The following is a 57,671-nucleotide window of genomic DNA, read 5'->3' on the forward strand; positions in this document are numbered from 1 at the left end:
TTCCCGGCACTTCAGCATCCTTTAGTCAGTTAAACTTTTTAATTCAGCGGTGATTTTTCACCCCCGAATCAGGCTAATAGCTGGCATATGAATAATTAACGCATGTCGTCGACCTCCGGGGTTTTTGCACTACTGCCAGTCGACGACAATAATTTAACTCTTAAATCATACTTCTATAAGAACTTTTCTTTTCCTCCTTTTTCCAGTCCCATAATCTCTCTGGAAGTATAATTCACGGATCTCATTTCATAAAAAATTATCGAATCTTCGTTTTTATCCAGGGCTTTTGCACAATTTTCAACTCTTGATAGTACGGTAATTTTAACGAAAGAAAAAGGCCTTCGCGCAAAAATCTTGAAATGAATAACAGGCAAAACCTAAGTGCAGCGTTCGGTTTGAAATGGCCTGCTGAGACCATGATGGTGATTATATTAAATTTCGCTGTAATTTTTTTGAAGTAAAACGCAGGTTTGAGAATGTCAAAAAGGCAGAAAAAATCAAAAAGATGAAAAGGAGGAGCTATATTATGTCCAGTCCATTCAATTCAGGCAGAACCAAAAGGAAAAATGATATTGGCAGATCTTTTTTAATTCTGGGGTTTTTGATTCTGGCAGCCGCCCTTTTATTCAACCCTTCCCTGCCGCAGACAGCGCCGACAGCGGAGGCGGCCGAGCAGGAGTTGACCATAGCCTTCGGCGTCGATCCCGACACGCTCGATCCCGCCGAAGCTGTTACCTCTCCCGCCAATATGGTCAGCCTGCATGTGCAGGAAGCTCTTTTCGAGCGGACTCCGGAGGGTGAGATCGAACCGCTTCTGGCCAGAGATTATCAGGTGCTGGAAGAAGGGCAGGAATACGAGATAACGCTCAGGGAGGGCATCGAATTTCACGACGGCACCTATTTCGATGCCGGGGCCGTCAAATACAACCTGGAGAGAATTATCGAGGAAGAGGGACCAAATGCTTTTTTGATCGACAGGCTCGATGAAATAGAGATAATGGATGATTATCGCCTAAGACTCCGCACCGAAGAGCCTTTCGCCCCCTTAATAACCAATCTGGCCAATCAGGCCATAGCCATGAACAGCCCCGCGGCCCTGGAGGAATACGGCGAAGACATCAGCTCGAACCCTGTCGGAACCGGACCCTTTGTCTTCTCCGAATGGTCGCCGGGAGAGGAAATCATTCTGGAGAGAAATGAAAATTATCGGGGTGAGATTCCCGAGCTGGAAAGGCTGAATTTCGAAATCGTGCCCGAGGATTCAGCCCGCGTCATCATGGTGGAGACAGGCGAAGCCGATGCCATCATGGGTGTGCCACCCCAGGACAGGGACAGGCTGGTCGAGCTGGAGAAAGTAGAAGTTGTGGAAATTCCCAGCATGCGCACCATGTTCACAGGATTTAACACCCAGCGCGAGCCCTTCGATGATCCTCAGGTCCGCCGGGCTTTAAATTACGCAGTCGACAGCGAAGCGATAGTAAGTCAGCTTTTGAACGGAGTAGGGATTCCCTCTCAGGCTCCTATCGCTACTTCGGTCTTCGGCCATTCCGAGGAGGATATTTACAGTCATGACCCTGATCGGGCCGAGGAGATGCTGGCCGAAGTCGGCTACGAGGATGGATTTTCTGCCAATCTCTATCATCCCGTCGGCCGCTATATGGAGGATGAGATCATAGCTCAGGCGATCCAGAGCCAGCTGGCCGAAATAGGTGTGGAAGTGGAATTGATCACCATGGAATGGACCACCCTGCTGGAGACGATATCCCAACCACCCAAAGAGGCCGAACACGACATGTATCTGCTGGGCTTTTCTTCCGGCACCGGCGATGCTGATTACAGCCTCTATTCACTTTTTCATTCCTCCCAGTGGCCGCCAGCGGGCAACGCCTTCTCCTATTATGAGAACGAAGAGCTGGATGAACTGCTGGAAAAAGCCCGTCTGGTCTCGGATCCGGCAGAGCGGGAGAATGTTTACGCCGATGCCAACCAGCTCATCTGGCAGGAAGCTCCCTGGATATTTCTGCACAGCGAGGTACAGCTCAACGCCGCCCGCGAAAACGTCGAGGGCCTGATCCATTATCCCGAAGAATATATCTCGGCCCGCGATGCGCGCATCGTCGAATAAAAAACGTCGAAAAAACAATGAAAGCAGGTCGATGGAAGAAGCTCACATAAAAATCTCAGCTCCACTTATCCAGAGCCGAACCTATCCTGTCCATGGCCATCTGCAGCCGGTCAAAGTCGGTGGTCAGGGCGATTCTGATAAAACCTCTGCCGGCCCGCCCGAAATCATCGCCGGGGGTGACTGCAACTCCGGCCTCTTCCAGCAGATAATCGCTGACCTGCTGCGAGTCCAGTTCGGTATCGGTTATCCGGGGAAAGACGTAAAGAGCCCCACCCGGGGGAATGAATTCCAGCAGGTCGATCCGGTTTAAAGCCTCGACCACCAGCTGGCGGCGCCGGTTTATCTCCTCGATCATATCACCGATGAGCTCTTCATCGTTTTTACGGTAGGCCCGCAAAGCCCCGATCTGAGCAAAGGAGGTGGCACAGATTGAGATGTTCTGTGGCACCTTGATCAGCGAGCTTATGATCTGCGGAGGACCGGCGATAAAACCAACTCGCCAGCCCGTCATGGCATAGCTTTTGGAGGTGCTGTTGACGGTCAGAGTTCTCTCCTGCATGCCCGGCAGACTGGCTATGCTGTGGTGCTCTGTTCGGCCGAAGAGTATCTTTTCATAACATTCATCGGCCAGCACATAGATATCCTGGCGCCGGGCGAATTCCGCTATCCGCTCGAGATTCTCCCGGCTCAATGCAGTGCCGGTCGGATTATGAGGCGAATTGAGCACCAGCATTTTAGTATTCTCACCGCTGCGACGCTCCAGCTCCTCTACCTCCAGACTGAAGCCGCTCTCATATTTTAGCGGCACCGGCACCGGATGGGCCTCCGCCAGCCGGGCCTGTTTGCGATAGGCCGGATAGGCCGGGGTGGGGATCAATATTTCATCGCCCGGATCGAGCAGCCCGAAGATAGCCGTGGCCAGGGCCATGCTGGCTCCTCCGGTGATTATAATCCCTTCATAGCTGAGGTCTATCCCGTTCTCTTTTTTCAGTTTATCGGCCACAGCCTGCCGCAGCTCATCGATGCCGAAATTGGAGGTATAATGCACAAAACCCCTATCAAGAGCTGTCGAGGCCGCCTCTTTTATAGCTTCGGGGGTATCAAAATCGGGCCGGCCGATCTCCAGGTGCACGATATCGCGCCCCCCGGCTTCCAGTTCTTTGGCCTTTTCGAACACCTCTCTGATCCCCGCCAGAGGAATCTGGCTCAATCTTTCGCTTTCCCGCATATAATCACTCCTGACAGATAGATATTTTTACGAGATAAAAACTGCGAGCACATTTCAAAAAAATGCTGTGTTCTGTCTTTATGGATAATAGCCGAAGATCTCAGGTACCCACATCGATATCGCCGGCACATAGGTCACCAAAAGCAGCACTCCGATCAAAAGCATAAGAAAGGGTAAGATGGCGATGCTCAATCTTTTTACATCCACCCCGCTAATCTTGCTGCCCACAAAAAGACAGATACCTATGGGCGGAGTCGAGAGCGCTATGGTCAGATTGAGCACCATCACAAATCCGAAGTGGAGCGGATGGATACCGTACTGCTGAGCCAGAGGGGACAAAATGGGAGCCAGGATAATGATCGCCGCCCCCGCCTCCATGAACATACCGATAAAGAGCAGAAATAGGTTTATCAGCAGCAAAAACAGCAGGGTGTTATCGGTGAAAGCCTGAATGCTGCCGGCTACCGTCACACCTACCTGTTCCATGGATATTATCCAGGCCACAGTATTGGCAAAGCCGATGATCAGCAGTATCACGCCGCTCAAAAGCCCGGAGGATAGAAAAACCCCGGGAAGATCGGCCAGCTCAAGCTCTCGATATATAAAGAGTGTGACTATCAACGCGTAGAGCACAGCCACCGAAGCAGCTTCGGTGGGGGTGAATATCCCGCCGACTATGCCGCCCACTATAATAACCGGGGCCAGAAGGGGGATCAGCACATCTTTAAATTTTCGCAGAAAAACCTTCAGCTCAAAATCAATCTCCAGGCGGGGATAATTCCTCCTGCGGGCATAGAGATAGGTCACTATCATCAGCCCGACTCCCAGCAGTATGCCCGGCACCATGCCCGCCAGAAAAAGGGCGCCGATGCTGGTACCGGTGCTGACCCCATAGAGAACCATGAGAATGCTGGGCGGAATTATCGGGCCCGCGGAGGAGGAGGCCACCGTGATGGCGGCGCTGAAATCGCTGTCATAGCCCTCTTTTTCCATCGCCGGGATCAGGACCGAACCTATTGCCGAGGTATCGGCCACCGCCGCTCCCGATATGCCGGCAAAAAGCATACTGACCAGGATATTGGTCTGGGCCAGCCCCCCTGATATTCGGCCCACAGCGTACTGGGCAAAATCGACCAATCTTTCAGTTATACCGCCGGTGTTCATAATATTGCCAGCCAGAACGAAAAAGGGAACCGCCAGCAGGGTGAAAGAATCGAGCCCGGAATAGATCCTCTGAGCCCACTGCAGCAGCTGATATTCCTGACTGACAGCCACAAAGACCGAGGAAAGACCCAGCGCAAAGGCTATCGGCAGACCTATCAGCATGGTCAATAAAAAAAGCAGTATCGCCATTACAGCCATGGACTTATCACTCCCCCGATCATCCTGTTTCACCGGCAGAGCCCTGCTCTGTTCTGCCGCCGCTGTCTAAAAGATTTAAAAACTCGGCCAGAAGCAGTTTGATGGTCTGCAGCATCATAAAAGCTCCGCCCAGCGGCAGGGCCAGAGTCGGCCAGAACATCGATATTCTGAGCGCCGGTGAGCTTTGAAAGGAAATGCTGGCAGCCAGATCATAACCGTAATAAACCATTAGAGACAGCATGAAGAGCAGAATAATATATATGACGATATTGAATATAGATGTCAGGACTTCATTGTCGATAAACTTTTTCTTGAAAAACTCTATTTTTATATGTTCTCCCAGTGAAAAACCGTAGGCTGAAGCCAGCATAACCAGCCAGATCAATAAAAATCTCGCCACCTCTTCCGACCAGGGCAGCGAGGAAAAAAGCACATATCTGAAAAAGACCTGCATCAGCATCACGACCAAAAGAGCAGTTAATATTAATATGATAGCTCCTTTGAGCAGCAAATTTAAACCATCAATAAATGCGGAATATACCTCAAATATTGATTGGAGCACTCTTTTCTTCCCCCAGTTTCTGCCTGCTATTTGTGTGTGATCATCTTTTTTCGAGGCGGAAAACCGGCTGCGGGTCATAAGCCCGCAGCTCAGCTTTCTTCTCCCCTGCTTTTCTAAATCTGTTCTTCAGCTTCTTCGACAGCTTCCATGAGCTCTTCGACCAGCTCTTCTCCTATCTCATCTTCGATGAAATCTATTACCGACTGCTGGGTGACTTCCTGGAATTCGTCCAGAACTTCAGGCGAGGGTTCGACCACCTGCATGCCCTCTTCTTTAAGCTCTTCTACTCCTCTTTCTATCTGCACCCGGCTGTAACCTGTATGAACTTTCTCCCAGATCTGAGCTGCTTCTCTGACCACCTGCTGATCCTGCTCGCTCAAGTTATTATAGATATCCTCGCTGATAAAAAGTCCCAGAAAGTTATAAACGTGTTCGCTCAGCACCAGATGATCCTGGACTTCGTAAAATCCCATATTTTTAATCAGGGTTATCGGTGTTTCCTGTCCGTCGACTATGCCCTGCTCCAGACCGGTATAGAGCTCGCCAAAGGCCATGGGGGTGGGATCAGCGCCCAGCGCTTCGACCATATTCATATGGGCCTGATTTTCCATCGTTCTGATGGTAAGCCCTTCCATATCGGCCGGTTTTTCGATAGCTCTCACATCGTTGGTGAAATGTCTGAAGCCGTGATCTGCCCAGGCCAGGGGGATGATGCCGGTCTCCTCTCTCATCATCTCGTTTATGGTATCGCCGAAGGAGCCGCTCATGACCTCCCAGGCCACCGGCGCCGATTCGAAGAGATAGGGTATATCGAGAACCAGAATTTCCTCAAAAAATCCCGGCAGTGGACCGGTCGTCAGGGTACCCATCTCGATGGTGCCCAGCATCATACCCTCATATGTTTCGCGCTCGTCGGCCAGTTCAGCCGCGTGATAGGTCTCGACTTCAACCCGTCCGTCGGTGCCCGATTCCACGATCTGCTTGAAGGTATCGTTGGCTATATAGGTTCTATCCTCTTCATCGGCCGGTCCGGCATTCGATATTCTCAGGGTAACCTCGGCCCCGAGTACAGACGTTGTGGCAAAGGTCATAATCAGCAGACTGACAGCCATGATCAGAGCTATATTTCTGGTTTTTGTCACTTTTTATTCCTCCGATTTTTGATTTTTTCTCTCTATTATTTTGCTTTCAGGTTATGCAGCTTTTTCTCCTTCTGTTCTCTTTTAGAGTTTCCGAAATCCAGGCCAGTCCGACATCCGCCATCTACCACCTCCTCCAAATTTTTAACGGGATGGGGGAAACGATCTCTTTGCAGGCTTAGCAAACCCGATCCGGAAATATCTTGCCCGGATTCAAAATTCCCTGCGGATCGATCGCCCGCTTTATCCTCCGCATCAGCTCGATTTCCCGCTCTGAATACTGTCGGGCCAGCTCCTCTTTGCGCATGCTTCCCACCCCGTGTTCGCCGGTCACAGTCCCGCCCAGCTCCAGGGTCAGATCGTAAAGATCATGTTTTAGATCTTCATAATAGTCGGGGATCTTTTCGGGATCATCGCCCTCATGCATCAAAAAAGGATGCAAATTGCCGTCGGCAGCATGAGCCAGCATAGGTATATCCACCCCGTACTCGCTGGAGATATTTTCTATTCCCCGCATGGCTTCAGCCAGCCTGCTGCGCGGCACCGTTATATCTATGCCGTCGAGCACATCCTCCTCGACAGCCGGCAAAATATGACTTCTCACCTCCAGCAAATCCCGCTGTTCCCGGGCGGTCTCGGCTATATAACAGTTCAAAGCCCCCCGCTCCCGGCAGATTCCCTCTATGGCCGCGGCCAGCTCGTAGATATCCTCTTCAGCAGCGCCGGTCAGCATTATCATCAGATCGCCTTCACCTTCATCGGCAGGCCAGCTTTTGCCCAGATCATCGGCTGTGGCCATTATCTGACCGCGGTCGACATATTCGACTGCCATAGGAATATGCCCCTCCTGCAAAAAGTCCGGCACGGCGGCAAAAGCTTCCTCCTTTTCGTCGAAAGGGATGACGAGAGTGGCGCTTTGCTGGGGACGCGGCTTTAGCTCTAAGGTAACTTCTACTATGACCGACAGCGTGCCCTGGCTGCCTATCATCAAGTTCATCAGATCATATCCGGCATTGTTCTTGATGAGGGTGCCGTCGGGATTGCCGAAGGTGGCGAGCTCACCGGTGGGCAGCACCGCTTTCAATCCTCTTATCTGATCGCGCATGATACCGTCTTTAACAGCCCTCACGCCGCCGGCGTTGCTGGCAGCCATGCCGCCGATTTGAGCGCCCTCATCACCGGGATGAAGGGGGAAATAGAGGCTTTCGTGATCTTCGAGCTCGGCCAGCAAATCTCCCAGCGTGACCGCAGCTCCGCAGGTCACGGTGAGGTTGGTCTCATCCACCTCGATCTTATCGTTGAGCCTTTCCAGGGCCAGAATCAGCCCGGGACGGTCGGGCACAGCATTGGCCGCCAGCCCGGTTCCTCCTCCCCGGGGAAAAACCGGCAGAGAATTTTCTCCCGCGTACTCCAGAACCTCCGCCACCTCCCGGGCAGAACCGGGCTTAACCAAAAGACAGTCCTCCGCTGGCTCGGGAGCAACCAGCTCATAACAGGTATTGACGTGCTCTTCTCCGTATTTTTTGACCACTTCCGGTTTATTTACAACCCACCTCTCTCCCAAAAGATCGGCCAGATCGGACTCAGATTTCAAAACCAATTTACAATCCCTCCAGATCTTATCAAAATAAGGGTTCGACTTCCGATATAGTAATCTGCAGCAGCTGGAAAAGTTTTTTAAAAATTACGTCCCCGGTCCGAAAAAGCTTCCGGCGAACCTAAAACAACTCAAAACAAAATATCCTATCGCCCGGCGGCCGGGAAATATGACGCCGGTAAGTTTCCCGGCCCGAGGCCTTTCGAACATTATAGGATGCGGAGCGTAATTAATAAATAACTACTGAAGGAGTTAACATCTATTCAGGGTTCCTGCAGGAGAAGATTATTCAATATTGAATTAAATGACGAACCGGAAAGATACCAGTAAAATAAGGGTTTTCTCCGAAAAAGCCGGTGATATGGAGAAGACCCTAATCTCTGGAGGTAATAGTGAAATGACAGGCGAAAGATTTAACGATTCTGAAGAGATCATTATCGAGGAAGTTCTGGACCTGGATTTTGTGCAGGAACTGCAGGATGAATTCGTCAAAGCCCTGGGTATAGCCACCCTCACCTCCGATGTCGAGGGCAATAAGCTTACCGAGCCCAGCGGCTTTACCGATTTCTGTCAGCTGATGCGCTCCAGCGCAGAGGGAGAAAGGCGCTGCGAGGAGTCAGGACGCAGAGGAGGAAAAAAAGCCCGGAAAAGAGGAGAAGCACAGGTATATGAGTGCCACGCCGGGCTTTATGATTTTTCCATACCGATCGAGATAGCAGGCGAACATGTCTGCAATGTCAAAGGTGGACAGATCGTTCCCGAGGACCCTCCTACTAAAGAAGAAATACGCAGCATAGCCCGGGAGTTAAATCTCGACCCGGAGCGGATGGAAGAAAAATTTGAGAATGTGCCCCGGGTGGAGGTAAGTCAGGTAAGAGCCGCAGCCAACATAATGCAGCTGGTTCTTTCCTCCCTGAGCGAGGTCTGGTCTCACCAATACCAGCTGGAAGAATTCTCTCAGAAAAGGACCGAAAAATTCAACGATGCTTTCGATAGGATAGAAAGCATATCCGCCTCGGCTCAGGAGCTCACCGCCAGCTCCCAGGAGATCTCATCGCAGGCCAAAAATACTGAAGAACTGCTGGAAGAAGTGGAAGAAAGTCTCGATAGAACCGAGGATATTTATAATGCTGTTAAAAAGATAGCCGATAAAACGACGATTCTCGGGCTCAATGCCTCCATAGAAGCCGCCCGGTTAGGTCAGGAGGGCGCCGGCTTCAATGTGGTGGCCGAGGAGATTAGAGAGCTCTCCGAAAACTCCAAAGAATCGATCGCGGAGATCGAGAAAACCATGGTTGAGATGAGAAAAAAGATGGACGAAATTCACTCAGCCGCCGGCGAAACCAGCGAGATAACCGACGAGCAGGCCAATGCTGTCGAGGGGCTTACCGAGGATCTGCAAAGGGTCCAGCATGTCATGCGGGAAGTCCTGGAGATGGATATATAATCTCTCGGCAGAGATGATTATAATGCTGCGGGTGGCCACGTAATCCGCTCCGGCAAAATAAATAATGCCGGCCTCAAAAGGCTGGCGGCTGCTCTCGATATCCCTTTCGCCGAGTTTTTCTACGATGCACAGGTGATTGCTGGCGGTCTGTTCGAAATTCGCTTCCAGGGCATAATCCGATATCATGGCTATCTCCAGCTGCATATATGGATGGACGTTCTGAAACTGCTGCTCAAAATCATCGGCACTTATCTTCGTTGAGATTTGCGCGGTTTATCGCTATCTCTTTTCTGCTCCTCCGTTTTCTCCTCGAAAAGACATCCGAACCAGTCACTGCCCTGCCAGCGATGACCGCATTTCTCGCAAATCTTGCAGCTGAGGCTGCTGTCATCGCAGGCAGCAGCATTCTCCTGAACGGATTCGCTGCCGCATCTGGGACACATCATTTTTTATCCCCCCCTGCAAAAGCACCCAGGCATCAAAAAACCCGGAAGCATAAGGAAGTTTATCATTATTCGTATGTAAAAGGGGGACGATTTTGACGGGGCGGACGGGTTCAAATTTTTGTTTTTTCCTCATCAATAATTATACCAGATTTCTGCCACTAGTCAAAAAAAAATGGAACAGTCAGAACGGATAAGGGTCTTGAGTCTTCTTTTTATCAGTGGATAGATGATGAAGAAAGAAGATCCAGGGTTTTAAGCTGGAAAATGAAAAAAGTTTTTGCGACAGCTTTGTCAGCTGTAGAACATATGATACAATGATTATAATAGCAAACTGAAATAATAGGAATATCATATCGGGTTGTGATGGGCAAATCTTAAAAGGAGGTCAGCCTGCGATGGGAGAGCAGCTCCGGCTGGATTGTAATCTCGACATATCCTCCATGACCCTGGCCGAAATCAGGGATTATCTGCAGGGGCGGCAGCATATTCCCGAACCAGTCCGCCGCCGTCTCGAAGCTGATGACCGCCGGGGCAGTAAAAAGCTGCTGCAATCACATAATCGCCGCCGCCAGAAACAAAAGCGCCGGCGCAGGCATCTGAACCAGCTGAAAAAATATGAGAATGAGCTGCGGGAACAGGGAATTAAATTGATAGCCGGGCTGGACGAGGCCGGCTGCGGCGCCCTGGCAGGCCCGGTGATGGCTGGCGCCATAATTCTGCCGGCGGGCAGCCGGATAACGGGGGTAGATGACTGTAAAAAGCTGACGCCGGGCCGCCGTGAGGAACTGGCTCGCCGGCTGAAAGAAGAAGCTCTGGCCTGGAATACAGGCGAGGCCGGGGTGAGCGAGATAGACAACCTGGGCATCACCTCTGCCACCTCGCTGGCCATGTTCAGAGCTGCCGACGGTTTAACCCCCGAACCAGAACGCCTGCTTGTCGATGGTCACCCGGAATTGCCTGAGCTGGATTTTCCGATAGAAGGAGTAGCCGGCGGAGACGGATGTGTTTATTCGATAGCTGCCGCCTCTATTCTGGCCAAGGTCTGCCGCGATCGAAAGATGGATAGGCTGGCTGAAAATTTTCCCGGCTACGCCTTTGCAGAACACAGGGGTTATGGAACTCCCGCCCATCGCCGGGAAGTAAGCCGCCGCGGTCAAACGCCTCTACACCGCCGGGATTTTAGTTTCAATAAGCGCGGCCAACTCAGTCTTTTAACACAATAAAAATTCGGAAGTTAGACTGCAGCCTCAAAAGGAGGAAATAGACTGCATGAGTTTTGACGATATGCGGGCTCAGCCAGATATAGAAACGGCAGGCTGGTACGAAAGAGCACTTTATAGCCTCAGCTCTTACCGGGAGGATAAAAACCGGCTGCTGGCCCTGATAATAATCGGTTTGAGTTTTTTAACAGCATTATTTTTACTCATTCGCTTTGCCGGACAGAGCTCATTATTGAGCTTTATCCTGATCTTTCCCGTAATGCTGACAGGTTTTTTCTTCAAGATCAGGGGAGGACTTCTGGCAGGAGCTGCGGCAGCTCTGCTGCTGCTGGCCTTTCATCCGCAGTTATCTCCCGCAGGATTACCTGTTCTCTTTCCCTCGGGTTCTCTCTGGTTTTTCGCCTCTTCAACCATCACTCTGCTGGGATTTTTGACCGGGGCCGTTTTAAAATCTTTTGATCACCGCATTAAAAATCTGAGAAAAAGCTCCTTCTACAATCCCGATTCTGGACTGCCCAACCGAGCTTACCTGCTCGACAGACTGGAAAAGCTTATGGTTAGCGCTTCCAGGATGCAGCTGCTGCTGATCGAAATAGATAATTATCCCGAAATCGTAAGCAGCATAGGTCATGAAAAGGCCGGCAGTTTCCGCAGAAAAGCTGCTGAAACTCTGCGTCGAAATATTCAACAGAAAGCCGAACCTGCGAAAAAACAGGATGACCTCTTTGAAATATATGATATATACGAGGATAAGCTGGCTGTGATACTCAGCGTCACCAGCAAAAAGCAGCTAAAGTCTTTGAGTGTCGAAATCGAAGATCTCTCCCAACAGACACTTTATTTTGACGAGATACCTCTTTTTCTCAATATATCTCTGGGAGCTGCCTGCTACAGCCAAAAACGCGAGGAATGTGAGATAGAAACCGGAGAAAAACTGCTCAAAAACGCCTACATAGCCCTGCGCCGCTCCCGGGAGCAGGCCGGCAAACCCATCATTCTCACCGGGCAGGAAGCCCGGGATAGTTCGGCCCGGCTGCATCTGCTGGGCGATGTGAAAAACGCTCTGGAAAAAAACCAGTTTAAGCTAAACTATCAGCCCAAAATAGATCTTGAAACCGGCAGAATTATCTCTGTAGAAGCTCTAATCCGCTGGGTTCGACCCTCGGGCGAGATAGTGCCGCCCGGGGAGTTCATTCCGCGGGTGGAGAAGACGGCTCTCATAAATCAGCTCAGCTTCTGGGTGGTCTCCCGGGCTTCCGAACATCTTCTGTTTCTGGAAAAAGAGGGTATAGATTTAAATATGGCCGTCAACATATCGCCCAACAACCTGCTCGAAGAAACTTTTTTACAGGACGTTGATTACGCTTTGAAAGAAGTAGGCCTTTCACCCGAAAGGTTCGACCTTGAACTCACCGAAACTGATCTCATGCGGGAAAAGACCCGGGGACGAAATATTATCAACCGACTGCTCGAGCGCGGTTATCAGTTTTCGCTGGATGACTTCGGTTCCGGTCATTCCTCGCTATCCTATCTCAAGAATTTGAATTTCAACTATCTCAAGATAGACCGCTCTTTTGTCAGCGATATGGCCGCCGAAAGGCGCATCTATGAGATAGTAAATACTGCCATCACCCTTGGTCATGAACTGGGCAGCAGTGTCGTAGCCGAAGGGGTTGAAAACCGGGAAGATCTCAAGCTGCTGAAGGGAATGGACTGCGACTGCGTTCAGGGCTATTATATCAGCAGGCCCCTCTCTTTAAAAAAACTGCTAGATTTCTGCCAGGAGTGGCAGCCGGAGGATATCACCGATTTGAGTCCCGCTCGTTACGAGGATCTGCCAGAAAACGAATCGGGCTTGTCCTCGGCCGTTGGGCCTGTTTCAGATTTTAGCGGCTGACAAAAAAACGAGAAAAAACATTTAGCGGATCGGAGGTGTCTCTGCGTGAATTATAAAGATTATTCGCTGGAGGATTTTTCTGAGATGCTGGCTTCTAAAAATCCGACTCCGGGCGGAGGCAGCGCTGCCGCTGTCGGAGGGGCGCTGGCCGCTTCTCTGCTTTTGATGGTTGTCCGGGTTACAGCCCGAAGCCCGGAGCTGGAAAGCCTGGAGGATATTCTGGAAGCCAAAAAGCTGAAATGCCTGGAGCTGATCGAGGAGGACGCCGACTGTTTTAATCGGGTGATGGAGGCTCATCGACTTCCCCGGAGCAGCGAAAAAAAGCGGCGGCAGCGGCGGCGCGAGATAGAGGCTGCCCTAAAAAAAGCCTCCAATTCACCGCTGGAGATGCTCGATCTGACATCGGAGATCGCCGAACTCGCCGTCGAGATCGTCGAAAAAGGCAATCCCAATGCGGTGGCCGATGCAGCCGCGGCCGGTCTGGCCGCCCACGCAGCAGCTGAAACCGCTTTCTATAATATTATGACCAATCTGGAATCGATAGAGGATGAAAAATTTGTCGAAAAGGCCGGCAGCCGCGCCTACAGACTGCGCGAGGAGACGGCCTCGCTCAAAGAAGAGGTGATAAAAAAGACCGAGGATAAAATCTCGATTCTCGGCCGGGACTGGCAGCTTTGATATACCGCCGGTGAATCAGGCAGGAGGAGGAATAGAAATTGAACGAAAGCAGGGCTGAAAACAGAGAAAAAAAACCGGGCATGGTGCATGTATATACAGGCAGCGGCAAGGGCAAGACCACTGCTGCCATCGGGATAACGATAAGAGCTCTGGGAGCAGGGCTCAGGGTTTTTTTCGCCCAGTTTATCAAGGGCAGACGTTACAGCGAGCTGGAGATACTGGAAGATATGGAGAATCTGGAGCTCAGGCAGTACGGACAGAAAGGTTTTATCCGGGGAAAACCGCAGGCTCGGGATTTAGAGCTGGCCCGCAGGGGCTTAAAAGAGACAGCCAGAGCTTTAAAAAGCGGCAAATACGGGCTGGTAGTACTGGATGAGGCCACCATAGCACTAAAATATGAGCTTTTTACGCTGGACGAGCTGCTGGAAATTCTGGCAGAAAGGGACAGAGGTGTGGAAGCGGTTGTGACCGGGGGTGGGGCGCCGCCGGAGCTGATCGAAAGCGCCGACCTGGTCACCAGCATGGAAAAGATAAAACATTATTTCGATGAGGGAGTTTCGGCCCGACCGGGCATCGAGAAGTGAAAACGGGCAGCTTCCCTTTTTGCCTTTAAAAGGGAAAGCTGCCCGTTTTTTGCATTTTCATTCTTTAAGGCTTCGATCTCTCTGGCGAATATATTAAGATATTATTCTTCTATATCACTGTCTTCAACCAAAAGTCCCTTATGAGGTTTATCGCTGAGCTCGCCCTCGGGTCCTTCAAACTTTCTGTCCCAGCCGGTAAGGCCGGAGATCAAAAGGACCAAAAGCAGGGCAAAACCGTAAAATACGAAGGGAGTAAGCTGAGTCGGCAGCACCGGATCGACAAAAGCATATTCAGCTGCCTGAGCTTCGATGGTCGTTACCAGCAAAAGCAGACCGCCGCTCCAGGGGAAGACATAACCGAGAGAAGATGTCGGCCCGTCCAAAAAGGCAGCCCGCCGGTAAGGGTGAATTCCATAGGACTCACCCAGTTCTCTTACAAAGGGAGCAGCTGCCACCTCGGCGGCGGTGTTGATGGTGATAACTGTGTTCATGGCGGCAACGACAGCCCAATAGGAAAGCTCCACGCGCCAGAGCATGCCCTTGATATTGCTGCGGGCGAATACCATAATATCGTGCATGGCACCGCTGAGCTGTATCAGATGACCCATGGACACTATCAGCATGACCAGTATAGCGTACTCAACATATCCGGCAATTCCATCGATCAAAGCTCCCGACATGGTCAGTTCTTCAAAATCAAAGTGTACCAGATCACTGAGCGGAGCCAGGCCTAATATGAGGTTCAATATAAAACCGACAGCGATGCCCCAGCTCAAAGATACGATGAGATGATACCCGCTAAAAGCTACAAACAGCACCACGGCAAAGGGTATTAAAAGCCAGAGTCCGGCAGGATCGGCGTATTCAGCAACTATCTCCGCTCCCTCGCCTACAGCAGCTGCGTCCGGAGCTCCGCCCAACCACAGATAGAGAAATATAACAGGTATAGCAGCTATTATTACGTATTTAAAACGATAGCGGACAACTCCAGGGACATCAGTATTCTGTGTTGCCGCCGAGACGATGGTGGTATCGGATATAGGTGCCAGCTTATCGTCAAAGGCAGCGCCGCTGAGAATGGCACCACCCAGAATAACTGGATGCGCTCCAACTGCAATGCCGGCTGGATACATCAGCGTACCAAAGGCTACTGCCGTGCCATAACCGGTTCCCACAGCCGAACAGAAAATAGCGGCCAGAATGAAGGTCAATGTGGTAAAAATAGCGCCCTCCGCGCCGGCGAGTTCAGCCAGCCAGATCAGACCTTCGACCAGACCGCCGGCCTGCAAAACCTCCGAAAACATACCGGCAAAAAACCAGGCAACTATAGCCACAGCACCTATCGTTTGAGTAAAACCTTCCATTACAGCCTGGGCATAGGTATGACCGTCCTGTTTGCAGAGCACCATTCCTACAATTAAGCCGATAACAGCTCCCAGCGAAAGACCGTTGGTGGTAACAACCTCGGTCATGCTGGCTATGATAGCCCAGACGATAAAGAAAAGCATGGGGATGGCTGATCCGAAAGATCCCAGCCTAAAATCGATACTGGTCACCTCATCAACTTCCGGTTCTAACTGAAACTTCTCTTCATCCGCCATATACCAACCCTCCTGTTTTAGTTATTATTTTAATTTTTTATTATTGCGGCTTTTCCACATACTCTTAATATTCCGGCTTTTATGCAATTGTTTTCCCTGCAGCTCACCTCCTTTGCTGGCTTAAACGCAGCAATAGCCCGGAATCAGAAACCGGACAGGATCAATTTTAAAACAGAAAGCGCAGGTTTCAAATCACCGGGCTTATCTTCTTATGCTTTTTATTTGACGGTTTAAGCCTGTGAATTATGTTTGAAAATGGAAATGTTCTTATATTTTCCGGTTTTAAGTATAATATATTTTGAAAATAAAATCAACTTTGATAAAATTTTCACTTTATTGCTTTTTATCCCCTCCGCTCAAGTTTAGTTTTCGGTTATTTTTATGTGGTCGACTGGAAAGCAAAATAAATTTTTGAGAAATAAAAAAGCCCCCGTCAGGGGGCTGATTGAAGTTTATATAGCCGGTATCATTTTGTTTTAGCACAGGGGTTTTGTTATTCTTGAATTCGGTTTACCCGGCGAGCATGCTCTCCAGGAACCAAATTTTCAGATTGTAATAATCTGCCTGTTCTTCCATTTCGCCCACAACATCAAATTCGTCGGCCTCATCTGCTTTTTCTCGGATCTCTACAGCCAGTGATTTCATCTCCCTCAAGTCTTCCAGCACTATTTCTATAACTTCATCATGATCAAATTCGCGCGCTTCAAGTTCTTCAACAGTAGCTTTGTCTGCATAATCTTCCAGTTTAACCAGCGGCATTTCGCCTTTCATTTTTAATATTTCAGCGATTTCATCGTAATAAACGAAAAATTCTTCGTAAACTTCTTCCGTGAACTCATGCAGCTGGACGAATCTAGGACCTACAACATTCCAGTGCAAATTGTGAAGCTTGGAATTAAGTACTGCCAGATTGGAAAGATAGACCTGTAAATCATCGTAGAAATCCATTTTAAATTCCTCCTGTTGTTTTGTTGTTTCATTTATTATCTCATTATCAGAAACTATTACTGATTATAGCATAGTATTTCGGGCCTGTCAATCAGTTTATCCAGGAAATCCTCCTCCTCTGAGTTTTGTACTTGCTATCGCTGATATGATATGATGAAGAAAAAGTAATTTTCCGCTCGCCGGCTGAAGTTCGGCAGCGATATTAAGGGCAGGTGAGCTTTTTGCATCCCCTAATCATCAGATTTTTATTGATTCTGGCAGCAGTAATACTGGACTGGTTTTTGGCCGACCGAGAACCTTTTACTCATCCTGTGGTCTTGATAGGCAGGCTGATTGAATGGCTTGAAAAAAAGCTGGTGGAGGAAGGACCTTTAGAGAGGAGTATTCCCGCCGGCTTATTTATAACAGCAGCTACCCTTATCGCTGCGGGTGGTCTCACCTACTTTCTTGTGCGGATCACCCTGGCCCTCCATCCGCTGCTGGGAGCCTTTTTCGCTCTTTACATATATTATACTGGCCTGGCCGCCGGATCATTGGCCCGGGAAGGACGAAAACTGGCAGAAAGTCTGGCCGAAGGCCGGCTGGAGGAAGCCCGTGAGCGGGCCGATATGCTCATAACCCGTGATGCTGAGCGGATGAATGAGGAAGATCTGAGCAGGGCCGGAATCGAAACAGTAGCCGAAAATCTCAATGATGCCGTCATAGCTCCTCTTTTTTACGGGCAGATTTTCGGGCCCACCGGTGTCATACTCTACAAAGCCATAGATACGCTCGATTCAATGCTGGGCTACAAAAACAGCCGCTATATAAAGCTGGGACGGGCAGCGGCCAAAATCGACGATCTGGCTTCCTGGCCGCCGGCCCGGATGACGGCGATTGTGCTGGTGATCGCCTCGCTCATGCCCGGTTATAGCGCCCAGAAAAGCCTCACCACCCTGCGCAAAGATGCCCGCAAAACCTCCAGTCCCAATGCGGGTTATCCCGAGGCGGCTATGGCAGGGGCTCTTAAAGTCAGGCTGGGCGGCCCCGATTATTATTTCGGCGAGCTGGTGGAAAAACCCTATCTGGGCGAAAGCAACCGCCCCTGTACTCCGGCCTCGCTCCGGCGGGCGGTAAAGCTTATCTACATAACCGAAATACTCTTTGTGCTGGCAGCGGGCTCTATCGGTCGTTTTTTGGCTGCCACCCCGTTTTTGAGCTGATAGGGCCGGCTGAGAGCAGGAAAAATTGCAATCTGACTATCAGGAGGCAAACCGATAATGAATATAAGGCACGGCGGCGACATCTATAAATATGAGAGGGATCTGATCGATTTCAGCAGCAATATAAATCCCCTGGGGCCTCCTCAGGCTCTGGAGAAGGTTTTCAACTCCGACTGGCAGCAGATCACCCGCTATCCGGACAGAGAGTACCGCCGGCTGAGAGAAATGCTGGCGGAAAAACACGATATCGAGCCGGAGGGAGTGGTGGTCGGCAACGGGGCCATCGAGCTCATCTATCTGGTGGGTCGACTTTTAGCCGACAGTTCAGCTGTGATTCCAGAACCGACTTTCTCGGAGTATGCTCATGTGCTGGATATAAACGAAGGCAGGATAGAACGGGTGCTGCGTGACCCTGGAAAGGGATTTCGGCTGCCGCTAAAATCACTGCGCCGGAAGCTGAACCGGACCGCAGCAGTCTTTCTCTGCCGGCCGAACAATCCTGCCGGTGAGCTCATTCCCCGCCAGAAGCTGGACCGCGAGCTGCCCCGGGACAGGCTGATCATCTCCGATGAATCCTTTCTGGATTTTCTGCCCGAAGATGAGGAGGAAACGCTGACAGAATGGCTGCCCGAACACGACAGGCTGGTGGTGCTGCGCTCGGCCACCAAATTTTATGCTCTGCCCGGACTCAGGCTCGGTTATGCTCTTACCACGCCGGAGCTGGCCGCCAGAATGCGCCGGCATCAGATAACCTGGTCGGTAAATGCTCTGGCCTGCGCGGCCGGCCGGATCATCTACGGACAAAAGAGCCAGGGTGATTTTCAAAAACGATCCCAGCGCTGGCTTGCCCGGGAGCAGGAATATCTCCGCAGCCGGCTGGAGCAGATCACCCATTTTGAGCTATTCCCGGGCCGGGCCAACTTTTTACTGCTCAAAATCAGACATGAGCAGTTCACGGCGAAAAAGCTGAACGAGAGAATGCGTCAGCGGGGACTTTTGATCAGGGAGGCGGACAGCTTTAGCGGTCTGGACGAAAGTTACTTCCGGGTGGCGGTAAAATCGCGCCAGGCTAACGATAAACTGATCGCCGCCCTCACCTCTGCTGTGGGCGAATCCGAGAACGGAGGAGAATATTCATGATTCCCGCTTCTGAGCTGAACCTCAGAGATTCTTTGAGATCGATCGATCGGCCGGTGGACCTGGCCATGCCGGCAAGCCTGGGCGAGATATGTCAGGGGATTCACCGGGGACGGGAACAGCTGGCCTCCTATGCCGTCGATATATACAACCGGATGATCTTCTGTCCTGGCTGTCTTGCCGAACTTTCCGGGGTCGATGAAGCCGGAGCGGCGGCCGACCGGCCGCAAAAACCCGGGCCGATGGGAAATGCAGGCGCGGCCGGCGATCCTCCCAGGCTCCATTATTATCAGCTTTTGCCCTCTGCCGGGCCTGGGAGGAAGCTCAGGGCGGCAGCCGGCCCGCTGCCCGCCAAGCTGAAAAAACTCTACCGCCAGCATTTAACGCTGAGAGGCAGCGCCGGCCTGCCCGAGCGCTTCAGCATCCTGCATATATGCCGCATTCCGCTCAGCCGCGGGATGGGCAGCAGCACGGCCGATCTAGCTCTATTGAGCGCCGGGCTGGCCGCCCTGAGCGGCCGCCGCCTGTATCCGGGCGAGCTGGCCCGCCGCCTTACGGCCGTAGAGCCCACCGACAGCGTTATCTTCCCGGAGATAACCATCTTCGAACAAAACCGGGCCACGGGCTGGCAGAGGCTGGAAAACCTCGCGGATGATCTCAGGGTTTTGGCCCTGGGTCTGCCCGGCAGCATCGATACTGTAGCCGGCCGCCGGGGGCGGAAAACTCCTCCGGAGATCGACCGGGCCTTCTGGCTTTTGCACAGAGCTTTAAAAGAGAAAAAAGCCGAACTTTTGGGGCGAGCCGCCCTGGTGAGCGCTGAAAGCTGGCAGGACCGGCTCGATTATCCCGGGCTGGAAGATCTGATCGAACTGGCTCTATCTCGGGGTTCTTTGGGAGTGAATATAGCTCACAGCGGCAGATTCGCAGGAGTGATTTTTCGGCCCGGAGAGCTAAACCGGGAAAAATTCCGGCAGGATCTCGGCCGCAGAGGGCTCACCGCCTGCTATTCTTTTAAAGCTGAATACAGCATCGTTCCCGGCGGAATCAGAGATTTGACCGCAGAGTAAAGTTACATAGAAAAAGCCCCGGCTGAGACCGGGGCGGAAGCGATATCCTCTGCGGTTTAAATTTTCAGCTTTATTCCGGCCTCTTCATCGGCCGACTTCACTTCTTTTTAGCTTAACAGCAAATTTAGAAGCTCACCTCATAATTTTCCAGGCTATCCCTGCTGATGCCCACCCTGATGGTTTTGCGGGGGTTGACCAGCTGACAGATCTCGACCTCGCCGGCTATGCTCAAAAGCGAAACTATATCCGGACGCTCAAGCGGTATTCTCTCCTCCAGGAAATCGTAGATCTCCTCCAGCCCCAGATCTATCGCTTTCTCGAGATCTTCATGCGAGGTTATCGCATACCAGTAATCTTCATCCTTCAGCATGGGCCATCTGCGGCTTTTATCCTTGATGAGCTCCAACCGCAGGGTGATCTCGCCGCCTATCTCAACCCCGCAGATGGAAACCTCACCATCACCCATTAAAGCATGCATATCGCCCAGAGAAATTTTTCCTGACTCTTCAAAAACCGGCAGATAAAGCGAGCTGCCGGCGGTCAATTTCTTGATGTCCATATTGCCGCCGTGTCGGCCCGGATTGCCGGTATCTATCCTCTCATCTGCCGGCATGGTGCCCAGCACACCGATCATGGGATCGATTTCCAGGCGGATATCTTCGTTAAAGACAGCCTCACCGTCTTCGATCGGAATCAGGCGGGTGGTAGCCTCCTCCAGCATATCACCATAACAGCCCGCATCGGGTATGGTAACCATAGCGCCCTGATCGTCCAGCTCAATATTCTCGATATCGATCTTGAGGATATCTCCCGGCTCAGCTCCCGTTATCCCGATAGGCCCGGTGGCAGGAGCCAGTTTATCCCAGTCCAGATCATCCAGCGTATCCTCGGGCGAGGTTATCTCCTCGTTAAATCCATCCCGCACCGAGACCCTGACCTGTTCTCCAGGTTTTATCTTCTCGATCACCTCAAGTCCGGGTTCAAAATCGAAGATAACCTCTTCTCTGCCTATCTCTTTCATCAAAATCCCCCCTCGAATATTTGATATTACAACAGCGCCTAAAATAAATGACAAAAAAATTATTATCTTCATAATTTATGATAACAGAATACTACAATCAGCACAAACAAAACAACTTCCTTCAAAGATCAATACAATGCAGCTTTTGAGCCAGACAGCCGGCCGTCTCGGAAAAATAATCAGCTCCGAGCAAAATTTCCTCATCGCAGGAATTGGTCACAAAAAGCGGTTCGACGAGCACTGCCGGCATAGCAGTTTTCCTCAGCACATAAAGTCTTTTGCTCTTTTTTATTCCCCGGTCGGGCATCCCCCAGAGTCGGATAAGCCCGGTCTGTATTTCTTCAGCCAGTTTTTCTCCCTTTTTGCTGCCGGGATAAAAAAAGGTCTCACAGCCCCGGGCGCTTCCGCAGTGAAAGCCGTTGTGATGCAGCGAAATAAAAAGATCGGCCGACCAATCCCCGGCATTTTTGACTCTTTTTGATAGTTTCATATTGTAATCGCCGCTTCTCAGCAGCAGAGGATCATGGCCCAGACTCAAAAGCCGGGAAAAAAGTTCTGCACCAAGCTCAAGATTAAGCTTTTTTTCCTCTGTCCTCTTCCCCACCGCTCCCGCATCCCCGCCGCCGTGTCCTGGATCGATAGCGATCCTCCTGCCCATTTTATTATTCCCCCTCACAAATTATTTCATCAAGTATATCAGGACCGACCTGCTCCCGCAATGACGGCTGTTATCACATTTTCTCACTTTTATGCGTTATATATGCCATAACTTTTACCCTTCTCGGACAGAATTATCACATTTTTACGCTATAATTTGTAGTGAAGAGGATAAAAAAATAACTCATATACAGGAGGTATTAATCATGAAAGCAGCTAAAGTTCTGGCTCTGGTTCTGGTCCTTTCGCTGGTGGTTATTGGGGCAGCAGCCTGTGGTGTGCCGGAAGAGGACGAATTCGAAGATGACATGGAAGAAGATGACTTTGGCCTGCAGCAGAATATCGTAGCAGAAGAGGTAGTCGAGGCAGATCACGCTCCTGAACTCGATATAGTTCTCGGTTAAATACCTCGTTAAGTACAGAATTTAAGGACCTCTGTTAAGGATTATCGTAATTTTGAGGCGGGATCTGGACACCCCCTCTGAGGAGCGGCTCCGAGGAGGGGGGTTTCGTCCCGCCTCAAGGACATTATCTCTAAGGCAGAGTGAAAATTTAAACTATAAAAGCTCCAATATTTTGATCCAACCTTTAAGGAGGCTAACTATCGACATCAGAAAAACACTTATCGCAGCACTCATCGCAATCGGACTCACAGCCAGCCTGGGACTCGGTGTTCAGGCTCAGACTGCAGAAGCAGATGTAGCAACTATTGATATGCAGGAAGTTCTGATGGCTCATCCTGCCATCCAGGATGCTCAACAGCAGCTGCAGGAAGAGCAGATGGAAATGATGGCTGAGCTCGAAGATATGGGCGAAGAAGAAGCAGCCGGTCAGCAGCAGGAGATGCAGCAGGACCTGGAAATGCTCCAGCAGGACCTGATGGAATCGGCCATGGACGAAGCTGCTGAGGATATCGACGAAGTCGCTCAGGATCTGGGCTATGAGGTTGTTCTCGATCAGGAAGGCGTAATTACCGGCGAGGACGAGCTGAATCCTGAAAATATCACCGAAGACGTAATGGACGAGCTCGATATAGAAGCCGAAATGCCGGATGAGATGGAGATGCAGCAGTAAACAAAAAATATGGAATGACCTGCCGACTTCAACCATAATAGAATAAAAAGCAGAATTTTTTGGGCCCGGTTTGCGCCGGGCCTTTTGATATTTCTTAAAAATTTTATCTCAACTGTTCATTCGATGCTAACGCAGGCCCTTGTCAGAGAGAGTTGAAAGTTTTATAATAGTTGCATATCGGCGCACCGCGGGTAAGCCCCAGAAAGATTGGCGACCGGGGAGGAGGGAATAACATGGAGGAGCTGCTCACGCTGGTCAGCAGTCACGGCTTCCCCATGGTGATGTCGGTCTATCTGCTGGTCCGCTTTGAACAACTGATCCGTGGACTCAAGGAGTCAGTGGATTCGCTCTCGCTTCTGGTGGCAGTTCAGAGTGAAAACCAGGCGGGAAAAACCACGGAAGGCGGACCGCCGTCCGACCGCGGCTGATCTCAAAAAGCTGGAGGTGACCCGGTATGAAAAAGGATGGTGATTGTCGCAGGATTAAAATTTTCAGAATAGTTGCAAAAATGGCCCTGAAGTTAACCACAATCCTGAAAGGAAAGGAGTGAAAGCGGTGAGCTACATCGTAAGCTGCACGGATTGCGGACACAGAAGTCTCATCGAAGCAGCCGGCCCGAAAGAAGTGGCAGCAGCAGCCTGTCCTATCTGCAGCCGGGGGGAGAGCCTCAAAGCTGAATATCGAGCTGAGGATATGCTGCCGACTCCCGAGGAGATAGCCAGGATGTTCAGCCTCGATAAAGGGGTTTAAGATATTTAATCCCGCGGCCGGTGCCGATCTTTAAAAACATTTTAAATCCGGCAGGCCCCGCGTCTGCCGCAAAAAACCAAAAAGGAGAGAAACCTAAATGCCAAAAGTAAACGGACCTCTTTTCTCGATGGAAGCTTCGGGCAAATTCGCCGACTCGCTTGTATTTTACAAATGGAATGGAATAAATGTCGCCCGCCGCCACGCAGTTCCCGGAGGCGACCCCACTCCTGAACAGGAAGCCATCAATGAGAAGTTTTCACAGGCTGTAAAACTTTACCGCCATCTCAATGCCGCCGACAGAAATGCCTGGAAAAAACGGGCTGCCGGCCGACCTCTTACCGGTTTTAACCTGTTCATGCAAAAAGCAATGCAGGCGATGACCGCCGAAGGCGAAAGCGATTTCAACCTGATCAGCGGAGTCGATATCATCCCGACAGATTCCGACAGCGTTGAGGTCAACCTGAGAGTTCATTATCCTGCTCTAATCAGGGCTCAGCTGGGTCTGGAAGGTGGAGCCTTCGTGGAAACCATCGAGATAGGTCCGGAGGAGTTTGAGGAAGAAAATTCTGAGGCTTCCTTCGTTATCGAAGATCTCGAGCCGGGTCAGAGCTATAGCCTGCGCCTGGTGCAGGAAGAACAACAGGCAGGTTCCGGGGAGGATCCCTACGAGGATATAATCATTGCCGGCGAAACTGGTGATTACAACTTCAGCACCGTTTAGAAAGGGGGATACAGATATGGCTCTGGTCAACGGTCCGCTTTTTTCTCTGCAGGCTTCGGGCAAATTCGCTGATGAGCTGATATTCTCGCAGTGGCGCGGACTCAATATCGTCAGAAAAAAGCCGCAGCCTCCCCGCCCGCAGCCCGCTGCTGAACTGACCCTTCAGCAGAAGAAATTCCGAAAAGCAGCCGAAGCTTACCGCCGCCTGAATCCTGCTGAAAAAAAGAAATGGCGGGAAAAAGCTGTCGGACGCCCCCTGACCGGCTACAACCTCTTTCTGAAAGATTATATTTCCGAAGAGGACGAGGCCGATAATGGAGATAAAACGGAAAAATTATGGCAGGATCCGCTGTCAGGCTATGTCTCAGCCGTCGAATTGATCGAGCAAAAACCGGAAAAAGTTACTCTGGGAATAGCCACCACAGCCAGTGAAGATATTCTGCTCGCCTGGGGAGAGGAAGGCAGCCCGGCGGCAGACTGGCAGATCCTGCCCGCCGAGACCGCTGAAGATGGCTATCTGGAGACAACAATTTCAGGTCTTTATCCAGACAGCAGCTTCTGGCTTAAGCTGGGCGGTGAGCTAATCGAAACAAAACCGCCTGCAGAAGCTGAGGTCGAGTTAAGCGGTGATAAGGAGTTAAAAGCTGATGAGGTCAGACTAATCATCGGCATAGTCGACAGCCTCGGCCGGGAGGCAGTAAACATCGAGCGGGTAACAGCCCATATTGAACTGCCCCGGGAATTTCAGGAGGAAGTCTCTCTCACTTTAACTTTTTCCGATTCCCGGCCGGATTGCCGTTACCGGATTTACGCTCTCTCGCTGGCAGGAGAAGCCGAACTGGAAAGACTGGCCGAAGGCGAAAAAAGTCCCCTGATAGTCGAAACAAGACCTGGAGACTGGGTGCTTGCGGGAACGGAGGTGGGGGAATGGCTTAATGGCCTTTCTGACAGCCTTGAAATACCCACAGCTGTATCCAGACCCCTGCTTTTTAACACCGACCAGGCCTAAAAAGACTGGCAGGATAAATATCAGCATATGAATAAATACAAACCCGCCGGCAGGTTGAATTCGTTCCCGGCGGGTTTTCCTTTTCTTTACTCCTCTCGCTGCCTCTGATATAATTGAAACGCACATCAAATATAGCAAATTTAACGGAAAGGATGATCAAATATGAGCGATAAAGAAAGCAAACTGGGTTCGAGCAGAATCGACTTCGACCGCCGGGAGATGCCTGTTTTGACCGGCCTCAAGCAGGAATGGAGTCAGAAAAAGCCTCTTGAGGGCAGCAAAATCTCCTGCTGTTTACATATCACCACAGAAACAGCCGTCCTGATGGAAACTCTGGCGGCCGGCGGCGCCGAAGTCAGGCTCTGTGCTTCCAATCCTCTCAGCACTCAGGACGATGTTGCTGCCTATCTCAACGAAAAAGGACTCACCACCTACGGCCAGCGCGGCGAATCTCAGGAGAGTTTTTACCGCAATATAGAGAAAACTCTTGAGCACGGACCTGATGTACTAATAGACGATGGCGGCGATATGACCACCACCTTTATGGAAGATCAGGGCCCCGATTATGAAGGTTTTTGCGGTGTCTGCGAGGAGACGACCACCGGTATCAACCGGCTGAAAGCGATGTCACAGGCCGGAGAACTGCCTTTTCCTGCCGTGGATGTAAACGGCAGTCAGATAAAACATCTTTTCGATAATTATTACGGCACCGGGCAATCGAGCATAACAGGAATTCTCAGAGCCACCAACCGCATGCTAGCAGGCCGGGATGTTGTGGTTGTTGGCTACGGCTTCTGCGGTGAAGGAGTAGCGCGGGATGCCGACGGCTTGGGAGCCAGGGTTCACGTCGTGGAAAGCGATCCTGTGCGGGCTTTAAGAGCCGGGATGGACGGATTTAACGCTGTCACCATGGATGAGGCCGCCGAAATCGGTGATATTTTCGTCACTGCCACCGGCAACAAGCACGTCATCGACGGCGAACACATAGCTGCCATGTCGGATGGGGCCATTCTGGCCAACGCCGGACATTTCAACGTGGAGATAAACCTGGACTGGGTAAGAGAGAATGCTGTAAATCAGAGCCGGGTGAACGAACACACGGTGGAGTTTGAGCTTGATACGGGCAAAAGCGTCCATGTAATAGCCGAAGGCCGGCTGGTCAACCTCTGCGCCGGCGAGGGTCATCCCGCCAGCGTTATGGACATGAGTTTTGCCGGACAGGCGCTCTCGGCCGAATGGCTGCTCAGCCAGGCCGGAGAACTGGATGCTGAAGTCCACTCAGTGCCCGAAGAGATAGATAAACGCATTGCCACCCTGAAGCTGAAAAGTCTGGGCATGGCCCATCAGCCCCTGACCGAAGAACAGATCGAATATATGAACAGCTGGCAGGAAGGTACTTAATCTTAAAACTGAAAAAATAAAATAGCAGGTTCGGGGAAAGTTTTTCCGGCATCATACAAATTGCCTCCCCTGAACCTGCCTTCTCTGTGGTTACTTCTCTGTGTTTAATATTTCTCTTAATTTAAAAATTCTCTTCTATAACTTCGATCGCCTGCCTTCCATTCTCGGCATAAGCTCCCTCAAGCCAGTCGGCCACGGTATCCAGATTGTCCTCTATCCATTCCTCTGCTATCTTTTCCATCTCACGGTCTTCCTGGTCGTATTCAAAAACCCATCTGCTCTGATGATCCGATTCAATCTGGAAATTCTCCAGAATTTGATAGAGCTGAGGAGCTCTCTCCTGAAGATCAGGATGAACCAGGTTTTCGATCACCGAACTGTCCTCTCCCCAGATATTTTTGGGATCATCGAGGTATTCAACATCTAAAAGCACGTTCATCCAGTGCGGCTGCCAGCCGGGAAAGATTATCCATTCCTCATCCTCTATTGCCTGTTCTGCTTCGGCCACGGTGGCGGGCCAGTCGGCATTGACTATTTCCCAGCCCTCCAGACCGTAAATATCCTCTTCTACAGCCCGGGTGAGAATTTCATCAGCACCCTCTCCGTGAGCACCAGCATGCAGAGTGTGATCAAATTTTTCAGCGTGTTCTGCTATATCGCTGTGACACTGCACACCCGCCTCATAAACGTATTCGGGCACAGCTGACATGTAAACGGCATCATCGAGCTGGGTGGAGATGACTTCATATCCTTCCTCATGACCTTCCCGCATACCTGCTTCTTCCGGCATCCAGGAGCCCAGATAAAAATCGATTTCCCCCTGAGACATTCCTTCATAGATCATCGGCTGACCCAGAAATTCCGTCTCAAAATCATAGCCGAGCGTTCCCAGCACCTGTCTTATAACTTCATTTTTCACCTGAATTCCAGGCCAGGAACCTTCAGCTATAACGTAAGTATCATCATACTCGGCCAGCTCTTCCGCCCCCGCCTGCAGTGAGATAAGAGGAAAGGTCAACGCCAGAATCACCACCAGCAGAGAAATCAAAAGATAATTATGAGTGCGCATATAAACTCCTCCTCAATATGGAAATAATAGATAAATTAAAATAAATATAGGATTAAACTGAACATATATCAGCTAATCAGCTCTCAATCTGTCACAGAGCTGCTTATTATTATAGAACAAATATTAAAGCAAATATCAAGGCTGAGACGGGGATTTAAACATGATTATAGAAGCTATTATATTGGCAAATTTAAGAAAAAAGCCATAAAAAAATTACCCCCTCCACCGGGAGGGAGTGAAATTTTTTCAGCATCTGTGTTCCGGTTATTTAATTGATTGCGCGCTTGCGCGCTGCTATGTTGAAATTAAGTGTTCGATGATTTCTCCGGTCTAATTTTTAGGAAAAGAAGGAACCTCGGACTTGTTTTCAGCGGCCGCCAGAATCTCGACCACCCTATTTACCTTATCGAAATCAAACTGGGTGAGATCTTCTCCTCTTTGGAGAGCAAGATAAATCTGATCGAAGGTTTCATAATCCAGCCCGAATTCTTCGGCATCGGTGGCTCCTTCTTCTCCTCCCTGCAGTCCGCCGGTCGGGGGTCTGTTAATTATTTCATCCGGCACGCCGATTCTCTCAGCCAGCTCCCAGACTTCAGTCTTGAGCAGATCGCCAAGGGGTCTCAGATCAGTTCCGCCATCGCCATAAAGGGTGAAATAACCGGATACAATCTCGCTCTTATTGTTCGTACCCATAACCACATAATTTTTGGATTCGGCCACATAATAAAGAGCCATCATCCGCATCCTGGTCTGAATATTCTGATCGGCACAATCGGGCGTATTGATAGCTGTCTGCGGATAGCAGCCTCTCTCTACTTTTTCTATATCTAAAGAGTGGAATGTCTTTTCGATCTGATCGTTCACATCTTTGAGATTGAGCGTCAGCGTATTGATATCGAACTCCTCGGCCAGCATCTGCGAATATTCCATATCCTTGCTCACGGTACCGCTGGCGGGCAGCATAACTCCCAGACAGTTATCGCCAAAAGCTCTTTGGGTCAGCACTGCGGTCGTGGAGGAGTCTATGCCGCCGCTCAGACCAACTACGGCACCATCACAATCTCTTGCGGCAACTTTCCGCTGGATCCAGTCGACTATTTCATCTTCGATTCCCTCTCTCAGCATAAATTAACCTCCTATTTCGGCTGTATTGGTTTTTCTTTCAGATTTTTTTACGCCGCCGTATCCTGTTTTTGCCGGCAGCTGCCGCCCGCTTTTTAGAGCCTATGAACAAAACCGCCAGCAAAAAGCTTTTTGGCAGAGCAAAAATGGCTTAAAATGAGCTAATCTATCTTAATTTTTGCTGATTAACAGCACAGCCTTTATAATTATAAATCAAATAATTGGCGGTATGTCAAGTGTCAAATATGGGGCCGCTAAAGAATAAGCGAAAAAAAAGTTTCCGGGCAAACTTGACAGGAATAATTCCACATGTTATATTTGTAAAAAGTCAATTTGTGCAGTGTAACTTCGGATAAAATAAAATAATATGCTTATCGAGAGTGGTGGAGGGACTGGCCCTTTGAAGCCCGGCAACCGGCAGAGCCTCGCAAACTCTGTTTGGTGCCAAATCCTGCAGGAGCATATCCTGAAAGATAAGCGGTGCTAACACACCTCTTCCTTTCAGGAAGGGGCTTTTTTAATGAGTAAATTACCCAATTTTATCCAGCTTATTTTATCCAGCTTCAAATACAGCTTTTCTTACAGCAAAGGAGGAACCCGACGGTGAAAAAACATATCAGCATAGGGCTTATGGGTCTGGGTACTGTAGGCACCGGCGTTTTTAAGCTTTTGAACGATGGAGTTGAGGAGGATTTAGTTCTGGGTGAGCATAATCAGTACAGCATCGAGAAGGTTTTAGTAGCTCATCCTGAAAAATCCCGCGAAGTCGAGGTGAAAGAGAAGGAAATCACCGACGATCCCGATGAGCTTCTCGATGATCCCGGATTAGATGTAATAATCGAGCTGATCGGCGGTATAAAACCAGCCCGTCAATATATAAGCCGGGCGCTGGCAGCCGAAAAACACGTCATTACCGCCAACAAGGATCTTTTAGCCCGACATGGGGACAAGCTGCTCGAAAAAGCTGCAGAAAACGGCGTCAAACTTCTCTTCAGCGCCAGTGTAGCAGGGGGAGTGCCCGTTATAGAGAATTTAAAGCGGATTACGGGTACTGACCGGGTCGATGAGATAGCCGGTGTGATCAACGGAACCACCAACTATATCCTATCGCAGATGGCCCGGGAAGAGGCCGATTTCGATAATGTACTTGCCAGAGCTCAAAAACTGGGATATGCCGAATCTGATCCCTCCAGCGATATAACCGGCCGCGATGCCGTCTACAAGCTAACCATCCTGGCTTCTTTGGTCTTCGGGGGCTGGGTGGACTGGGATAAAATTCCCCGCACCGGCATCGAGAATATATCATCTGCAGATCATCATTGCGCCAAAGCTCTTGGATATTCCTTCAAGCTTTTCGCTTTAGCCCGCCGCCACAAAAAAGGGCTTGAGCTTAGAGTTCAACCGACCATGATACCCAGAGATAAGCTTTTAGCCGATGTGGACGGAGTTAATAATGCGGTCAAAATTGTCAGCCCGCTTCACGATAATCTCACGTTCGCCGGTCCGGGGGCAGGACGCTTTCCCACCGCCAACACGGTGGTCAACGATCTTTTAAGCCTCTATGAGGAGGATCTCGAAGCCGGGCTGGAAAAACTGCAGGAAAAAGCTTTAAACGACAGCAGCAGCCTTCTTGACCGCGATGAGTTCGTTTCCCGCTATTATCTGCGCTGGCCTTTAAAAGATCCCGAAGAACAGAAAAAACAGCTGGAAGAATTTTTTGCTGATCATGAACTGCCCCTGCAAAAAACAGCAGAATTTAACTCTCAGCTCAATTCTCTGGCAGCTGTCACCGACCGCTGCCGAACCGAAAAGCTGGAAAATCTGCTGAATGAGCTGGAAAAAAAGACCGACTATGAAAGACCGGCAGCTCTTTACAGAGTCCGTTAAAATATTTTAGCTGAACCCGTTTTTAAAACCAATTTATTTAAAATCCATCGATCACTAACACAAATCAAAAATCAACAGGAAGGGGAAATCAAAATGAGTGAAGAAAAAGATCAAGCAAAAGAAGAAAAAGGTTTTCAAACAAAAAGCGTACATGCAGGCCAGGATCCTGATCCCGCCACTGGCTCGCGGGCTGTACCAATATATCAGACCACCTCTTATGTATTTGAGGACACCGATGAGGCGGCCGATCTTTTTGCTCTGGATAAGCCCGGGAATATTTATTCCCGCATTATGAACCCCACCAATGCTGTCTTCGAAGAACGGGTTGCTGATCTCGAGGGCGGAGTGGGAGCTTTAGCCGTAGCATCGGGTCAGTCGGCTGAGACCATCTCGATTCTTAACATCACTCGAGAAGGCCAGAACATCGTCAGCGGCAGCTCGCTGTACGGCGGCACCTACAATCTTTTTGCCCATACGCTGCCCAAATACGGTATCGAGGTTAAATTCGCCGATTCCAACCGGCCGGAAAGCTTCAAAGAACATATCGATGAGGATACCAGAGCTCTTTATCTGGAAACCATCGGCAATCCCCGGCTGGACGTGCCTGATTTAAGCCGGGTGGCTGAAATAGCTCATCAGCACGATCTGCCCCTGATAGTCGACAATACCTTTGCCACCCCCTACGTCTGCCGCCCTCTAGAGCATGGAGCCGACATAGTCATCCACTCGACCACCAAATTTATCGGCGGCCACGGCACCTCCATCGGCGGCATCATCGTCGACGGCGGCAGTTTCGACTGGGAAGCCGGCGATTATCCCGAACTGAGCGAGCCCGATCCCAGCTATCACGGCATAGTTTACACCGACAGGTTTGAGGAGGCCGCTTATATATATAAAGCCAGAGTTCAGCTGCTGCGGGATTTGGGCAGCTGTCTGAGCCCTTTCAATTCTTTTCTCTTTCTGCAGGGGCTTGAGACGCTGGGACTCAGAATGGAAAAACACTGCAGCAACGCCCTGGAAGTGGCCGAATTTCTGCAGGCAAGCGATAAGGTGTCCTGGGTCAATTATCCCGGCCTCGAAGACCATATGACCCATGATACAGCCGACAGGTATTTAGAAAACGGTTACGGTGCCGTTTTGACCTTCGGCGTCAAAGGAGGCCGACAGGCCGGTATCGACTTTATCGAAAATCTGGAGCTGATCTCTCATCTGGCCAACGTCGGCGATGCCAAGACCCTGGCCATTCATCCTGCCAGCACCACCCACCAGCAGCTCACCGAAGAAGAACAGGAAAAATCAGGGGTGACTTCTGATATGATCAGAGTTTCGATAGGTATCGAGGATGCCGGAGATATAATAGCCGATCTCGAACAGGCGCTGGCAGCCGCTGCCAGCTAAATGTCATATTTTAAAACTTTGCAAAGGGGTTTTTAGCAATGCCAGTAAAAATTCATTCCGATCTGCCTGCATATGATCTGCTCAGAGAAGAAAACGTATCGGTAATTCCCCGGGAGACCCGGATGGCTGATATGCAGAGAATAACCGAGATGCCGGAGCTGAACTTTCTTGTGCTCAATCTGATGCCGAACAAAATTATAACGGAGACTCAGATTCTGAGGCTTTTAGCCGGCACTTCTTTTCAGGTCGAAGTGGATTTTCTCTTCCCCGACAGCTACGAACCTGAAAATGTGGAGAAGGAGCATCTGGAGCGCTTTTACAGCAGTTTTTCTGAGGTAAAGCATAAAAATTACGACGGTATGATTGTGACCGGCGCACCTATCGAAACTCTTTCTTTCGAAGAGGTCGATTACTGGCAGGAATTTACCGAAATAATCGACTGGAGTTTTCAAAACGTAATCTCCACGCTTTTTATCTGCTGGGGTGCTTTTGCCGCATTTTATCACCATTACGGCATAGAAAAGCAGGTGCTGGAAGAGAAGTTGTTCGGGGTTTATCCCCACGAAGTTCGCGGTCCCGGCCGCGATATAGTCCGCGGATTTTCCGGGGAAGTAATGGCTCCCCATTCCCGTTATGCCCGGGTCGATGAGGAAGATATAAAAGCCCATAAAGAGCTGGAAATTTTGCTGCATTCCCAAAAGGCCGGTGCTCATCTGACAGCCAGACACGATCGGCGCCAGATCTTTCAAACCGGACATTTTGAGTACGATGCGGGAACTTTAAAACAGGAATTCGAACGGGATCGGCGCAAAAAGATCGATATAGATATACCGGAAAATTATTTCCCCGAGGATGATCCCGGGCGCGAACCGCAGATGAGCTGGCGCAAACCGGGACAGCAGTTTTACCGCAACTGGCTTTATCATTATATCTATATCCAAAAAACCCCCAGCAAACACGCCGGCAATGTCTTTGCGGTGAAAAAGTAACCCCTGACGGCCTCAGCTGTCTCCGGACAGGGGTAAAATCGGTGATTGAAAGTGGTTCTAAAGCTTTAAAATCCTGATATTGAAAAACCAAATAAATCGCCGATATAGGTATTTAAACTGCTTCAAAAGGCTTAGAAGTCCTTTTAAAGCATCACAGTAGGCCAGGAGGGAGTTCAACCATTTGCAAAAATTCCAGTCCTGGTCTATAATAAATTTAAAGATAGTGAACAAATTAACTATCAATCAGCAGGATTTGAAAGTGCTGACGGGGTAATAAGGCGCTTTAAAGGGTTAAAAACGGGCTTAGCCGCCGAAAATGATATTTTATTAACATAAAAGAACCATTATGGCGGCATTTGGGCCCTTCAATCATAGATTTTGCCTATATTTTTTCTATATTTTTTGCCTTTTTATGTGATTATAATTACAATCTGGGGAGCTGATAACCATGTTAAAGTCCAAACCCCTATTAATTATCTTTCTGGCATTGGCTGTTTCTCTAATGATAATCCCCACCCAGCAGGTTATGGCAGAGACAGCGTCAGAAGTGGAACTGGCCGATGAAAATCTAAAAAGGGCAGTCCTGTCCGAGCTGGAAAAAGATGAGGGGCCTGTTACCGCTGAGGAAGCTGCCGGCCTGGAACAGCTCAGACCCGGCTCCGCTGATATAGAGTCACTCGCCGGTCTGGAAGCCTTTACCTCGCTGAGAAGAATCGAGCTGGAGGGTAATCACATAGAAGATCTCGAACCGCTGGCCGAACTGAGCGAACTGGAATGGTTGAATTTCCAGGATAATGAGATCACGGACATCAAACCGCTGGCCAGGCTGGATAATTTGAAGTTTCTCTACCTGAACGATAACGAAATCGAATCACTCGAGCCTCTTTCCGGGCTGAGAAAACTGCGCCTGCTGGAAGCCGAAGGCAATCGAATCGAAGACATTTCACCGCTGGCAGCAGAAAACGAACTCAGAGTCATCAAACTTGAGAACAATAAAATAGCCAATATCGAACCGGCAGCTGAACTGGAAAAAGCTGTCATATTGAGCCTCGGCCACAACAGAATAGCAGACATAGATCCTCTCGCAGAACTGAATGAGGTAAAAATACTCAATCTGCACGATAATGAAATCAATGATATTTCTCCTCTGGCTGAGATGAATAAGATCGAAAAGCTCAGCATATGTCAAAATCAGATAGAGGACGCCGATCCTCTACAGTATCTGGATAATTTAGAGGAGTTCACCAAAGAAATATCCGGTTAATCATATTAATCATAAATTGATACTGGTCATAACACTGGCCAGAACGAAGTGATTTCCTGCCCGGCAGAGAAAATCCCCCCCTGTGGCAGCAGGGGGGGATCCCAGGCAGCTGGCAGGATTTATACCTCTCTTTTCTCTCCCTGCGGGGTTTTTAACCCCGCTTTTTTCTTTTTTGCGAACCGCCTATCAGTTTAGCGCCCACCTTACAGGCCAAGCTGCCGGGCAGACAATATTTTAAGGCCTTGAGGAGATAAACCATGTCTCCCGGCCGGGGATCGCGAGAAAGCTGAAAACGCTCGCTCTCACCTGGCAGAACATAGATCACATGAAGGCCCTCGAGTTCCTCCTCCCCGTAAACTTTGTAATCGGGATCTTCATCGGCCGCGGCATGGGCCCTTTCCAGAAGTTTATCGCGCTCTCCATATATCAACGCGTCAGTGGAACAGGCTTTAACGCAGGCCGGCTCGAGATTATTTCTCACCCGATCTATACAGAAGGTGCATTTGGCAGCGATCTCTTCGACGTTAGGCACATCGTAAGGACAGGCTTCCTCGCACATACCGCAGGCCACGCATGCTTCTCTGTCGATGATGACAAATCCCTCTTCCGTGTGCGATATTGCTTCTGGCGGGCAGATATCGATACAATGGGCATCGGTACAGTGCACACAGGCCCGACGGCTGAAATCCCAGTTTACTTCATCTCCGTCCTCCCATTCGGTAAACTGCAAAAGATTCCAGGTTATGCGTGAAAGATCAGCCGGGTTCTGATAACTGCCGGTGTCCTGAAACTTCGTCTCCTCGGCCGGCAGTTCATTCCACTGCTTGCAGGCCGTCTGACAGGCCTTACAGCCCATACAACTGGTCACATCATTCAAGATTGCCATTTCAGTCATCGTTTACTCCCCTCCTTTGCGAATATCGCAGAGAAAAGCCTTGTATTCGGGGATGGTGGTGTTGGGATCACCTATAGAGGGAGCAAGGTCATTGGCCACGGGACCGGTGGACATGCCAGCATAACCCCAGTGCCAGACAATTCCCACCATCTCAACTTCGCTGCCGTTTACGGAAAATGGCTTTATCCGCGGTGTAACGCAGGCAGCAGCTTCGATCTCTCCCCGAGGACTGGAAACAACTACTTCATCACCGCTTTCAACACCCATATCATCGGCCAGAGAGGGGCTTATCTCTACAAAGAGATCGGGCATCGCTTCATTGAGCCAGGGCATATTTCTGGTGAGAATGCCGGTTTGATAGTGCTCGGTGACCCGATAGCTTGTAGCCACATAGGGATATTCTTCACTTCCCACACCAGCTCTTTGATCGGGATACCATTCTCGAACTGCGGGATTGAACTGGGTACCGGAGATCATATTTTCGATGGGACTCTCCCAGGGTTCATAGTGCTCGGGGAAGGGTCCTCCCGCCAGTCCGGGGGCAAAAAGCCGGGCCTGCAGCTCCGGCAGCATTATGAAGGGACTTTCAGCTGTCTCTTCCGGGGGAACGGAGGCATCAAAATCGGGCACATCGTTTCTCTGCCATTCACCGTTCTCCCACCAGATAACGGGTGTGTCCGGATTCCAGGGATTGCCTTCCGGATCGGCTCCGGCCCGGTTATATATAATGCGGCGATTTAATGGCCAGGAGAAGGACCAGTCATGATGGCCTCCTATGCCCTCTGTCTCGGGCTCGCGTTTCATGGTGGCGGGATTCTCATCATCTGCATAATAGCCGCTGTATATCCAGCTGCCGGCGGCGGTGGAACCATCTTCGGCGAGTTCGGTGAAATCAGCCACCAGCTCTTTATCCTCGGTGCGATAGCCGTTTAACTCCCTGGCAACGAGCTCGGGATCGGGCTTCTCACCGTAATCCCAATTCATTTCAACTATGGGTTCGGGCTTAACCCCGCCTTCTTCTTCGTAAAGCTCACGAACGCTTTTGAATATTCTGTCGGCAATCCAGAGATCGGATTTGGCATCTTCTGGAGGTTCTGCTGCCTGATGACGCCACTGTATCCAGCGGCCGCTGTTGGTTATTGAGCCATCTCTCTCTACATGCAGGGCTGCCGGCAGAAGGAATACCTCTGTCTTTATTTCGCTGCTGTCAACACCGGGTTCCTTCCAGAAGGAGGCGGTCTCAGATTCGAAGAGATCGACTGATATAAGCCAGTCGAGCTCGCCCATAAACTCGCGCTGATCGCCGGCAGAAGGCCCGCTCACAGCAGGATTATCGGCCCAGCTGATCAAACCATCAATCCCGCCCTTTTTCATTTCATTAAACATGCCGATATGGGATCGATCCTTATCATCCATCTTGGGCAGATAATCATAGCAATAATCGTTATCCTCGCTGGCATTCTCTCCGTAAAACGCTTTGAGCAGGCTGACAAAGAAATCAGGCGTGTTTTTCCAGTAGCCGGATTCAGGAGTTTCCATCTCAAGGTAATCGGCCAGGGTAGGATGCAATTCCGCCCGGGGCACTCCCATATAACCGGGCACAAGATGAAAGAGCATTCCCGTATCGCAGGCTCCCTGGACATTGGATTGACCTCTCTGGGCGTTGACACCGCCACCGGCTACACCCATATTCCCCAAAAGCAGCTGCAGCATGGCTATTGAGCGCACGTTCTGAGAACCGTGGGTGAACTGGGTAATTCCCATGGCATACATAATATTGCCGGCTTTTTCGGGGGCACCTGTATCCGTGTAAAGCTGGCAGAGCTCTTCGTATTTATCTTCGGGAGAACCAGTTATCTCGCATACCGTGCTGATATCGTAGCGAGAATAATGATCTTTCATCAGCTGAAATACGCAGCTGGGATCTTCCAGGCTCTCGTCTTTTTTGATATTGCCTTCATCATCGTATTGATAGGACCAGCTTTCCGTATCATAGGCGATCCTGCCATTTACATCAGCGGCTCCAGAGAACATGCCATCCTGAAAGTCGAATTCGGGATCGATGAGATAGGAGGCATTGGTAAAGTTTTTGATGTAATCTTCATTGTATTTTTCGTTTTCTAAAACGTAATTGATAATCCCCGATAAAAAAGCTACATTGGTGCCGGGACGCATGGACACGTAAAGATCTGATACTGCCGCCGTCCTTGTATAACGGGGATCTACACAGACGAGTTTAGCATCATTTTCTTTTTGGGCTTTCTCGATCCATTTCATCGAAACAGGATGATTTTCAGCCGTATTCAGACCGATATTGATGAAAACATCGGAATTTTGATAATCTATCCAGTGATTGGTCATGGCTCCTCTGCCAAACGTGTTGCCGAGACCGGCAACAGTGGAGGAGTGTCACAGACGGGCGCAGTGGTCTATATTTACAAGTCCCAATGCCCGGGTAAGTTTGTGGAAAATATAGTTTTCCTCATTGTTGACCATAGCGCTGCCCAGATGAGCAATTGAGGTGGTTCGATTGACAGTTACGCCTTCCTCGTCGACCTCTTCGAAAGTTTCATCCCGGGTGTTCTTGATTCGTTCGGCAATTTTCTCCAAAGCCCAGTCCCAATCCTTTACCTGCCATTTCTCACCGTGAGGCTCCCGGTAATACACCCTGGTAACTCGACCGGGATTTTTCCTGCCTTTACCCTCTTCATCATAAACTTTGCCCATATTAATCAGGGAACTTCCTTTGCTGCAGAGAGTACCCTCGCTGATAGGATGATCGGGGTCTCCCTCGATGTTTACCAGATCACCATCCTGACTATGACAGATCACTCCACACCCTACAGAACAAAACGGACAGATCGAGGTGGATTCTTCAGCATATTCGATTCTCAAAGACTCATATTCCTCAGCCTCGAGCACCCGATCGCTGCCGGAGCCAGCAAGCATTCCACCAGCAACCATACCCGAAACTTTGAAAAAATCTCTTCTCGTCAGAGGCATGAGTTCCCCCCCTTAATTTTAAAGTTAACTTTATCTGCTGTTTACAGGCATTTAAAATAAATACGACTTTAAGCCTAGTTATTTAATAAAGTTAATAAAGTTCTGAAATTTGCACCGACAAAAAAAGTTCTAACAACAAAAAAGCGTCTTTTTTCAATAGTTCGGATATCACCTCCACGCCTGTTATTTTTCTCCCAGCTCGTAACCCTCCTGGCGGGCCAATCTATCAAGATGCTGAGTCCCTATATCGTTGATCATCCAGGATAAACTGTCATGATGTTTTTCGGAGACTTTCTCCTCGTCGATCACCTTGAGATAGCCATCACAGCTGTCGCAGACATCGACGCGATAGGCTGATTCTTCCACCGTAAAATAGCGCTGGCCGTCGGCCTTCTCTTCTCCGCAGTGAGGACAGTAAAAACGATTATACTGCCATTCAGTAGAGCATACCCAGCACCAGAGACGCCGCTCGCCTCTTTCCCCGGTCAGCCGGGCAAGTTCCGGAATAGCTCCACAAATAGGACAGAAACTTTCCCGCCAGCTATCAGTGATCTTAGCTGAATTTTCGCCCTCCCGGGCCAGCCAGCTGAAAAAGGGCCTTATTGTGAAAAGCATCATTTGATTAAATAAATTTTTTTCCAGCGGCTGCTCCGCAGGTATTATCTCATCCTGCAGATAATTGATCAGCAGCTCATGTGCTGAAAAATCATCATCGGCAAGCAGATCGCGAAATTCCTCCAGATCAGAAAATTTCTTTTCCTCCTCCGAAAAAAATCCTAAAAACTCCCCGGTTATCTCCAGCATCACTTTTTCCACCTCTTCTCCGGGCAGATTCAGCTCACCCGGCCGCAAAAGAGGTTTGTCTGCGGAAGCTGGATTTTCGGGATAGCCAATATCTACAGGGCTTATAGCCTCTGCGGTCAAGTTTTTCTGCACCTGAGAGTAGATTTCATCTAAATTTTCGTAAAATTTTTTCATTCCATCTGCCACGGGGGGAGGATAGGTCAGCTGTCGGGATTTTTTCATAGCTTTTCTTCCCCGCTGGATTCCATATCGCCGCCGTTACGGGCAGAACGTTTAAATTCGCCCAGACCTTTCCCCAGTGAGCGCCCTATTTCGGGCAGCCTGCCCGGTCCGAAGATCACCAGAATTATTACCAGCACAATTCCCAGCTCTTTGGCTCCCAGACCAAACATCTCATCACTCCCTTCTACAGATTTCTCCAGGAGGCAGTGTAATTTTCAGACTGCCGGCCGGAAGATTTGTTTGATTTTTCACATTATCTGATGTTAATTATATCACTCCTCAATTTCCTTTGCAATGATTATCAATAGGCTCAGGTTTATTATGGCTAGAAACTGGCTGCCTCCAGCAGATTTTCGACATTTTTTACAGCCAGCATGATCAAAAACATATCGGCGAATTCAAAATCCTCGGAATATGTATAAAAAGTCAGGGCTCCCTGCAGCCCGCTGTGCTTGAGCTCAAAGGGAAGGCCGAAAGCAGTTAAACGCGAATATTTAAGTCGTGAGTGTTGACAGCTGTAGATGAGAACCGGGCATTCCAGCTCGAGAGCACGGCTGAGGCCGTTTTTGCCGCTGTAAATTTCTCGCGCATTCAAGCCAGCTGTCAGCGGTAAATTACTGCCGCCGATATTTATTTCGTTTAAAAAAGCTCCCTTCGTCTTGAGCTCTAAAATCCATCCATCCTGATCGGAAACAGCTAATATGTGAGGCTTATTATCCAGAGCGGTTGTGATATAATCGATATAACGACTCACTATTTCCAGATACAGATTATTTTGCTGCCGGCGCTCTGCAAGTTTTTCATCTGTGAGAGCTGAGGGTTCTTTGCTCCAATCCTCATCATCAAATTCAAGCCTTTCCAGCCTGACATCCCGCGTGAAAGTGAGTCCAAAATTATCATCGTCTATTATCTCTTTCCACCACTTCTCAAGGTGTTTGGGCTCCTGTTTTTGGCCATCGCTTTCTTTTTCTATGTTGCTGAAAAGCTCCCCCAGGGTGATACCCAGTGCTGAAGCTATTCTGCTTATCGACTTCAGCGAAGGGTTCTGGCTGCCCCGTTCGACGTTGGCAATATAGCTGCGGTTTTGATAATCAGATCTTTCCGCCAGTTCCCTCTGAGTAAGCCCCCTGCGCTCCCGAAATTTTTTGATCCTCCTGCCCAGCCTTTCCATTACAGCCCGATCATAATCAGTCTTTTTGGCCATTTGCACCCTCCTCATTTTTTTCTTAGGATCTTCTTGTATTCAGTTGGTTAAAAGGTGTGTAAAAAACCTCATTTTGTTGTGTTTTACTTTATTTTGCTGATTCATTAAAGGATAAAATCAAAAAAATGTTATATCTTCCTGCCATCATTGTCATGATAGTTATCCTATACGATATCTATCAACTGATAATAAAAAGAAGAACGAAAATATTACATCCACCGGTAAGATTATAATAACATAAAAAGTAAATCATTTAAAACATATGCAATTGCAATGAAAATTTATCATCGATGATTATAATTATTCTGTCAATCACGATCTCTATGATCCAGATCGGACAATAAATTAAAATACCCCACCCAGCACCAGATGCTAAAGTGGAGTATGTTAAACATATCAAGTATTTAAAACGAAAAATTTTCTACCTTAATCATTTTCTACCTTAATCGGTGTGTGTCCGGGTTAATTTTTCGCCTTTTCCAGAAGTTTATCGCGCTCGGGCAGGGGTGGGGTGTTGACCTTATGGCGAGAAGAATTTTCGAGCTCTTTTATTTTCTCTTTTGCTTCCTCGTCTTCTATCTCTTCCTCGAGAATATATTCATCTATCTTTTCATAACTCAAACCCATCTCCTCCTCATCGGTCTGTCCTTCCCACAGACCGGCCGAAGGACGTCGCTCTATAATGGATTCAGGAATATCCAATTCCCGGGCCAGTTCTCTGACTTCAGTTTTTACCAGACTGGCCAGAGGAGAAATATCTACCGCTCCATCACCGTATTTGGTGAAATAACCGGTCACAAGCTCGCTCTTATTTCCCGTGCCCACAACCAGATAATCCCAGCGGTTGGCAAGATAATAAAGTGCAGTCATCCTGAGTCTTGGTTTGATGTTGCCGGCAGCCACTTTATCTTCGCCGGGATCTATATTTTTGAGCTCGGAAAGCATGGTGGCAAAAGTCTCGTTTAAATCAACTTCTTCCGCCTTCATGTTTATTTTGTCGGAGACCAGATAAGCATCCTGTTTATCCAGAGGACTGCTGCAGCAGGGCATTATCAGGCCGAAACTGTTTTCTGGAAAAGCCCGTTTTAAAAGCGCAGCTGTAACAGAAGAATCTATGCCGCCGCTCAGACCGACTATACCGCCTTTTTTTCCCGCCTTTTCCACTCTTTTTTTTATCCAGTTTACCAGGTGATCAACGACTTCAGCGTAATTTAATTCCGCCATACTCAAAAGACCTCCTCTGCTTTTCCCTCAGCTGATTTTTTGAAATCATAAATCAGAATAAAACTGATCTGAATTTCTTAATTCTCTTATCTGTAATTATACAGAAAAACAGATACTGATAACAGCTGAAGTGATTAAAAATGCATGTATACTGGTATAATTTTGCTTAAAAGGGGGTGATGATATCGTTTTATGGATCTTCTTGTCTTAAGTTAGTTAATAGGTGTGTCAAAAACCTCATTTTGTTGTACTGGAAGAGATAAAGCTGCGTTCACAATGAAATTTTTCCCCGATCCTATACGATATCTATCAACTGATAAAAGGAAGATCCCGTTTTATATTTCCGGTCAGCCCTCTCCCGGCGGGGGAGTATTCCAGCCGTTTTGCTTCATCACTTCAGGATGTTCCGGATCCAGATATTCGTTCCCATCGCTGTCTATCAGATAACGAGAATCGGATTCCTTCCTCTTTTTTTTCTGTGAACTGCCGCGGCTGGATCTATTTTTTTGGCCCTGCTTTTTGCTGCCGCGATTTTCTCTGTGTGATGCGAGCATCTCCTCTACCTGTTCAACCGTTCCCAGACCTTTTTCACGCCAGTCTCTGAGAAGAGCCAGCGTGTAAGAAAGCGTGCCATCGCGACTGTTTAAGGCGGTGAGTTCGATAGCTTTTTTGATGATTGCTGATTTTGAATTTTGATCGGCCAGGGTCTCAGCTTCAAAGGCGGTCGGTTTTCGCTCGAAAACTCCCATAAAAGCGTCGATTATCTCCGGGGGGATGATTTTATCGATCTGTTTTTTTTGTCTGTAATCGCCTGATGTTTTTTGAGGGGGAGTCTCCTCGCGCGCGCTCGCGCGTTGCTCATGTTCTTCGGTTTTAGGGTCTTTAGTCTCTGTTGTAGTCTTTGAAGTAATCTCTGTAGTAGTCTCTGGTATTGCTGTTTCATTTTTCGAGTCTCGATGTTTCATATTTTTACTTCGAGGTTTCATTTTGAAATCTCGATCTTTCATATTGAAACCTCGATCATTAAAATTTGAAATATCGGAGCCGCCGGGGTTTATAGCCTTTTCATCCTTTTTTTGTGTATTATGTAAATTATCATCATCGGTCTGGAAATTATCTTTTGTGCATTTTTTCTTCTCCGCTTTTTTCTCAGCTTTTTCCTTGCGGGCAATCTTTTTTCCGGAATCGCCTGCACTTTTGTCTTCCTTTCTTTCGGTTTCTTTCAGACAGCGGGCGATATCCTTGTACATCTTTTCAAAACGATATCCTTCGAGGTGATAACCGAGTTCGAGGAGATCTCGATTAACTTTGATCAGATTTACCCGATATTGTTTAGTTTTATCCCAGCTGTATTGAGGATTTTGCCGGGATTCAAGATAGCCCATCTCCTCAAGTTTTTTGACATAACGTGAAAGCGTGGGCTTGCTTTTGCCGAGCATTAATTCATCGGCCAGGTCATCACTGGATTTATAAACCCAGCCCCCTGTCTTCGAGATATTCAGCTCTCTGCCCTCTGAACGGGCTCTTTTCTTTTCCTCTTCTATAAATTTGTCGAAATCGCGGCGTCTTTCCGTCCAGTAGATGAACTGATTTAATATGAGTGCATACTTAAAATCACCGGTCAGTTCGACCAGTTCCTCCTTGATCACGACTCGTTTGAGCTTCTCTGGAGCCATCTATAATAAACCCCCTTCTGTCTTTTAATCCGGGGAAGATAGAATATTATCAGGATTGCAGCAGACTTCAACCTGCAGAGAAGAAAATTTAGGTTACAGGGGATAGCTTCTAAAGCAGAAAGAAAGGGTGGATTCTTAAGCTGGTATGCGAGGCTTTTGAGGGGAGTTTGGTCCGTATGAGCGGCAGTCTAACTTGAAGTGGCCCGACAAATCTGGTATACTTAATTCACGCTTATTTAGCGATAAATCGGAGCTGCTATTGGAGCTAGTCGCTCCGCAAATTAGTTTTAAATTGCTGATGAATTACCAGCACAGCAGTATATCTCTGGACTATCTGCCGGGAAAAGCAGATTGAGCCTCGCGCCCCTTTTATGAAGTTGTTAAGGGTTATCCCCATAACCCTTCTGCTTATCTGCTAACCATCCTGATTTCGACCTCCCGCGGATAGTCTTATTTTTTTTGTCTAAAATAGCAGTTAGATTGAGGTTTTACCGTATACGCAGTCTGATTATAAAATATGCGTAGGTCAATTTTACTACTAATCCGCTGTGCTGTCAAAAAAAAATGTATAAATATGTAGATGTATAGATGTATAAATACATAAATATTTACATAATTATTTCTGAAAATTATGTCTAAAAGCTATATTAAACTTTTGCTGGAAATATGCATCCATTATATCATCGATTCGGCAGGCAGCAACCTCCAATGTTATCATGATCAATAATATTCTTCTATCAATTCCTTTAAAGCCTCTATTAGATCATCTTCTGGTGAGTAGCTGACTCTCAATTCTTCAAAAAAGCTATCGTCTAAATTTTTAAGCAATAACCACCCTATCTCGATTGCGTCCTGCTTTGACAAAAGCAAATTTAACTCCCGTCTGAAACGTCGTTTGGTATCTTCAAAATTCTCCTCCATCTCAGGCTTTACTTTAAAAGATGTCTGATATACCTCTCTTTGCTTCCAGCTGCGGGTGGGCTTTTCTTTTTTGGTTTCGCGGTCAGTTTTTTCCGGCTTTTCTATTTCAGTATTATCTGATTTTTTATCCTCTTTATCATCTGTTTCTTTATCGGCTTCAGTTCCATCTTTTTTCTTTTCTTTATCATCTTTATCAGACTTCTTTTCATCCTCTTCTCTTACTCTCTGTTTTTTCAGCCGCTCTCCTATATTCTGAAAGAGTTTTTCGCTGTCCGAGCTCATCGAACCTCCCTTGTCTGACATATTTCGATGACCTCCCTGGCAAGTGCCTCATAATTTTTAGCCCCTCGGGCTCTGCCGTCGTATTCAAAGATCGATTTGCTGTTGCTCTGGGCTTCTTTTAGGGTTGTATTTGTTTTAATCAGAGTATCGAAGACTTTATCCTTAAAATAGTCATTGATTTTTTCAGTCATTTCTTTATGTAACCGAAGTCGGCCGTCATGCATTGTGATCAATACTCCCATTATTTTGAGATCGGAATTTGTCTCTTCCTGTATCTCCTCAATGGTTGAAAGCAGCATATCTATGCCGTAAAGAGCATAAACTTCAGCCTGCATGGGAATAATTACATAATCAGAAGCACTCAGAGCATTGATTGTCAATATACCGAGGGCAGGCGGACAATCTATAATTATAAAATCGTATTCTTCTCTGATTGAATTGGTTATAGATCTGGATAATAATGAAGCTGAACTTATTCGACGTGTGAATTCAATTTCGGCGCCGGAGAGTTCAAAAGCAGATGGTATTATATCCATCCTTTCGTGATCGCTGCTTTTGATAACACTTCCCAAAGGCAGTTCTTTATCCTTTAAGACGTCATATATTGACTGTTTTTGAGCATAACAATCAATACCTACTGTATTGGAAAGATTCATCTGCGGGTCAAGATCCATAATCAATGTATTTTTATCCTGTTCGGCCAGTGCATAACCCAGATTATGTGTAGTTGTTGTTTTGCCTACTCCACCTTTTTGGTTTACTATGCTGATTATATTTGCCATTTTATCACCTCTAAATGTTATCTTATAACACCTTTTGTGTTAATGTATAGTTTCTTTATTGATAAAAAAATTCCTGCTGCTTTAGCTTTTTTATTTGCAGATGAGCAGAGAAAAACAGGAAATATTATTCATACTTTTCAAAAATAATTATATACATATTTATATATTTCTGAAACTTCACAAATATTTAAATGTATAATTACATATCTGTACAAATAAATATTTAAGAAAATTAAAAAATATTTATTTGTATCAATGTATAGATGTATAAATATATATTTATAAATATTACAAATATAATACCGAATCTTAAAAGCTGCCCCTTCAGAGCTGCATTGAGCTGTTTAAACAAATATTTTATCAGCATTGCTGTCATGGGGGGATTTAGGCCGCTTCAATACTCATAATATTTCAGAGCCAGCTCCAAAAAATCCCTGGATGATTATTCAGAAATAATTAACCATACAAATATGTAAATAAATATTTCTGAAATTTCATAAAAAATTATATGTACAAGCATACATTTATACAAATAAATATTTCTGAATAATAGCAAAAATATAAATGTATACATGTATGAATGTACAAATATGTATTTATTTAAATGTATAAATACATAAATAATTATTTCAGAAAATTTAAATTAATTTATTTTGTTTTTTAAGCCGGGAGGGATAAGCTGATGCCGTAGTGAAAAGAAGTTTGAAAGGAGCAGAAAGTGGAGTGTAAAAAAAATAATTACTCCAGAAATTTTATTAATATAAGTTCTGAGATAATAAAATATGTAAAAGTAACCGCTCTTTTATGCAAACTTACAGGTCCAGAAATATAACATCAAAAAAGCCCGCCGAAAATAAGTGATCTTTCAGCGGGCCGGTCTTTTGCAGAAAATTAATAGCAAATCATGCTGTCTGTGAAGATTCTTTTTTGATAGCTGAATCTTAAAAAGTTTTCTGGCCATGGACTTAATCTGAGGTTCGAAAAATTTCGAGTATCACTTCGCTTTATATCTTCCAGATGAATATGATTAAATATGGTGATGATCCATTATTATTTAACTGTATTTCTCCTGCATATATGTTTTCATTCCGGCACCAAAATCAACATCTTTTCCGCAGCGGTAAAGTGTTCTTTCTATCGCCTGCAGAACAGAGGTGATAACATGTTCATCGATATTGCCCATGTGACCCAGACGGAAAAGTTTACCGGCGTAATCGCCCAGGCCGCCAGCTACAACAGCTCCTTCCTCGCGCAGCGTATCGCGAAACTCCTCGTCATTTATACCCTCGGGATAAAGAACATTGGATAGGGTGTGGGCTCGCCATCCTTTTTCAGCCAGAATTTCAAAGCCCATAGTTTCCAGGGCTGCCTGAATAGCTCTGGCGTCCCTTTCATGGCGGGAAAAACGCGATTCAAGACCTTCTTTTTTGATCAGCGACAGGGATGCCTTAAGAGCCCAGATCAGATTGACGGCTGGAGTACCAAAATAGTTGCTGGGATCGTGCATAATAGGCAGCCATTTTTCGAAATCCCCGTAATACTCATTTATCTCACCCAGCTTATTGCGCCTTTTCATGGCCCGCGGACCGGCCCAGATTAAAGCCAGGCCTGGTGGTACTCCGAATGCTTTCTGTGATCCGGTGAACAGTATATCTATATTCATGGGATCGACATATTCTTTTTCGGCTGCGGTAGCGCAGACACCATCAACTATGAATACTGCATCGCTTTCGTTTTGAACGATTCTGCCTATCTCTTCGATGGGAGCTTTAACTCCTGTAGAGGTGTCAACATGGGTGGCTATGACGCCTCTGTAATTATCCCGGGACAGCTCTTCCCGGATCTTTTCCGGTGCGATGCCGGTACCCCACTCTGCAGATAATACCTTATAGTCATAATTTTTGCGTTCGGCAATTTCTACGAACCTATCTCCGAAATAGCCATGAGAGATAATGAGAACTTTATCGCCGGATTTTAATGTATTGCTGACAGACATTTCCATGGCCAGAGTGCCGCTGCCGGGAACTACAAAAACTTCGCCATCGGTCTTCCAAAGCTTTTTTAAGTCGGCTAGAACACTCTCAAAATCGGCGACAAATTCAGGATCTTTAAAAGCAGCTGTTTTCCGGCCCATGGCATTCTGGATCGGCTCAACGACAGGGGTGGGACCGGGTATCATTACGTATTTTTCATTTTCCATTTTAATAACCTCCCGAAAAATTTGTCAGTTTTCCCGGCGGATTGAATGACAATTTTGGGACCGGGTTGATGATTGAAAATATCACAATAACTGATAACAAGAAGATCCCATTTTAAAAGAGCATTTTTCGTACCCATTTTGAAATTCTATATTTCCGGATAAATTTCCTTCACTGACCGAGAAATTAGATTGTTAATCCCGGCAGAAAATATTATGAAGATATTCATCGCTTAATTTTAGTTTTCGGCCAAAAAATTCAGAGCTAATTTATTCAATTATTTTAATAAAAAAATAAATTACAAATATTCAAAAGGAATTTTCTGATAAATATTGAAGTTATATTATTAAGAGGACTTCCAAATATTCGCCGGTTGATCAGGGTTTTAGAAAGTTTTTGGGATTGAGAAAGAACGGGCCATGTTCATCCGGTCGGCGGAAGTCCTCATGAGACCAGCTAAAAAACAGCCAAAATTGGAGGGGTTTTATGTCAAAGAAAGTCATGGTAGTTCTTCCTGTAGGCAGAGATAGGAATTATCTGGGCCGAGTTGAAGAGAAGACGGATGAATATGAGATTGTCTGGATGGATGATGATCTCTTCCAGTATCCTTTCCCTGAAGAAGATTTCAGCCTGGTTGATTACACGGAAAAATGCTCGGATTTCATCGAAAAAAATCAGGTGGATGGACTCTATTATTCACATGATCTGGCCAATCTGGTGGCGGCTGAGCTGGCAGAAAGACACGATATTTATGGCCCCAGCCTGGAAGCTATGTTTTTGACCAACCACAAGTATTATTCCCGCAAAAATCAGCCCAATTCGCCCTGGGTTGATTACATCGATCTGGAGACGGGCGAGTGGGGGGAGGGCAATCCCACCTATCCCTGCTATATTAAGCCGACCTCGCTTACTATGACCCTGCATCAGCATCAGGTCAAATCTCAGGAAGAGATGGACAGGCTGCTGAACGAGATCAGAGATGATTTGACTGAAAAGATGTCGATCTATCATGAGTTTTTCGGCGAATATATCGACCTGGACAAATATCCGCTGGCCGATAAGAATATCATGGTGGTCGAGGAACTTATCGATGACTTTGAACAGCACTGTGTCGAAGGCTGGATAGGAGAAGACGGCGAGATCAATATCTGGGCTGTCTCCGATCATATATATTATCCCGGTGATCGCAAGTCGATAGACTGCTATGCCACACCTACCTGCCTGACCGAGGATGTGCATCAGGATATAGTCGAATACGCCAAAGAGGCGGTGAGACAGCACGGAATAGACGCCGGTTTCTGGAATGTGGAAGTATGGCGGGTGGACGATGGAAGCTGGGATGATAATATTACCGCTACCGAGGTAAATGGAAGGGCTGCTTCGGTCTGGTACAATCTCTATTACAACACTTTTGATGTCAACATGGCCGAAGCTATCCTCCATCTCTGCGGAAGAAATGAAGAAAAGACCGCCGAGCTGGATCCTGATTACGATGAGGCCGAACGCTGCGGGGCACAATTTCATGTCATAACTTACGGCGAGGGTGAGGCGGAGGAATTTCTGGATCACGATTATATCGATGCGATCGCAGAGCCCGAGATCGAGGTTTTCTATCCCCGCGGCAGCATGGTAAAACAGAAAGAAACTACCGGAGTCTGGCTGGCCCGTTTTGAAATTTTCGGAGATGATATTGTCGAGCTCTGTGAAAAGGCTGATGAACTGCGAAGCAATATGTTGAAAAAACCCGAACAATCTCCGACGCCGCCGGAGAGAAAACTTTTTTATGAGGAACTGCGCGTTTAAAGATATCCGGAGTTGAGGGGAGATCTTCATTATCTTTGAGCGGCGATATTCGATCAGCCCGGGCTGAGACCCGGGTTTTTGTTTTTGCTCAAATTTTTGTCGGACTCAGATCCGGCAGATTTGACTGGAATGTCAGCTTTAATTATTATAAAAGGAGAGATTGCTGAACCAACAGGCAAATTGCTTTAAAACCCTATCCAACAGGAGTTGATAAAACATTGAAAGAGATGCTGATGGATTGTGATCCAGGTCATGACGATGCCATAGCTTTACTTTTGGCTGCTGCCAGCCCCGAACTGCAGCTGCGTGGGGTGACCACAGTGGCTGGCAATCAAATACTCGAGCTGACCACAAAAAACGCCCTCAAAGTTCTCGAATTTGCCGGTGTAGAAGTCGAAGTTTATGCCGGCTGTGAAAAGCCGCTCATACGCGAGCTCAAAACAGCGCCTGATGTGCACGGCGAGACAGGTCTGGAAGGACCGGAGCTTCCAGAACCCCGGGGGGAGGCCGGTGAAAAACATGCGGTCAATTATCTAAGAGAGGAGCTTAAAAGGGCAGATGAGCCGCTGGCGCTGGTGCCGACAGGTCCTCTCACCAATATTGGATCGCTTCTGGCGGGGACGCCGGGGATCGAGGAGAATATTGAAGAGATAATCTTTATGGGAGGAGCCATCCAGGGAGGCAACCGCACGGCGGCGGCAGAATTCAACATACTGGTCGATCCGGAAGCTGCCGATCTGGTCCTCAACAGCGGGGTTGATAAGACGATGGTGGGTCTGGATGTGACCCGCAGGGCCCGGTTTTTGCCCGAAGATATCGAAGAGATCAAAGAGATTGACAATCCTGTAGCCGAGATGGCAGCTGAACTTCTCGATTATTTCGTGAAATATCACCGCCGGGAGCTGGATATGAATGGCTGTCCTCTCCACGACCCGCTGGCGGTGGCTGCTTTGATCGATGACACGGTGATAGAGACAGAAACCCGACCGGTGAGAGTGGAGACAGCCGGTCGTTTCACAACTGGCTCCACAGTGGTCGATTTCGACGGAAAGACTCTGGGCGAACCCAACCTGGAGGTTGCGGTAGATGTGGATGGGGAAAAATTTAAACACATGGTGAAAAAGGCCCTGAGCGGTTTTTGATCACTAAAGCTTTATTTCATCTTTCATATCCTCCAGCCGGGCCGGACCGATACCGCTCACATTTTTTAACTCCTCTTTATCCTGAAAAGATCCGTGCTGCTGGCGATATTCTACGATTCGACCGGCTATAGTCGGTCCCACGCCGGTTATGTTCTTCAGTTCGTCAGCTTCGGCGGTGTTGACATTTATTCTGTCAGCCTCTAATTCGGCCGCCGCCGGCACGGGATCTGTTTTGGATTTTACCGTCTCGCCATCTGATTTAAAAACAATATCACCCTGGATATCGTTGCGAAATATATCGACCTGATAGTCCTCCAGGCGGTCGAGCGCTTCCTGGTGCGGATGCCCGTAACGATTGTCCTCTCCGGCCTGAATTACTCCGTAATCAGGGGCTACCGCTTCGAGGAATGTACTGCCGGTCGATGTATGAGAGCCGTGATGTCCTACCTTGAGAAGCTGACTTTCCAGCTCATCGAAGCGGGCAGCTATTTCGCGCTCTGTCTCTTTTTCCGCGTCGCCGGTAAACATGAAAGCAGTTTCCTTAAAATTTAGCCGGGCAACTATGTTATCCCGGTGCAGATCGCCGGTCAGAGGTTTTTCAGGACTCAAAATTTTCAATTCCACCCCATCAGCCAGTTTATAGCGGTCGCCGGCCCGCCCGTAAACTTTATCGATATTTTCTCTTTCCACCGTCTTTACATATTCCTGATAGGTTTCCGTGTGATGTTCGGCTCCGGAATCGATGATCTTTTTTATCTCAAAGGCCGGCAGCACTTCGGTAAAACCACCTATATGATCGGCATGAGGATGAGTGGCTATCACCTTATGCAGTGTCTCAACCCCGAGCTTTTCGAGGTAATCTATAACGGTATCGCCTTTCCAGTTCTGTCCTGCATCTATGAGCAGTTTGCGGCGTTTTTCACCGGGTAAAAGCGCTTTGACCAGGATGGAATCGCCCTGGCCTACGTCGATAAAATGCACCCTGAGCTCTTCAGCTGGCAGTTCATCTGATCGAAGAGCTCGAGGCCCGATTGCGGCTGCCGTCAGCAAAAATGACAGCAGGATGATCAGCAGAAGTCGAAACCGTCTGCTCTCAGGTTTAAAGCCCGGCCTTTTTTCTCCCATGATAATTCCTCCTCGTTAGGTCATACTCAGTAAAGCTGATAGATCACCAGTCCGGCTATCATCATGGCCAGGCCGATGAGCCGGGGCAGCGAGATTGTTATGATCGGCTCTTCAAAAAATCCGTAGTAGTTGATGATGAAAGCGATCAGTATCTGAGTAACTATCACGATGGTGATACCGATGCTTATCCCCAGCAGAGTAATTGCCTGGGTGACCGAAAAGATAATGCCGACCCCCAGCACTCCGCCCAGCAGATAATAGGGTTCTATCGAGGTGAAGGCCGAGATATTTATTTTCCGGCTGAGAGTGAGAAGTATGAAGAGGGCGAAAATAAAGCCGCTGCCATGTACGAAGGCGTTCATACTCCAAAAGCCTGCCGCCTCGCCCAGGCGGGCGTTGAAGATGGACTGCAGCGCTATAAAAATGCCTGCCAGTATAGAAAAGAAGATTCCCTGCAGCATAGAATTCCTCCCCGAATGTGAGATTATCATATACAGTCCCGGTCTGCAAGGAGCTAAATTCAGGCTTTATGCCCTCCTATATTGTATTTTATGCGCTCGTGTAAGTTTTTTTCGCAGAGGCTGCGGCCGAAAGAGAGCGCCCCGGCTCCGTGCTGGCGGCGAATTTGATCGCGGATTTGGGCAAGCTGGCGGCGCCGGCTGCGGTCGGAGAAAAAATCGAGCCGGATATCTTCGGCCGAACTCAAATTGCTCAAAGCTACGTTGACCCTGCGCACCGGTTCCCCCCGGTAATTTTCTTCCAGCAGTTCAGAGCAGGCTTCGGTCACCTCTCCTTCCAGCTGGCAGGGAGACGACATGGTTTTTTGAGCCTGAAGACCGGATTCAGGATGAGAATGACTGAAAGCAAGCCCCAGAGATACCGTCCGGCCCGCCAGACCATCGCGGCGGGCCCGGAAGCAGATTTCCTCGCAGAGGTTGTAAATGACGGTCAGCAGACGCTGTCTGTTTTTGTAATCTTCAAAGAGTGTTATCCCGCGGCCGAAGCTGCTGCGGCTGCTGTCATAGAAGCCTTCCGGTCGGCTGAAATCTATCCCCCAGGCGTGTTGATATATCTGTCTGCCCATAACTCCCAGTCTGCGCTCAAAAAAATCTTCGTCCAGGCGAGCTATATCGCCCACCTTTTTGATGCCGTATTGATTGAACTTCTTTTCCAGCCGGGAACCTATTCCCCAGCACTCGGAGAGTTCAGCGGGCCAGAGTTTCTCGGGAATATCCTCATAAGTCCAGCGGGCCAGGCCGGTCTTTTTGCCCTCGATGTCCATGGCCGCTTTGGCTATGAACATATTAGGCCCCAGGCCCAGGCTGGCCACCAGATTAAAGCGGCGGTAGATCTCGTGCTGAAGCTCCCGGGCCCGGCGGCGAAATCCTTTGCCCTGATCGGGCACGTCGGTCAGATCTATCCAGGACTCATCGATCGAATAGACGAATATGTCGTCGATCGGGGCAAATTCGGTCAGAAGCTCGGTTATCTCCAGCGAGCGCTCTATGTAAAGAGACATCCGGGGTTCGACGGTGATGATTTTCTCATCTGAGGGCAGGTCGAAAACTCTGTCGCCGGTGCCGATGCCGTATCTGCTTTTGAGCGCCGGGGAAGCGGCTAAAATCACCGAACCCGGGCGATCGGCATCGCCGATAACCGCCAGCATTTTCCGGAAGGGATCCAGACCCCGCTTTACCGCCTCGACGCTGGCATAAAAAGATTTCATATCCAGACAAACTATCTTCCGCCGCGGCATACTGTCATAGGAAATAGGGGGATTGAGCTCAGCAGTCTCTGTCATATAACCACCTCCAAACAGGTGTACACAATTGTAGCATACTTCTGTTTGTATTTGCAAACTTGATTTCGCAAAGAGGCCCAAAAAATTAAGAAGAGATTCATATTTCCTTCATATTTGCCCACTATACTTCGAATTAGAAAGGACAGAGGGGAAAACAGAAAGCAAAATAAAAAGAGGAGTGATGAAATAATGTCAAACAAAAAATCAACAGTTATAGCGGGAATAATGGTTCTGGCTCTGGTGCTGGCAGGCAGCTGGGCAGCTTCGGGGTATCAGCCTCCCGAACGACAGGCTCCGGCAGAGCTCGATGAGGAACAGGCAGAACTTCAGCGGGATATCTGGAGAATGAATCAGCGTTTGGTCGCCCTCAATTATGAATATCAGGAAATTCTGCGGGAAGATGTCGATGAGGAGAGTCTGCTCGAACTTGAAGATGAGATCTTTGAGCTGCGGGATGAGCTCTTTCAGCTCAGAGAGGAATTCAGAAGCGAACGCCGACCGGAAAGAGAAGAATTTGAGACGGAAAGATACCGGGAGGATGAGCGCCGTTATCAACAGGATTCTTCTTTGAGATATGAATCTGGCGATACACGCAGAGATATGACCGATGATCATCATCGCGGATCGCAGGATCACCGGGGAAGCCGGGGTCAGCCCGGATATCATCATAATCAGGGCTTTCAGAATAATTTTTGTCCCCGTCAGCCGCGGCGATGAAAAATCTATAACAGCAGAGCAAATAAGCGGTCGCCCTTTTTCAGGGGCGGCTTTTTTTATGTTCTTCTTGTTATCAGTTTGGAAGCGAAAGCAGGGAGGTCTCGACCGGCTGGAATAGAAGTAATTATAATATATCAGGGGAAATTGAATGCGGGCGAATAAAATAATCAGAGGAGATGTGATATTGCTGATGGAGACTGAGCTGAAGAATGTGCTGACCGAACTGGAGCCGCAGATGGTGGAGATAAGAAGGGAGATACATCGCAATCCTGAGCTGGGATTTGAAGAGGAGGAGACCGCGGCTTTGATAGGCGAAACGCTGGCAGAACAGGGCATAGAAACTGAAACAGGAATAGCTAAAACCGGCCTGGTGGCGCTGGTAGGAGAGGAAGATTCTGAAGGACCGGTGGTAGGTATCAGGGCCGATATGGACGCTCTTTCTCTGAGCGAGCACTGCACCACCGATTACTGTTCGCGGGAAAAAGATAAGATGCACGCCTGCGGCCATGATGGCCATGTGGCGATAGCGCTGGGCACGGCGCTGGCGGCCGAGAGATTGAGCGAATATCTCCCCGGACAGATCAAGTTTATCTTCCAGCCGGCTGAAGAGGGGCCTGGAGGAGCTGAACCGATGATCTCCGAAGGCGTGCTGCAAAATCCGGATGTTGACTGTTTGCTGGCCCTGCACATCTGGGATAAGGCTGAGGCAGGAGAGATTGAGATAAAAAAAGGGCCTACCTTCGCAGCCATAGATGAATTTGATCTGGAACTCCGCGGTGCGAGCGCTCACGGAGCATGTCCTCACCACGGTAAGGATACTGTCGTCATAGCCAGCGAGATCATCCAGAAGCTGCAGAGTCTTGTCAGCAGGGAGGTGAATCCTGCTGCCGGATCGGTCATCTCCATCGGAAAAATACTCGGCGGCGATCGCCGCAACATACTGGCTGGTTCTGTGGAAATGGAAGCGACGGTCAGGGCGCTGAGTGAGGAAGTTCGTGACTTTTTGGAGAGAAGAATAGAAGAGATTATCTCGGGAACCTGTGCCCTCAACAACATCGATTATGATCTGGAATATAGACGATTATATCCGCCCCTTATCAACGATAAAGATCTGGCTGAGCTGGTGCGTCGAGAAGCCGAAAAAGTCGATAACGTCGAAAGAGTTCGGGTGGCCGAGCAGCCAACCATGGGCGGCGAAGATTTTGCCTATTTTGCCCGGGAGCTTCCCGCTTTCATGTTTTGGCTGGGAGGACAAAATCCCGAAAAAGGCATCACAGCTCCCCTGCATAATCCCAACTTTGACTTCGATGAGAGCATCATGAAGTCGGGAGCTGAGGTTTTTCTGCGCTCGGCCCGAAAGTTGATGATGGATTGGCAGGATTGATCCAGACCGGATTGATCCAGACCGGAGGAATCTCTCTATAATGAGAATCACCCCCTCTGCCCTGTCGGGGGAGGGGGTGATATTCTGGGGAGTTTTTTTAAGCTTTCACTTTTTCTTGATCTTTTTCATCCACTTATTATTTTAGAAAAATGGTCAGGCAAAGTCAAGGTGGAACAAAATAATTTTTAATTTTGATAATAGGATCTTCTTGTCTTAAGTTGGCAAATGGGTGTGTCAAAAACCTCATTTGGTTGTACTGTAAGATATAAAGCTTCGTTCACAATGAAATTTTTCCTTGGCTTAAGTTAAGTTTTCGGCCAAAAAATTGCGCTCCCTTCGCGAGAGCTCGTCCCTGAGCTCACGCTCAGCCCGGCACATCCTGAGCCGGGGACACTATTTTTTGGCCATGGACTTAACCTGAGTTGCGAAAAATTTCAAGTATCACTTTGCTTTATATCTTCCAGCCATTATTGTCATGATAGTGATCTTATACGATATCTATCAACTGATAACAAGAAGATTTTGATAATATTATCAGGTTTAGGCTATAAAAAAAGGAATTTTTTGGCCCGGGGCAGAATAAAGCAAAATAGGATCTTTGGGCTTATTGCCAGCCGATGTGAGAAGGAGATAAATTTATGGAAAAATACATAAACAGCTGCCGGCTTAACTCTTTGAGTGATGGACTGAAAGAAGGAGAGGAGGATTTGTCGGAGATAATTGATGAAAGTCTGAATCGGATCGAAAATTGTGAGGAGAAAATCGAGGCGCTGCTGCCGGAGCAGAACCGAGAAAAAAGGCTGCGGCGTCAGGCCGATAAATTGCAGAGGCGGGCTGAAGCCGGGGAAGATTTGCCGCTTTATGGTGTTTTGACGGGAATAAAAGATATATTTCATCTGCAGGGCTTTTTCACCCGGGCCGGGTCCAGTCTGGATCCTGAACTTTTGACCGGTGAGGAAGGTTATATAGTCAAAAAGATTCGCCAGGCCGGAGGGCTGATGCTGGGGAAGACGGTGACCACCGAATTCGCCTATTTTGCTCCCGGGCCCACGCGCAATCCTCACAATTTCGATCACACTCCTGGCGGCTCGAGCAGCGGTTCGGCGGCCGCGGTGGCTGCGGGCTACTGTCCGCTGGCTCTGGGTACTCAGACCGTGGGCTCGATAATCCGTCCCGCCTCATACTGCGGGGTGGCTGGCTTCAAACCCACCTATGATCGCATCCCGCGCGAGGGTCTTTTGCCGTTCTCCAGCTCCGCCGATCATATCGGTTTTTTTACCCGGGATGTAAGCGGTATGAGAAAAGCTTCCGCGGTGCTGGTGCCGGGCTGGGAGGAAGATAATGAGGATCTGGAGTATTCCCCGGGCGCAGAAAAGGGCAAAAAACCGGTGCTGGGGGTACCTGCTGATGCCTATCTCGAACAGGCCGATAATGAGGGGCTGCGGAACTTTGCGGAGACGAAAAAAGAACTCGAACAGGCGGGTTATCCGATCAAAAAGACGGAGTCTCTGTCAGATATAGCCGGGATCAACCGGGCTCATCGGCAGCTGGTAGCCTTTGAATTTGCCGAAGTTCACCGGGACTGGTATGAAGAATATTCGGACCATTATCGTCAGGGATCGATTCAGCTCATAGAAAAGGGGCGGGCGGTATCGAGCGCGGATTATCAGCGGGCTCAAAAGAGCCAGCAGCGGACGCGAAAAAATCTGCATGAGAAGATGAAGACAGCAGGAATAGATATCTGGATATCGCCGGCAGCCCCGGGACCGGCTCCTGAGGGGATCGATGATACCGGAAATCCGGTGATGAATCTGCCCTGGACTCATGCTGGTCTGCCCGCGATCTCGCTGCCGGCCGGAGGCAGCGATGAGGGGCTGCCGATGGGA

At 48.5% G+C, this 57,671-nt stretch carries 51 protein-coding genes and 1 riboswitch (1 of these 52 running past the window's edge); of the genes, 25 read left to right on the top strand and 26 right to left on the bottom strand.

Annotation, left to right across the window (positions count from 1 at the left end):
* Positions 1 to 526: 526 nt before the first annotated feature.
* Positions 527 to 2,125, top strand: coding sequence for an ABC transporter substrate-binding protein (locus tag BLT15_RS06040; protein ID WP_089759716.1), 1,599 nt, complete (start codon positions 527 to 529; stop codon positions 2,123 to 2,125).
* A 55-nt stretch (positions 2,126 to 2,180) separates the two neighbouring features.
* Here BLT15_RS06040 and BLT15_RS06045 read toward each other — a convergent pair whose 3' ends face one another.
* The 5 genes from BLT15_RS06045 to BLT15_RS06065 all read right to left on the bottom strand — a co-directional run bounded on the left by BLT15_RS06045 (position 2,181) and on the right by BLT15_RS06065 (position 8,016).
* Positions 2,181 to 3,353: a pyridoxal phosphate-dependent aminotransferase gene (locus BLT15_RS06045; protein WP_089759718.1), complete on the bottom strand. Its 1,173-nt coding sequence runs from the start codon at positions 3,351 to 3,353 to the stop codon at positions 2,181 to 2,183.
* A 78-nt stretch (positions 3,354 to 3,431) separates the two neighbouring features.
* Positions 3,432 to 4,748, bottom strand: a complete 1,317-nt coding sequence (locus BLT15_RS06050; protein WP_200769708.1) for a TRAP transporter large permease — start codon at positions 4,746 to 4,748, stop codon at positions 3,432 to 3,434.
* Entirely contained in the window at positions 4,735 to 5,355 is a 621-nt protein-coding gene (locus BLT15_RS06055) for a TRAP transporter small permease (protein ID WP_089759720.1), read from the bottom strand. The genes BLT15_RS06050 and BLT15_RS06055 overlap by 14 nt, the downstream gene beginning before the upstream one ends.
* A gap of 35 nt (positions 5,356 to 5,390) precedes the next feature.
* Positions 5,391 to 6,419: a DctP family TRAP transporter solute-binding subunit gene (locus BLT15_RS06060; RefSeq protein ID WP_089759722.1), complete on the bottom strand. Its 1,029-nt coding sequence runs from the start codon at positions 6,417 to 6,419 to the stop codon at positions 5,391 to 5,393.
* 175 nt (positions 6,420 to 6,594) lie between these two features.
* Positions 6,595 to 8,016: an FAD-binding oxidoreductase gene (locus tag BLT15_RS06065; protein WP_089759724.1), complete on the bottom strand. Its 1,422-nt coding sequence runs from the start codon at positions 8,014 to 8,016 to the stop codon at positions 6,595 to 6,597.
* Between the two features lie 301 nt (positions 8,017 to 8,317).
* Here BLT15_RS06065 and BLT15_RS06070 point away from each other — a divergent pair, with 301 nt between their 5' ends.
* A complete protein-coding gene (locus BLT15_RS06070) occupies positions 8,318 to 9,460 on the top strand; it encodes a PocR ligand-binding domain-containing protein (RefSeq protein WP_089759729.1) in 1,143 nt (380 codons plus the stop codon).
* Here BLT15_RS06070 and BLT15_RS13075 read toward each other — a convergent pair.
* Both BLT15_RS13075 and BLT15_RS06075 read right to left on the bottom strand, forming a co-directional pair.
* Positions 9,341 to 9,664, bottom strand: a complete 324-nt coding sequence (locus BLT15_RS13075; protein ID WP_143423028.1) for a hypothetical protein — start codon at positions 9,662 to 9,664, stop codon at positions 9,341 to 9,343. The genes BLT15_RS06070 and BLT15_RS13075 overlap by 120 nt on opposite strands.
* Positions 9,665 to 9,708: 44 nt before the next feature.
* Positions 9,709 to 9,906: a hypothetical protein gene (locus BLT15_RS06075; RefSeq protein ID WP_089759730.1), complete on the bottom strand. Its 198-nt coding sequence runs from the start codon at positions 9,904 to 9,906 to the stop codon at positions 9,709 to 9,711.
* Positions 9,907 to 10,301: 395 nt separating this feature from the next.
* Here BLT15_RS06075 and BLT15_RS06080 point away from each other — a divergent pair, with 395 nt between their 5' ends.
* Genes BLT15_RS06080 through BLT15_RS06095 form a run of 4 tightly spaced genes read left to right on the top strand, consistent with a single transcriptional unit; the run spans position 10,302 to position 14,285 of the window.
* The gene (locus BLT15_RS06080; RefSeq protein ID WP_089759733.1) at positions 10,302 to 11,129 is read left to right on the top strand and encodes a ribonuclease HII; all 828 of its coding nucleotides are present in this window, start codon (positions 10,302 to 10,304) and stop codon (positions 11,127 to 11,129) included.
* Between the two features lie 46 nt (positions 11,130 to 11,175).
* Complete coding sequence (locus BLT15_RS06085) at positions 11,176 to 13,023, top strand: putative bifunctional diguanylate cyclase/phosphodiesterase (RefSeq protein ID WP_089759736.1); 1,848 nt, start codon at positions 11,176 to 11,178, stop codon at positions 13,021 to 13,023.
* Positions 13,024 to 13,068: 45 nt separating this feature from the next.
* Entirely contained in the window at positions 13,069 to 13,701 is a 633-nt protein-coding gene (locus BLT15_RS06090) for a cyclodeaminase/cyclohydrolase family protein (protein WP_089759738.1), read from the top strand.
* 38 nt (positions 13,702 to 13,739) lie between these two features.
* Complete coding sequence (locus BLT15_RS06095) at positions 13,740 to 14,285, top strand: cob(I)yrinic acid a,c-diamide adenosyltransferase (RefSeq protein ID WP_234985527.1); 546 nt, start codon at positions 13,740 to 13,742, stop codon at positions 14,283 to 14,285.
* A 101-nt stretch (positions 14,286 to 14,386) separates the two neighbouring features.
* Here BLT15_RS06095 and BLT15_RS06100 read toward each other — a convergent pair whose 3' ends face one another.
* Complete coding sequence (locus tag BLT15_RS06100) at positions 14,387 to 15,886, bottom strand: Na+/H+ antiporter NhaC family protein (RefSeq protein WP_089759740.1); 1,500 nt, start codon at positions 15,884 to 15,886, stop codon at positions 14,387 to 14,389.
* A 510-nt stretch (positions 15,887 to 16,396) separates the two neighbouring features.
* Entirely contained in the window at positions 16,397 to 16,834 is a 438-nt protein-coding gene (locus BLT15_RS06105; RefSeq protein WP_089759742.1) for a Dps family protein, read from the bottom strand.
* Between the two features lie 212 nt (positions 16,835 to 17,046).
* Between BLT15_RS06105 and cbiB the strand changes: the two genes are divergently transcribed.
* Genes cbiB through BLT15_RS06120 form a run of 3 tightly spaced genes read left to right on the top strand, consistent with a single transcriptional unit; the run spans position 17,047 to position 20,240 of the window.
* The gene (cbiB, locus tag BLT15_RS06110) at positions 17,047 to 18,036 is read left to right on the top strand and encodes an adenosylcobinamide-phosphate synthase CbiB (RefSeq protein WP_089759745.1); all 990 of its coding nucleotides are present in this window, start codon (positions 17,047 to 17,049) and stop codon (positions 18,034 to 18,036) included.
* A gap of 57 nt (positions 18,037 to 18,093) precedes the next feature.
* Entirely contained in the window at positions 18,094 to 19,176 is a 1,083-nt protein-coding gene (gene cobD / locus BLT15_RS06115) for a threonine-phosphate decarboxylase CobD (protein ID WP_089759747.1), read from the top strand.
* Positions 19,173 to 20,240, top strand: coding sequence for a GHMP family kinase ATP-binding protein (locus BLT15_RS06120; RefSeq protein WP_089759750.1), 1,068 nt, complete (start codon positions 19,173 to 19,175; stop codon positions 20,238 to 20,240). Before cobD ends, BLT15_RS06120 begins: the two co-directional genes overlap by 4 nt.
* Before the next feature lie 124 nt (positions 20,241 to 20,364).
* On the opposite strand, the gene BLT15_RS06125 is transcribed toward BLT15_RS06120, so the two are convergent.
* Together BLT15_RS06125 and BLT15_RS06130 are read right to left on the bottom strand one after the other, a co-directional pair.
* On the bottom strand, positions 20,365 to 21,261 hold the full coding sequence (locus BLT15_RS06125) for an acetamidase/formamidase family protein (protein ID WP_159429840.1): 897 nt from the start codon (positions 21,259 to 21,261) through the stop codon (positions 20,365 to 20,367).
* Positions 21,262 to 21,382: 121 nt separating this feature from the next.
* On the bottom strand, positions 21,383 to 21,919 hold the full coding sequence (locus BLT15_RS06130; protein ID WP_089759754.1) for an N-acetylmuramoyl-L-alanine amidase family protein: 537 nt from the start codon (positions 21,917 to 21,919) through the stop codon (positions 21,383 to 21,385).
* A gap of 205 nt (positions 21,920 to 22,124) precedes the next feature.
* Between BLT15_RS06130 and BLT15_RS06135 the strand changes: the two genes are divergently transcribed.
* The 7 genes from BLT15_RS06135 to BLT15_RS06165 all read left to right on the top strand — a co-directional run bounded on the left by BLT15_RS06135 (position 22,125) and on the right by BLT15_RS06165 (position 26,873).
* Positions 22,125 to 22,322 carry a hypothetical protein gene (locus BLT15_RS06135; RefSeq protein ID WP_089759757.1) on the top strand — a complete coding sequence of 66 codons (198 nt, stop codon included), beginning with the start codon at positions 22,125 to 22,127 and terminating at the stop codon, positions 22,320 to 22,322.
* A gap of 172 nt (positions 22,323 to 22,494) precedes the next feature.
* Positions 22,495 to 22,992, top strand: a complete 498-nt coding sequence (locus BLT15_RS06140; RefSeq protein WP_143423029.1) for an OmpH/Skp family outer membrane protein — start codon at positions 22,495 to 22,497, stop codon at positions 22,990 to 22,992.
* 233 nt (positions 22,993 to 23,225) lie between these two features.
* Complete coding sequence (locus BLT15_RS06145) at positions 23,226 to 23,420, top strand: YvrJ family protein (protein WP_089759760.1); 195 nt, start codon at positions 23,226 to 23,228, stop codon at positions 23,418 to 23,420.
* Between the two features lie 127 nt (positions 23,421 to 23,547).
* The gene (locus BLT15_RS06150; protein WP_089759762.1) at positions 23,548 to 23,742 is read left to right on the top strand and encodes a hypothetical protein; all 195 of its coding nucleotides are present in this window, start codon (positions 23,548 to 23,550) and stop codon (positions 23,740 to 23,742) included.
* 97 nt (positions 23,743 to 23,839) lie between these two features.
* The gene (locus BLT15_RS06155; protein WP_089759764.1) at positions 23,840 to 24,463 is read left to right on the top strand and encodes a hypothetical protein; all 624 of its coding nucleotides are present in this window, start codon (positions 23,840 to 23,842) and stop codon (positions 24,461 to 24,463) included.
* Between the two features lie 16 nt (positions 24,464 to 24,479).
* Positions 24,480 to 25,472 (top strand): DUF2254 domain-containing protein, encoded by a 993-nt coding sequence (locus BLT15_RS06160; protein ID WP_089759766.1) that lies wholly within the window; start codon positions 24,480 to 24,482, stop codon positions 25,470 to 25,472.
* 162 nt (positions 25,473 to 25,634) lie between these two features.
* The gene (locus BLT15_RS06165) at positions 25,635 to 26,873 is read left to right on the top strand and encodes an adenosylhomocysteinase (protein ID WP_089759769.1); all 1,239 of its coding nucleotides are present in this window, start codon (positions 25,635 to 25,637) and stop codon (positions 26,871 to 26,873) included.
* A gap of 121 nt (positions 26,874 to 26,994) precedes the next feature.
* On the opposite strand, the gene BLT15_RS06170 is transcribed toward BLT15_RS06165, so the two are convergent.
* Entirely contained in the window at positions 26,995 to 27,942 is a 948-nt protein-coding gene (locus BLT15_RS06170; protein WP_089759771.1) for a glycine betaine ABC transporter substrate-binding protein, read from the bottom strand.
* A gap of 330 nt (positions 27,943 to 28,272) precedes the next feature.
* On the bottom strand, positions 28,273 to 29,067 hold the full coding sequence (nadE, locus tag BLT15_RS06175) for an NAD(+) synthase (RefSeq protein ID WP_089759773.1): 795 nt from the start codon (positions 29,065 to 29,067) through the stop codon (positions 28,273 to 28,275).
* Positions 29,068 to 29,432: 365 nt separating this feature from the next.
* Positions 29,433 to 29,544: riboswitch (SAM riboswitch) on the top strand.
* Between the two features lie 123 nt (positions 29,545 to 29,667).
* Here nadE (BLT15_RS06175) and BLT15_RS06180 point away from each other — a divergent pair.
* The 4 genes from BLT15_RS06180 (at position 29,668) to BLT15_RS06195 (ending at position 34,602) form a co-directional block, all read left to right on the top strand.
* The gene (locus tag BLT15_RS06180) at positions 29,668 to 30,951 is read left to right on the top strand and encodes a homoserine dehydrogenase (RefSeq protein WP_089759775.1); all 1,284 of its coding nucleotides are present in this window, start codon (positions 29,668 to 29,670) and stop codon (positions 30,949 to 30,951) included.
* A gap of 93 nt (positions 30,952 to 31,044) precedes the next feature.
* Positions 31,045 to 32,349: an O-acetylhomoserine aminocarboxypropyltransferase/cysteine synthase family protein gene (locus tag BLT15_RS06185; protein WP_089759777.1), complete on the top strand. Its 1,305-nt coding sequence runs from the start codon at positions 31,045 to 31,047 to the stop codon at positions 32,347 to 32,349.
* Positions 32,350 to 32,387: 38 nt separating this feature from the next.
* The gene (locus tag BLT15_RS06190; RefSeq protein WP_089759779.1) at positions 32,388 to 33,338 is read left to right on the top strand and encodes a homoserine O-succinyltransferase; all 951 of its coding nucleotides are present in this window, start codon (positions 32,388 to 32,390) and stop codon (positions 33,336 to 33,338) included.
* A gap of 448 nt (positions 33,339 to 33,786) precedes the next feature.
* On the top strand, positions 33,787 to 34,602 hold the full coding sequence (locus tag BLT15_RS06195) for a leucine-rich repeat domain-containing protein (RefSeq protein WP_089759781.1): 816 nt from the start codon (positions 33,787 to 33,789) through the stop codon (positions 34,600 to 34,602).
* A gap of 151 nt (positions 34,603 to 34,753) precedes the next feature.
* Here the strand turns inward: BLT15_RS06195 and BLT15_RS06200 are convergent, their stop codons facing one another.
* The 10 genes from BLT15_RS06200 to BLT15_RS06245 form a co-directional block, all read right to left on the bottom strand.
* Complete coding sequence (locus BLT15_RS06200) at positions 34,754 to 35,497, bottom strand: 4Fe-4S dicluster domain-containing protein (RefSeq protein WP_089759783.1); 744 nt, start codon at positions 35,495 to 35,497, stop codon at positions 34,754 to 34,756.
* 3 nt (positions 35,498 to 35,500) lie between these two features.
* Entirely contained in the window at positions 35,501 to 38,500 is a 3,000-nt protein-coding gene (gene fdnG / locus BLT15_RS06205) for a formate dehydrogenase-N subunit alpha (RefSeq protein WP_089759786.1), read from the bottom strand.
* Positions 38,501 to 38,683: 183 nt separating this feature from the next.
* The gene (locus BLT15_RS06210; RefSeq protein WP_089759787.1) at positions 38,684 to 39,526 is read right to left on the bottom strand and encodes a formate dehydrogenase accessory protein FdhE; all 843 of its coding nucleotides are present in this window, start codon (positions 39,524 to 39,526) and stop codon (positions 38,684 to 38,686) included.
* Positions 39,523 to 39,696 carry a twin-arginine translocase TatA/TatE family subunit gene (gene tatA, locus BLT15_RS06215; RefSeq protein WP_089759789.1) on the bottom strand — a complete coding sequence of 58 codons (174 nt, stop codon included), beginning with the start codon at positions 39,694 to 39,696 and terminating at the stop codon, positions 39,523 to 39,525. The genes BLT15_RS06210 and tatA overlap by 4 nt, the downstream gene beginning before the upstream one ends.
* Before the next feature lie 155 nt (positions 39,697 to 39,851).
* Positions 39,852 to 40,730: a helix-turn-helix domain-containing protein gene (locus BLT15_RS06220; protein ID WP_089759791.1), complete on the bottom strand. Its 879-nt coding sequence runs from the start codon at positions 40,728 to 40,730 to the stop codon at positions 39,852 to 39,854.
* A gap of 462 nt (positions 40,731 to 41,192) precedes the next feature.
* Positions 41,193 to 41,954 carry an NAD(+) synthase gene (gene nadE / locus BLT15_RS06225; protein WP_089759793.1) on the bottom strand — a complete coding sequence of 254 codons (762 nt, stop codon included), beginning with the start codon at positions 41,952 to 41,954 and terminating at the stop codon, positions 41,193 to 41,195.
* A gap of 347 nt (positions 41,955 to 42,301) precedes the next feature.
* Entirely contained in the window at positions 42,302 to 43,630 is a 1,329-nt protein-coding gene (locus BLT15_RS06230; protein WP_089759794.1) for a DnaD domain protein, read from the bottom strand.
* Between the two features lie 720 nt (positions 43,631 to 44,350).
* Positions 44,351 to 44,854 (bottom strand): hypothetical protein, encoded by a 504-nt coding sequence (locus tag BLT15_RS06235; protein ID WP_143423030.1) that lies wholly within the window; start codon positions 44,852 to 44,854, stop codon positions 44,351 to 44,353.
* Complete coding sequence (locus BLT15_RS06240) at positions 44,830 to 45,615, bottom strand: ParA family protein (RefSeq protein ID WP_089759799.1); 786 nt, start codon at positions 45,613 to 45,615, stop codon at positions 44,830 to 44,832. The genes BLT15_RS06235 and BLT15_RS06240 overlap by 25 nt, the downstream gene beginning before the upstream one ends.
* 1,054 nt (positions 45,616 to 46,669) lie before the next feature.
* The gene (locus BLT15_RS06245; RefSeq protein ID WP_089759801.1) at positions 46,670 to 47,815 is read right to left on the bottom strand and encodes a pyridoxal-phosphate-dependent aminotransferase family protein; all 1,146 of its coding nucleotides are present in this window, start codon (positions 47,813 to 47,815) and stop codon (positions 46,670 to 46,672) included.
* 484 nt (positions 47,816 to 48,299) lie between these two features.
* Between BLT15_RS06245 and BLT15_RS06250 the strand changes: the two genes are divergently transcribed.
* Together BLT15_RS06250 and BLT15_RS06255 are read left to right on the top strand one after the other, a co-directional pair.
* A complete protein-coding gene (locus BLT15_RS06250; protein WP_089759803.1) occupies positions 48,300 to 49,616 on the top strand; it encodes an ATP-grasp domain-containing protein in 1,317 nt (438 codons plus the stop codon).
* A gap of 227 nt (positions 49,617 to 49,843) precedes the next feature.
* On the top strand, positions 49,844 to 50,758 hold the full coding sequence (locus tag BLT15_RS06255; RefSeq protein ID WP_089759898.1) for a nucleoside hydrolase: 915 nt from the start codon (positions 49,844 to 49,846) through the stop codon (positions 50,756 to 50,758).
* 3 nt (positions 50,759 to 50,761) lie between these two features.
* Here the strand turns inward: BLT15_RS06255 and BLT15_RS06260 are convergent, their stop codons facing one another.
* Genes BLT15_RS06260 through BLT15_RS06270 form a run of 3 tightly spaced genes read right to left on the bottom strand, consistent with a single transcriptional unit; the run spans position 50,762 to position 53,684 of the window.
* Positions 50,762 to 51,883 carry a helix-hairpin-helix domain-containing protein gene (locus BLT15_RS06260; protein ID WP_089759805.1) on the bottom strand — a complete coding sequence of 374 codons (1,122 nt, stop codon included), beginning with the start codon at positions 51,881 to 51,883 and terminating at the stop codon, positions 50,762 to 50,764.
* 26 nt (positions 51,884 to 51,909) lie between these two features.
* A complete protein-coding gene (locus BLT15_RS06265) occupies positions 51,910 to 52,344 on the bottom strand; it encodes a DMT family transporter (protein WP_089759807.1) in 435 nt (144 codons plus the stop codon).
* A 59-nt stretch (positions 52,345 to 52,403) separates the two neighbouring features.
* Entirely contained in the window at positions 52,404 to 53,684 is a 1,281-nt protein-coding gene (locus BLT15_RS06270) for a Y-family DNA polymerase (protein WP_089759809.1), read from the bottom strand.
* Between the two features lie 189 nt (positions 53,685 to 53,873).
* On the opposite strand from BLT15_RS06270, the gene BLT15_RS06275 reads away from it, so the two are divergent.
* The 3 genes from BLT15_RS06275 to BLT15_RS06285 form a co-directional block, all read left to right on the top strand.
* Positions 53,874 to 54,401, top strand: coding sequence for a hypothetical protein (locus BLT15_RS06275; RefSeq protein WP_089759811.1), 528 nt, complete (start codon positions 53,874 to 53,876; stop codon positions 54,399 to 54,401).
* Positions 54,402 to 54,591: 190 nt separating this feature from the next.
* Entirely contained in the window at positions 54,592 to 55,785 is a 1,194-nt protein-coding gene (locus BLT15_RS06280) for a M20 metallopeptidase family protein (RefSeq protein ID WP_234985530.1), read from the top strand.
* Positions 55,786 to 56,423: 638 nt separating this feature from the next.
* Positions 56,424 to 57,671, top strand: the 5' portion of a protein-coding gene (locus BLT15_RS06285) for an amidase (protein ID WP_089759815.1). 78 nt of this gene lie beyond the right edge of the window; only the first 1,248 of its 1,326 coding nucleotides appear in the window; it begins with the start codon at positions 56,424 to 56,426; its stop codon lies beyond the right edge, outside the window.

The organism is Halarsenatibacter silvermanii (assembly GCF_900103135.1).
GTDB lineage: Bacteria > Bacillota > Halanaerobiia > Halanaerobiales > Halarsenatibacteraceae > Halarsenatibacter > Halarsenatibacter silvermanii.

Bases quoted from the DNA above. Each gene is read 5' to 3' on its own strand.
- BLT15_RS06105 (WP_089759742.1), bottom strand. From the start codon at position 16,834: ATGGATTTCTACGATGATTTACAGGTCTATCTTTCCAATCTGGCAGTA.
- nadE (WP_089759773.1), bottom strand. From the start codon at position 29,067: ATGCTGAGAGAGGGAATCGAAGATGAAATAGTCGACTGGATCCAGCGG.
- BLT15_RS06200 (WP_089759783.1), bottom strand. From the start codon at position 35,497: ATGACTGAAATGGCAATCTTGAATGATGTGACCAGTTGTATGGGCTGT.
- BLT15_RS06245 (WP_089759801.1), bottom strand. From the start codon at position 47,815: ATGGAAAATGAAAAATACGTAATGATACCCGGTCCCACCCCTGTCGTT.
- nadE (WP_089759793.1), bottom strand. From the start codon at position 41,954: ATGGCGGAATTAAATTACGCTGAAGTCGTTGATCACCTGGTAAACTGG.
- tatA (WP_089759789.1), bottom strand. From the start codon at position 39,696: ATGTTTGGTCTGGGAGCCAAAGAGCTGGGAATTGTGCTGGTAATAATT.
- BLT15_RS06165 (WP_089759769.1), top strand. From the start codon at position 25,635: ATGAGCGATAAAGAAAGCAAACTGGGTTCGAGCAGAATCGACTTCGAC.
- BLT15_RS06040 (WP_089759716.1), top strand. From the start codon at position 527: ATGTCCAGTCCATTCAATTCAGGCAGAACCAAAAGGAAAAATGATATT.
- BLT15_RS06270 (WP_089759809.1), bottom strand. From the start codon at position 53,684: ATGACAGAGACTGCTGAGCTCAATCCCCCTATTTCCTATGACAGTATG.
- BLT15_RS06210 (WP_089759787.1), bottom strand. From the start codon at position 39,526: ATGAAAAAATCCCGACAGCTGACCTATCCTCCCCCCGTGGCAGATGGA.
- BLT15_RS06170 (WP_089759771.1), bottom strand. From the start codon at position 27,942: ATGCGCACTCATAATTATCTTTTGATTTCTCTGCTGGTGGTGATTCTG.
- BLT15_RS06130 (WP_089759754.1), bottom strand. From the start codon at position 21,919: ATGGGCAGGAGGATCGCTATCGATCCAGGACACGGCGGCGGGGATGCG.
- BLT15_RS06260 (WP_089759805.1), bottom strand. From the start codon at position 51,883: ATGGGAGAAAAAAGGCCGGGCTTTAAACCTGAGAGCAGACGGTTTCGA.
- BLT15_RS06125 (WP_159429840.1), bottom strand. From the start codon at position 21,261: ATGAAAGAGATAGGCAGAGAAGAGGTTATCTTCGATTTTGAACCCGGA.
- BLT15_RS06145 (WP_089759760.1), top strand. From the start codon at position 23,226: ATGGAGGAGCTGCTCACGCTGGTCAGCAGTCACGGCTTCCCCATGGTG.
- BLT15_RS06135 (WP_089759757.1), top strand. From the start codon at position 22,125: ATGAAAGCAGCTAAAGTTCTGGCTCTGGTTCTGGTCCTTTCGCTGGTG.
- BLT15_RS06275 (WP_089759811.1), top strand. From the start codon at position 53,874: ATGTCAAACAAAAAATCAACAGTTATAGCGGGAATAATGGTTCTGGCT.
- BLT15_RS06120 (WP_089759750.1), top strand. From the start codon at position 19,173: ATGATTCCCGCTTCTGAGCTGAACCTCAGAGATTCTTTGAGATCGATC.
- cobD (WP_089759747.1), top strand. From the start codon at position 18,094: ATGAATATAAGGCACGGCGGCGACATCTATAAATATGAGAGGGATCTG.
- BLT15_RS06160 (WP_089759766.1), top strand. From the start codon at position 24,480: ATGGCTCTGGTCAACGGTCCGCTTTTTTCTCTGCAGGCTTCGGGCAAA.
- BLT15_RS06185 (WP_089759777.1), top strand. From the start codon at position 31,045: ATGAGTGAAGAAAAAGATCAAGCAAAAGAAGAAAAAGGTTTTCAAACA.
- BLT15_RS06250 (WP_089759803.1), top strand. From the start codon at position 48,300: ATGTCAAAGAAAGTCATGGTAGTTCTTCCTGTAGGCAGAGATAGGAAT.
- BLT15_RS06235 (WP_143423030.1), bottom strand. From the start codon at position 44,854: ATGTCAGACAAGGGAGGTTCGATGAGCTCGGACAGCGAAAAACTCTTT.
- BLT15_RS06070 (WP_089759729.1), top strand. From the start codon at position 8,318: ATGACGAACCGGAAAGATACCAGTAAAATAAGGGTTTTCTCCGAAAAA.
- BLT15_RS06280 (WP_234985530.1), top strand. From the start codon at position 54,592: ATGGAGACTGAGCTGAAGAATGTGCTGACCGAACTGGAGCCGCAGATG.
- BLT15_RS06075 (WP_089759730.1), bottom strand. From the start codon at position 9,906: ATGATGTGTCCCAGATGCGGCAGCGAATCCGTTCAGGAGAATGCTGCT.
- BLT15_RS06230 (WP_089759794.1), bottom strand. From the start codon at position 43,630: ATGGCTCCAGAGAAGCTCAAACGAGTCGTGATCAAGGAGGAACTGGTC.
- BLT15_RS06265 (WP_089759807.1), bottom strand. From the start codon at position 52,344: ATGCTGCAGGGAATCTTCTTTTCTATACTGGCAGGCATTTTTATAGCG.
- BLT15_RS06255 (WP_089759898.1), top strand. From the start codon at position 49,844: ATGCTGATGGATTGTGATCCAGGTCATGACGATGCCATAGCTTTACTT.
- BLT15_RS13075 (WP_143423028.1), bottom strand. From the start codon at position 9,664: ATGCAGCTGGAGATAGCCATGATATCGGATTATGCCCTGGAAGCGAAT.
- BLT15_RS06155 (WP_089759764.1), top strand. From the start codon at position 23,840: ATGCCAAAAGTAAACGGACCTCTTTTCTCGATGGAAGCTTCGGGCAAA.
- BLT15_RS06055 (WP_089759720.1), bottom strand. From the start codon at position 5,355: ATGACCCGCAGCCGGTTTTCCGCCTCGAAAAAAGATGATCACACACAA.
- BLT15_RS06195 (WP_089759781.1), top strand. From the start codon at position 33,787: ATGTTAAAGTCCAAACCCCTATTAATTATCTTTCTGGCATTGGCTGTT.
- BLT15_RS06085 (WP_089759736.1), top strand. From the start codon at position 11,176: ATGAGTTTTGACGATATGCGGGCTCAGCCAGATATAGAAACGGCAGGC.
- BLT15_RS06190 (WP_089759779.1), top strand. From the start codon at position 32,388: ATGCCAGTAAAAATTCATTCCGATCTGCCTGCATATGATCTGCTCAGA.
- BLT15_RS06240 (WP_089759799.1), bottom strand. From the start codon at position 45,615: ATGGCAAATATAATCAGCATAGTAAACCAAAAAGGTGGAGTAGGCAAA.
- BLT15_RS06100 (WP_089759740.1), bottom strand. From the start codon at position 15,886: ATGGCGGATGAAGAGAAGTTTCAGTTAGAACCGGAAGTTGATGAGGTG.
- BLT15_RS06220 (WP_089759791.1), bottom strand. From the start codon at position 40,730: ATGGCCAAAAAGACTGATTATGATCGGGCTGTAATGGAAAGGCTGGGC.
- BLT15_RS06045 (WP_089759718.1), bottom strand. From the start codon at position 3,353: ATGCGGGAAAGCGAAAGATTGAGCCAGATTCCTCTGGCGGGGATCAGA.
- BLT15_RS06080 (WP_089759733.1), top strand. From the start codon at position 10,302: ATGGGAGAGCAGCTCCGGCTGGATTGTAATCTCGACATATCCTCCATG.